36 protein-coding genes, 2 tRNA genes, 3 rRNA genes and 2 pseudogenes (2 of these 43 only partly in view) are annotated in these 57671 nt (G+C 61.3%); 20 read left to right on the forward strand and 23 right to left on the reverse strand.

Annotated features, from left to right (window positions below; translation table 11 throughout):
• Both acnD and prpF read left to right on the forward strand, forming a co-directional pair.
• Positions 1-1807, forward strand: the 3' portion of a protein-coding gene (gene acnD, locus PFLQ2_RS19590) for a Fe/S-dependent 2-methylisocitrate dehydratase AcnD (RefSeq protein WP_003179577.1). It extends 785 nt beyond the left edge of the window; only the last 1807 of its 2592 coding nucleotides appear in the window; its start codon lies off the left edge, out of view; its stop codon occupies positions 1805-1807.
• A gap of 63 nt (positions 1808-1870) precedes the next feature.
• A pseudogene (gene prpF, locus PFLQ2_RS19585) lies at positions 1871-3060 on the forward strand (2-methylaconitate cis-trans isomerase PrpF).
• Positions 3061-3198: 138 nt separating this feature from the next.
• Here the strand turns inward: prpF and PFLQ2_RS19580 are convergent.
• From PFLQ2_RS19580 to soxR, 10 genes are all read right to left on the reverse strand, one after another.
• Positions 3199-4098, reverse strand: a complete 900-nt coding sequence (locus PFLQ2_RS19580; RefSeq protein WP_003179592.1) for a metal ABC transporter solute-binding protein, Zn/Mn family — start codon at positions 4096-4098, stop codon at positions 3199-3201.
• Positions 4099-4998 carry a metal ABC transporter permease gene (locus tag PFLQ2_RS19575; RefSeq protein WP_003179593.1) on the reverse strand — a complete coding sequence of 300 codons (900 nt, stop codon included), beginning with the start codon at positions 4996-4998 and terminating at the stop codon, positions 4099-4101. It lies immediately after the preceding gene.
• Positions 4998-5750, reverse strand: a complete 753-nt coding sequence (locus PFLQ2_RS19570; protein WP_003179594.1) for a metal ABC transporter ATP-binding protein — start codon at positions 5748-5750, stop codon at positions 4998-5000. Before PFLQ2_RS19570 ends, PFLQ2_RS19575 begins: the two co-directional genes overlap by 1 nt.
• A complete protein-coding gene (locus PFLQ2_RS19565; protein WP_003179595.1) occupies positions 5747-6676 on the reverse strand; it encodes a metal ABC transporter solute-binding protein, Zn/Mn family in 930 nt (309 codons plus the stop codon). The genes PFLQ2_RS19570 and PFLQ2_RS19565 overlap by 4 nt, the downstream gene beginning before the upstream one ends.
• 34 nt (positions 6677-6710) lie before the next feature.
• Positions 6711-7286 (reverse strand): DUF6162 family protein, encoded by a 576-nt coding sequence (locus tag PFLQ2_RS19560; protein WP_003179596.1) that lies wholly within the window; start codon positions 7284-7286, stop codon positions 6711-6713.
• Positions 7283-7609, reverse strand: a complete 327-nt coding sequence (locus PFLQ2_RS19555; RefSeq protein WP_003179597.1) for a hypothetical protein — start codon at positions 7607-7609, stop codon at positions 7283-7285. Before PFLQ2_RS19555 ends, PFLQ2_RS19560 begins: the two co-directional genes overlap by 4 nt.
• Positions 7606-8148 carry a hypothetical protein gene (locus tag PFLQ2_RS19550; RefSeq protein ID WP_003179598.1) on the reverse strand — a complete coding sequence of 181 codons (543 nt, stop codon included), beginning with the start codon at positions 8146-8148 and terminating at the stop codon, positions 7606-7608. Before PFLQ2_RS19550 ends, PFLQ2_RS19555 begins: the two co-directional genes overlap by 4 nt.
• Entirely contained in the window at positions 8145-9350 is a 1206-nt protein-coding gene (locus PFLQ2_RS19545) for a PepSY-associated TM helix domain-containing protein (protein WP_003179600.1), read from the reverse strand. Before PFLQ2_RS19545 ends, PFLQ2_RS19550 begins: the two co-directional genes overlap by 4 nt.
• A 230-nt stretch (positions 9351-9580) precedes the next feature.
• A complete protein-coding gene (locus PFLQ2_RS19540; protein ID WP_003179602.1) occupies positions 9581-10042 on the reverse strand; it encodes a VOC family protein in 462 nt (153 codons plus the stop codon).
• Between the two features lie 105 nt (positions 10043-10147).
• Complete coding sequence (soxR, locus tag PFLQ2_RS19535) at positions 10148-10600, reverse strand: redox-sensitive transcriptional activator SoxR (RefSeq protein ID WP_003179604.1); 453 nt, start codon at positions 10598-10600, stop codon at positions 10148-10150.
• Positions 10601-10696: 96 nt separating this feature from the next.
• On the opposite strand from soxR, the gene PFLQ2_RS19530 reads away from it, so the two are divergent.
• From PFLQ2_RS19530 to PFLQ2_RS19510, 5 genes are all read left to right on the forward strand, one after another.
• The gene (locus PFLQ2_RS19530) at positions 10697-11062 is read left to right on the forward strand and encodes an antibiotic biosynthesis monooxygenase (RefSeq protein ID WP_003179606.1); all 366 of its coding nucleotides are present in this window, start codon (positions 10697-10699) and stop codon (positions 11060-11062) included.
• A gap of 116 nt (positions 11063-11178) precedes the next feature.
• Positions 11179-11445 carry a hypothetical protein gene (locus tag PFLQ2_RS19525; RefSeq protein WP_003179608.1) on the forward strand — a complete coding sequence of 89 codons (267 nt, stop codon included), beginning with the start codon at positions 11179-11181 and terminating at the stop codon, positions 11443-11445.
• A 102-nt stretch (positions 11446-11547) separates the two neighbouring features.
• Positions 11548-12162, forward strand: coding sequence for a LysE family translocator (locus PFLQ2_RS19520; RefSeq protein WP_003179610.1), 615 nt, complete (start codon positions 11548-11550; stop codon positions 12160-12162).
• A 159-nt stretch (positions 12163-12321) separates the two neighbouring features.
• Positions 12322-13488: a cysteine desulfurase family protein gene (locus PFLQ2_RS19515; RefSeq protein WP_003179612.1), complete on the forward strand. Its 1167-nt coding sequence runs from the start codon at positions 12322-12324 to the stop codon at positions 13486-13488.
• Positions 13489-13537: 49 nt separating this feature from the next.
• The gene (locus tag PFLQ2_RS19510) at positions 13538-15346 is read left to right on the forward strand and encodes an aminopeptidase P family protein (protein ID WP_003179613.1); all 1809 of its coding nucleotides are present in this window, start codon (positions 13538-13540) and stop codon (positions 15344-15346) included.
• Positions 15347-15354: 8 nt separating this feature from the next.
• Here PFLQ2_RS19510 and PFLQ2_RS19505 read toward each other — a convergent pair whose 3' ends face one another.
• The gene (locus tag PFLQ2_RS19505) at positions 15355-15945 is read right to left on the reverse strand and encodes a 2-hydroxychromene-2-carboxylate isomerase (protein ID WP_003179614.1); all 591 of its coding nucleotides are present in this window, start codon (positions 15943-15945) and stop codon (positions 15355-15357) included.
• A 31-nt stretch (positions 15946-15976) separates the two neighbouring features.
• Complete coding sequence (locus tag PFLQ2_RS19500) at positions 15977-16705, reverse strand: SDR family oxidoreductase (protein ID WP_003179616.1); 729 nt, start codon at positions 16703-16705, stop codon at positions 15977-15979.
• 89 nt (positions 16706-16794) lie between these two features.
• Here PFLQ2_RS19500 and PFLQ2_RS19495 point away from each other — a divergent pair, with 89 nt between their 5' ends.
• Positions 16795-17361, forward strand: coding sequence for a TetR/AcrR family transcriptional regulator (locus PFLQ2_RS19495; RefSeq protein WP_003179617.1), 567 nt, complete (start codon positions 16795-16797; stop codon positions 17359-17361).
• 6 nt (positions 17362-17367) lie between these two features.
• Here PFLQ2_RS19495 and PFLQ2_RS19490 read toward each other — a convergent pair whose 3' ends face one another.
• Positions 17368-17649: a hypothetical protein gene (locus tag PFLQ2_RS19490; RefSeq protein ID WP_003179618.1), complete on the reverse strand. Its 282-nt coding sequence runs from the start codon at positions 17647-17649 to the stop codon at positions 17368-17370.
• A gap of 167 nt (positions 17650-17816) precedes the next feature.
• Positions 17817-18704, reverse strand: coding sequence for a threonine/homoserine exporter RhtA (gene rhtA, locus PFLQ2_RS19485; protein WP_003179619.1), 888 nt, complete (start codon positions 18702-18704; stop codon positions 17817-17819).
• 682 nt (positions 18705-19386) lie between these two features.
• Between rhtA and PFLQ2_RS19480 the strand changes: the two genes are divergently transcribed.
• The 5 genes from PFLQ2_RS19480 (at position 19387) to rrf (ending at position 24608) form a co-directional block, all read left to right on the forward strand.
• Positions 19387-20923: ribosomal RNA gene (locus tag PFLQ2_RS19480) — 16S ribosomal RNA — on the forward strand.
• Between the two features lie 81 nt (positions 20924-21004).
• Positions 21005-21081 (forward strand) — tRNA-Ile (locus PFLQ2_RS19475).
• Positions 21082-21111: 30 nt separating this feature from the next.
• A tRNA-Ala gene (locus tag PFLQ2_RS19470) sits at positions 21112-21187 on the forward strand.
• Between the two features lie 243 nt (positions 21188-21430).
• Positions 21431-24321, forward strand: a 23S ribosomal RNA gene (locus tag PFLQ2_RS19465).
• 171 nt (positions 24322-24492) lie between these two features.
• Positions 24493-24608: ribosomal RNA gene (gene rrf, locus PFLQ2_RS19460) — 5S ribosomal RNA — on the forward strand.
• Together the 16S, 23S and 5S rRNA genes with 2 tRNA genes alongside form the textbook arrangement of a ribosomal RNA operon.
• A 118-nt stretch (positions 24609-24726) precedes the next feature.
• Here rrf and PFLQ2_RS19455 read toward each other — a convergent pair.
• Positions 24727-25128, reverse strand: a complete 402-nt coding sequence (locus tag PFLQ2_RS19455; RefSeq protein ID WP_003179621.1) for a lysozyme inhibitor LprI family protein — start codon at positions 25126-25128, stop codon at positions 24727-24729.
• A gap of 154 nt (positions 25129-25282) precedes the next feature.
• Here PFLQ2_RS19455 and PFLQ2_RS19450 point away from each other — a divergent pair, with 154 nt between their 5' ends.
• Positions 25283-25741 (forward strand): SRPBCC family protein, encoded by a 459-nt coding sequence (locus PFLQ2_RS19450; protein WP_003179623.1) that lies wholly within the window; start codon positions 25283-25285, stop codon positions 25739-25741.
• 525 nt (positions 25742-26266) lie between these two features.
• Here PFLQ2_RS19450 and PFLQ2_RS27640 read toward each other — a convergent pair.
• Positions 26267-27213: pseudogene (locus PFLQ2_RS27640) on the reverse strand (AraC family transcriptional regulator N-terminal domain-containing protein).
• Between the two features lie 202 nt (positions 27214-27415).
• Between PFLQ2_RS27640 and PFLQ2_RS19445 the strand changes: the two are divergent.
• Positions 27416-28153, forward strand: coding sequence for an SDR family oxidoreductase (locus PFLQ2_RS19445; RefSeq protein WP_003179628.1), 738 nt, complete (start codon positions 27416-27418; stop codon positions 28151-28153).
• An 83-nt stretch (positions 28154-28236) separates the two neighbouring features.
• Here PFLQ2_RS19445 and inhA read toward each other — a convergent pair whose 3' ends face one another.
• Positions 28237-28923, reverse strand: coding sequence for an isonitrile hydratase (gene inhA, locus PFLQ2_RS19440; protein ID WP_003179629.1), 687 nt, complete (start codon positions 28921-28923; stop codon positions 28237-28239).
• Positions 28924-29019: 96 nt separating this feature from the next.
• Between inhA and PFLQ2_RS19435 the strand changes: the two genes are divergently transcribed.
• Positions 29020-30012, forward strand: a complete 993-nt coding sequence (locus PFLQ2_RS19435) for a GlxA family transcriptional regulator (protein ID WP_003179630.1) — start codon at positions 29020-29022, stop codon at positions 30010-30012.
• Here the strand turns inward: PFLQ2_RS19435 and PFLQ2_RS19430 are convergent.
• Together PFLQ2_RS19430 and PFLQ2_RS19425 are read right to left on the reverse strand one after the other, a co-directional pair.
• Positions 29981-30883 (reverse strand): alpha/beta fold hydrolase, encoded by a 903-nt coding sequence (locus PFLQ2_RS19430; protein WP_003179631.1) that lies wholly within the window; start codon positions 30881-30883, stop codon positions 29981-29983. The genes PFLQ2_RS19435 and PFLQ2_RS19430 overlap by 32 nt on opposite strands.
• Positions 30884-30895: 12 nt before the next feature.
• Positions 30896-31273, reverse strand: coding sequence for a hypothetical protein (locus tag PFLQ2_RS19425; RefSeq protein WP_003179632.1), 378 nt, complete (start codon positions 31271-31273; stop codon positions 30896-30898).
• A 546-nt stretch (positions 31274-31819) separates the two neighbouring features.
• Between PFLQ2_RS19425 and PFLQ2_RS19420 the strand changes: the two genes are divergently transcribed.
• Complete coding sequence (locus PFLQ2_RS19420) at positions 31820-32176, forward strand: DUF6124 family protein (RefSeq protein WP_003179633.1); 357 nt, start codon at positions 31820-31822, stop codon at positions 32174-32176.
• Positions 32177-32309: 133 nt separating this feature from the next.
• On the opposite strand, the gene PFLQ2_RS19415 is transcribed toward PFLQ2_RS19420, so the two are convergent.
• From PFLQ2_RS19415 to tam, 4 genes are all read right to left on the reverse strand, one after another.
• Positions 32310-34133 (reverse strand): glycoside hydrolase family 15 protein, encoded by a 1824-nt coding sequence (locus PFLQ2_RS19415; protein WP_003179634.1) that lies wholly within the window; start codon positions 34131-34133, stop codon positions 32310-32312.
• Entirely contained in the window at positions 34126-34926 is an 801-nt protein-coding gene (locus tag PFLQ2_RS19410; protein ID WP_003179635.1) for a glucose 1-dehydrogenase, read from the reverse strand. Before PFLQ2_RS19410 ends, PFLQ2_RS19415 begins: the two co-directional genes overlap by 8 nt.
• Before the next feature lie 123 nt (positions 34927-35049).
• Positions 35050-36183 carry a cupin-like domain-containing protein gene (locus PFLQ2_RS19405; protein ID WP_003179636.1) on the reverse strand — a complete coding sequence of 378 codons (1134 nt, stop codon included), beginning with the start codon at positions 36181-36183 and terminating at the stop codon, positions 35050-35052.
• 82 nt (positions 36184-36265) lie between these two features.
• Positions 36266-37036, reverse strand: coding sequence for a trans-aconitate 2-methyltransferase (tam, locus tag PFLQ2_RS19400; RefSeq protein WP_003179637.1), 771 nt, complete (start codon positions 37034-37036; stop codon positions 36266-36268).
• Between the two features lie 145 nt (positions 37037-37181).
• Here tam and PFLQ2_RS19395 point away from each other — a divergent pair, with 145 nt between their 5' ends.
• The 3 genes from PFLQ2_RS19395 to PFLQ2_RS19385 all read left to right on the forward strand — a co-directional run.
• Positions 37182-37916, forward strand: a complete 735-nt coding sequence (locus tag PFLQ2_RS19395) for a thioesterase II family protein (RefSeq protein ID WP_003179638.1) — start codon at positions 37182-37184, stop codon at positions 37914-37916.
• 266 nt (positions 37917-38182) lie between these two features.
• The gene (locus PFLQ2_RS19390; RefSeq protein ID WP_003179639.1) at positions 38183-50623 is read left to right on the forward strand and encodes a non-ribosomal peptide synthase/polyketide synthase; all 12441 of its coding nucleotides are present in this window, start codon (positions 38183-38185) and stop codon (positions 50621-50623) included.
• Positions 50623-57671, forward strand: partial view of a non-ribosomal peptide synthase/polyketide synthase gene (locus PFLQ2_RS19385; protein WP_003179640.1) — the 5' portion only. Its footprint extends 6484 nt past the window's final position; 7049 of the gene's 13533 nt are visible here — the first part of the coding sequence; it begins with the start codon at positions 50623-50625; the stop codon falls past the right edge of the window. The genes PFLQ2_RS19390 and PFLQ2_RS19385 overlap by 1 nt, the downstream gene beginning before the upstream one ends.

Below are 57671 nucleotides of genomic sequence, written 5' to 3' on the forward strand. Positions count from 1 at the left end.
CCTGCGTAAACAAAAAGTCGTCGGTGCCTGGCTGGAGTTTTTTGGCGAGGGCGCCAGTGCGCTGACCCTGGGCGACCGTGCGACCATTTCCAACATGGCCCCGGAATACGGCGCCACGGCGGCCATGTTTCATATCGATCAACAGACCATCGATTACCTCAAGCTCACCGGCCGCGAAGACGAACAAGTGCAGTTGGTGGAAACCTATGCCAAGCATGTTGGCCTGTGGGCCGATAGCCTCAAGAGCGCGCAATATGAGCGCGGCCTGACCTTCGACCTGTCGTCGGTGGTGCGCAACATGGCCGGCCCGAGCAATCCGCACGCCCGTGTCGCGGTGTCGGATCTGGCCGCCAAAGGCATCTCCGGCCAGTGGGACGATGTGCCAGGCCAGATGCCTGACGGCGCGGTGATCATCGCTGCCATCACCAGTTGCACCAACACCAGTAACCCGCGCAACGTGATCGCCGCCGGCCTGCTGGCGCGTAACGCCAATCGTCTGGGTCTGGCCCGCAAGCCATGGGTCAAATCGTCCCTGGCGCCGGGTTCGAAAACCGTGGCGTTGTACCTGGATGAAGCAGGCCTGACGTCCGAGCTTGAGAAGCTGGGCTTCGGCGTGGTGGCATTTGCCTGCACCACCTGCAATGGCATGTCCGGTGCGCTGGATCCGGTGATCCAACAGGAAATCATCGACCGCGACCTGTACGCCACCGCCGTGCTGTCGGGCAACCGCAACTTCGACGGACGCATCCACCCGTACGCCAAGCAGGCGTTCCTCGCATCGCCGCCGCTGGTGGTGGCCTACGCCATCGCCGGGACCATCCGCTTCGACATCGAGAAGGATGTGCTCGGCGTGGTGGACGGCCGGGAGATTCGCCTCAAGGACATCTGGCCGAGCGACGAAGAAATCAATGCGGTGGTCAAGGCTTCGGTGAAGCCGGAACAGTTCCGCCAGGTGTACATCCCGATGTTCGCTATCCAGGAAGACACCGGGCCGAAAGTTACGCCGCTCTACGACTGGCGTCCGCAAAGCACCTATATCCGTCGTCCGCCGTATTGGGAAGGCGCCCTGGCCGGTGCGCGGCCGCTCAAGGGCATGCGCCCGCTGGCGGTGCTGCCGGACAACATCACTACCGATCATTTGTCGCCGTCCAATGCCATCATGCTGGACAGTGCCGCCGGCGAATACCTGGCGAAAATGGGCCTGCCGGAGGAGGACTTCAATTCCTATGCGACCCACCGTGGTGACCACCTGACGGCGCAGCGCGCAACGTTCGCCAACCCGAAACTGTTCAACGAAATGGTCCAGGAAGACGGCAAGGTCAAGCAGGGATCCCTGGCCCGGGTCGAGCCGGAAGGCAAGGTCATGCGCATGTGGGAAGCCATCGAGACCTACATGGAGCGCAAGCAACCGCTGATCATCATTGCCGGTGCCGACTATGGCCAGGGTTCGTCCCGTGACTGGGCGGCCAAAGGCGTGCGCCTGGCCGGTGTCGAGGCCATCGCTGCCGAAGGTTTCGAGCGCATTCACCGCACCAACCTGGTGGGCATGGGCGTGTTGCCGCTGGAGTTCAAGCCCGGTACCGATCGCAAGACCCTGGGCATCGATGGCAGTGAAGTCTATGACGTGATTGGCGAGCGCACCCCGCGTGCCACGCTGACCCTGGTCATCACCCGCAAGAACGGCGAGCGCGTCGAGGTGCCGGTGACCTGCCGCCTCGATACCGCTGAAGAAGTGTCGATCTACGAGGCTGGTGGCGTGCTGCAACGCTTCGCCCAGGACTTCCTCGAATCGGCGGTTGCCGTATAAATCTGCTGGCCGGGCAAAGGATGACGAGTCCTTTGCCCGTCCGTTTCAAGGAGTAAGAGCAACATGGCTCACGCCCCCCAAATCAGAATCCCAGCGACCTACATGCGTGGCGGCACCAGCAAAGGCGTGTTTTTCAGCCTTCAGGACCTGCCGCAAGCGGCTCGCGTTCCAGGCGTCGCCCGGGATGCCTTGCTGCTGCGGGTGATCGGCAGTCCGGACCCCTACGAGAAACAGATCGACGGCATGGGCGGTGCGACGTCCAGCACCAGCAAGACCGTGATCCTGGCCAAGAGCACCCGGGCCGACCACGATGTCGACTACCTGTTCGGCCAGGTGTCCATCGACAAACCGTTCGTGGATTGGAGCGGCAACTGCGGCAACCTGTCGGCGGCGGTCGGTTCATTCGCCATCAGCAGCGGCTTGGTGGAGGCCAGTCGTATTCCGAACAACGGTGTGGCCGTCGTGCGGATCTGGCAGGCCAACATCGGCAAGACCATCATCGCCCACGTACCGATTACCGACGGCGCGGTGCAGGAAACCGGTGACTTCGAACTCGACGGCGTGACGTTTCCGGCAGCCGAAGTGCAATTGGAATTCATGGACCCGGCAGCGGAAGAAGAGGGCGCTGGCGGCTCGATGTTTCCTACCGGCAACTTGGTGGACGACCTTGAAGTGCCAGGTGTTGGCACCTTCAAGGCAACCCTGATCAACGCAGGGATCCCGACGATTTTCATCAATGCCCGGGACGTTGGTTACACCGGCACCGAGCTGCAGGGTGCGATCAACGGCGATCCCAAGGCGCTGTCCATGTTCGAAACCATTCGCGCCTATGGTGCCTTGCGCATGGGCTTGATCAAACACCTGGACGAAGCCGCCCAACGCCAGCACACGCCAAAAGTGGCGTTTGTCGCACCGCCGGCGGATTACGTTTCATCCAGCGGCAAAGCCGTTGCAGCGGGGGACGTCGACTTGCTGGTACGTGCATTGTCGATGGGCAAGCTGCATCACGCCATGATGGGCACGGCAGCGGTTGCCATCGGCACGGCCGCGGCGATTTCCGGCACCCTGGTGAACCTGGCGGCAGGCGGCACCGAACGCAGCGCCGTGCGCTTCGGCCACCCGTCCGGCACCCTGCGCGTGGGTGCCGAAGCCACTCAGGTCAACGGCGAATGGACCGTGAAAAAGCCATCATGAGCCGCAGCGCGCGGGTGTTGATGGAAGGGTTTGTGCGGGTACCGGGAGATATGTTTTAACGCAATATTCCAGGAGCAACACAAAACCTGTGGGAGCGAGCTTGCTCGCGAAAGCGGTGCGTCAGTCAACATCAATGTTGAATGTGCTGGCCTCTTCGCGAGCAAGCTCGCTCCCACAGGGTTATTGCCTGTCTGCAATCAGTTCTTCGTCAACGCCGCGACCACCAGCCCCACGTTGCTTTCCAGTTCCGCTACCGGATCGGCGGCGTCGGTGCTCAGCACCAGCAATCGGCTGCCGCCCTCGGTAATGGCTGTCTTCAGCTCATCCGAGGGTTGACGATGATGCAGCACCAGCGCCACGTCATTGTTCTTCAGCGTTGCAGTCAGTTGCTTAAGGCTTTCGGCGGTCCATTCGGCATCGGGCCGGGTATCGGTGCTGATTCCGTCAAGGTTGAGCCCGCTGATCAGATAACCGAAATGTTCGCTCAGGCTGACCACGCTCAGGTTATTGGCACCGGCGAGACTTTTTTCGCTACCGGCGCTGAGTTTGAGCAGGCGTTGCTTGAGGGTTGCCAGGTTGGCGTCGATCTTCGGTTTGGCCGTCGGCGCCAGGCGCACCAGGTCGGCGGCGATCACGTCGGCCATCCGACCGAGGTTATGGCTGGCCATCCAAGGCTGGCTTGCCAAGCCGTCGGTCATGCCCGGTTGTACGGCAATACCGGGCAGGGCGCCGTCCACCGGGCGGGCGGCGTCGATTTCGACGATACGGATGTTGCTGCGCCGGGCCATGGGATACAGCGGATCGTCCGGCCACAGCGAGCGCAGGCCGATGACCCCGTCGGCCTCGCTGGCGAGTTCGCTCAGGGCCGCGGCGCCACGGCCGCTGAAATAGGCGCTCTGGCGAGTGCCAGGCAGATTGGCAGGCGCAGCCCTTTCCAGCTTGATGTCGGTGTCTTTGAGCAAGGCCTCGCCCAACCCATAGGTGACCGGCAGCGACGCCAGCAGATGCACCGGTTTGCTTTCGGCGGCGAATGAAGCGGTAGCGACCGCGCCGCAAAGGGTCACGGCCAAGGCCAGGTGTCGCAATGAAAAAACCATTTATCCAAGATTCCCTTTAAGGCTGGGGACAACGCCACGGGCGATGGCGCTCAAGGCGAACGCGATGCCGGCTACCAAAATGATGGCGGCACCGGACGGGATTGGCAGGTCGAACACAATCGGCGCGAGAATCCCGCACAAAGTGCTGACGGTGGCGATCAACACGGAACACCAGAAAAAACCTTTCAACGACTGGCTCAGCAAACGCGCCGCCGCCGCTGGGATCACCAATAGGGCGCCAACCAGAATGGCACCGATGACTTTCACCGCTGCCACGGTGATCAACGTCACCAGAACCACGAACAGATAATCCAGGGTCTTCACCGCCACCCCGCGCACCGCCGCCAGCTGCGGATTGAAGCTGGCGAGCATGATGCGGTTGTACAGCGGTAGCGCCAGGGCCATCACCAGCGAACCGACCACGGCCAACACCAGAAGATCATTGCCGTTGACCGTCAACACCGAGCCAAACAGCACGTTCTCCAGGATGTGTACATTGATCTTGCCCGCCAGGATCAACAGCAGGCTGGCGCCCAGGGCCAGGGACACCGACAGGAAGACGCCGATCAGTGTGTCTGGCGCCAGGCCGGTGCGGTTGTGCAGGTAATTGAGCAGGATGCCGAACAGCAGGCAATAACCGAACAGACTGCCGTAAGGCCCGGTATAGGGTTCGCCGAGCAGGATGCCGACTGCCACGCCGGTCAGCGCCGCATGGCCGACCGCCTCGGAGAAAAACGCGAAGCGCTTGACCACCACCAGCGTGCCGAGGCCACCCAGCACCGGGCCGATCAACAGTCCGGCCAGCAACGCGTTGACGACGAACCCGTATGCCAACGCCTCGGGCAAATAGCCGGATGATGCCCAGCCTTGGACCATCAAGCGAAAGGCTTCATAACTCATCAGACAGTGCTCCCATTCGTTCGCGGATGGGTGGAAAACAGCGTCAACAGACGTTCTGGCGTCAGGGTCTGGCGTGGCGGGCCGTCGAACAGCACCCGGCGATTCAGGCCGGTGACGCGGTCCGCCAGGCGCCCGACGGCCTCCAGGTCATGTTCGATCCACAACACGGTGATTCCGGCTTGGCGCCAGTCCTGCAGCAGCCGTTCGAATACTTGGATACCGGCCTCATCCAGGGCCGACATCGGCTCATCCAGTACCAACAGTTGCGGCGCAGGAATCAGCCCCTGGGCCAGCAGCACTCGCTGGCGCTCACCGCCGGACAGCGCGCCCATGCGTCGCTTGCGCTTGTCCTGCATGCCGACCCGCTCCAGGGCCTGGCCAATGGCGCCAGCGTAATGCTTGCTCAGGCCGAGAAAGGCCGGTCGCCGCTGACACATCGCCGCCATGAAATCATCCACCGTCATGGGCAGCCCCCGATCGAACTCCAGTGCCTGGGGTACGTAGCCGATGACGCCGGGTTCGCCCGGCCATTGCAGGCTCAAACGCCCCTGGTGCGGCATTTGCCCCAGCAAGGTCTTGATCAGCGAACTCTTGCCGCCGCCGTTGGGGCCGACCAGGGCATGGATACTGCCGGGCGCCACCTGAAAGGCCACGTGATCGAGAATAGTGGTGCGGCCCAGGTTCAGGCTGACCTCGGCGAACTCGATCAAGGGGCCGACGCGTTGCAGGGTGATGGGTTCCTGAACAGTCATGCGCCGGACTCCTGGATCGCCCTGACCACGGTATCGAGGTTGCCGGTCATTTCCTTTTCGTATTTCTCGGCACTGTAGTCGCCGTAGGAAATATGGGAGAGCGGGTAGAGCTTCACGCCCGATTCACGCTGGATGGTGTCGACGTAGGTGGAGGGAAAATCCATCTCCGAGAAGATCACTTTCACATCCAGTTCGCGCAGTTGGTCGATGGTTTTTTTCAACTGGCTGGGGCTCGGTTCGATGCCATGGGCCGGCTCGACCACGGCGGTCACTTCCAGGCCGAATTCGCGCAACAGGTAATCGTAGGCGGCGTGTACGGTGGCGACCCGCAACTCGGCGTTGGGTGCCTGGGTCAGCTTCGCCAGGGCGTCGGCACGCATCTGCCGCAGACGCTTGCCGTAGGCGCGTGCATTCTGGGTATAGACCTTGGCGTTGTCCGGGTCGAGCTTGCCCAATTCCCGGGCGATGCTATTGACCTGGGCGATCGAGGCGCTGATGGACAGGAAGGTGTGTGGGTTGACGACCTTGCCCGCGCCTCGGGCCGCCGTACCGGTGGCGGCCAGCAATGGCACGTTTTCGTTGGCCTCGATCACCTTCACGTTTGGTGTTTCGCTGGCGGCGATCATGCGGTCGGCAAAATCGTCGTGACCGACGCCATTGAGCACGATCACATCGAGGCCGCTGATGCGCTTGATGTCCTCGGCGCGAGGTTCATAGGCATGTGGATTGAACCCGGCCGGGATCAGCGGCACCACTTCGGCCTTGTCGCCGACAATGTTCGCCACGTAGCTGTAATACGGGTGCAAGGTGATGCCGATGCGCAGGCGCTTGGTTGTTTCGGCTCCGGCCTGGGCAGTGAACAGGCAGGCCAGCAGGCCGATCAGCAGCAGGCGCAGCGAGGGTCGGCGTAGAGGTGCAATAGGCATGGGCGAACATTCTTCTCTGGAATCAGGCGTGGGGTCAGTGCCGGTGCTGGCGGGTCACGCCCGCATCGAATTGCGCGACGATTTGCTGCCAGCCGGCGGCGGATAAAGCGGCATCATCCAGCGCAGTGGGTGCCGTTGGAGCATTGCCTCGGTTGAGCCAGATGTCCGGGGCGGCGTCGGACGTTTCGCTGATGCGCATCAGAAACGAGCCAGCGACGGCTGGGCGAGGACTTGCGCCGAAGTAGGCGCGATCCTCCAGCTGTTGCCAGGCATGGCCGCCGCGGCTGACGGAGCTGGCGTCCTGGGCGAACGGGGCAAAGCCTTCATCGGCCAGCGTCTGCGGGGCGGGCAGGGACTGCTGGTCCTCGCGCAGCAGGTGAATTTCATCCAGGGTCACCCGCAGATCGGCATAGATGCCTTGTTCCGCGGCGTCGAGGTCGCGGCGAGCGTCTATCTGGTTCGAGGCGAGTTGAGCGGTGTCTTCGATTTTGCCGTGCCACGCCACCACGGACCCGGCCGCCAGGACGATGATCAGGCAGAGCAGCAACACATAAAGGGTTTCATGGCCGGCGCCGGCGGGGCGAATCACTTGGGTGGTGGGGCTGTTCATGGGGCCTCGATGTCGGCTTGGTCGATTTCCACCACGTGGCCGGGGCCAGCGTCGAAGAGCACGTAGAATTCGGCGTTCGGTTTCTTGAAGGTCACCGTCGAGTCGGCGCCGAGCTTGCCCGGCACCAGGATGGTTTCGTCGTAGCCGATCACGTCCAGGGTCACCCCAGGTGCACCGCTGCCGTCGGAAAAACCACCGGTGCACTGGATCTGTTCGGCGTCGATGGCCTTGCATTGGCACATCGGGTTATGGGCCAGGGCGCTGGTGCTTGCACTTGCGCAGAGCAACAGCGCCACACCATTGAGACAGGCGCGCAAGGTCATGGTCGGGCTCCTTGAGTGTTCAGCCAGGCGACGGTGGCCGGGGAGGCCTGGCTCAGGGGAATGGCGGCCTGGTGCATCGAACCGTCCCAGCCCTCCAGGGTTATCCACAGCTCTGCGTCGGGTTGGGTCTTCGCCGGCACCGGCAACAAGGCACCCATGCGATAGGGCGAACCGAAGAAAATCACCCCGGCTGCCCGCAGGCTGCGGGGTTTACCGATGCGCAGGTAGGTGGCCTTGACCTGGCTGATGCAGGCTTGGCACAACGCGGCGTTGAAATGCTTCATTGGCCCGGCCGGGCCGTTCGGGCGTGGGGCTTCATTGCGAAATTCGGCTAGGCGCAGACTCCATGGGCCAACCTGAACCTCGCCGATCTCCCGTTCGCCGAGCCCGGTATCGCCGCGAAACAACGCCGCTTCCGAGAAATACTTTGGCATGAATCCCAGGGGAATCAGCAGCAGCAACACGTTGAGGTGAAAACGCCATTTGCGCCAGAACAGGCTCAGGCGTGACGGTGGCGAGGCTGTGTTGGGCGCGGTCACAGGTTGCCCTCCGGCGAATCACGGTGCATGGACGGCTGCAACGATTGCGCAACTCGAACGGGTTTCTGGCTGCGCTTGAACGCATTGGCGGTGGCCAAGGTGGTGCGTTTGGTCCAGATCAGCAGGCCACTGAGGACCATCATGCTGAGGATCAGACCGAAGAAGAACCAGATGAGCTTGATCCAGATTCCACCAAAATCCCCGGTGTGCAGCGGACGCATGGACTCGGTGACGAATTCCAGCGCCGTACGGTCGGTCAACAGCCTGGAGGCCGCCACATCGCCGTTGTAAGGGTTGAGCGTGGCGGTCTGGTACATCAGGGGGTACCAACCACGGCCGCCGATTTCCAGATGACTGTAGGCATTGCCGGGCAGGCTGATAAAACTCGCTTCCAAGCCAGGGATGCGCTGTTGGGCGATTTCAATGGCCCGGTCGAGGCTCAGTTGCGTCGGCGCAACGCCGTCGGCTGACAGAGGCACGTCTTCGCGGGCGACGACGGGAATGACAGGTGCGCTGGAAATGGAGATCTGGTTGTCAGACAGTGAGGCTTCGATCAGGAACCAAGTGCCGGTGATGGAGATAACCGCGATGAACCAGATCGACCAGATACCGCTCAGCCGGTGGAAGTCGCCCCAGAAAATGCGTGCGCCATGACGCAACCGCAGGGTTGGACGGAAAAAGCCTTTCCAGAAGCGCTTGTAGACCACCAGCCCGGTTATCAGCGACGCCAGTAACGGTAGGCCCAGAAGCGACACCAGGTACCAGCCCCAACTGTAGCCGTTGGTGAATGGCACCAACCACCAACCGTGCAGCGCGCGGGTGAAGCCCCTGAAGTTGAACGCCGGCGCCGAGCCCTGGACAACGCCGCTGTACGGGTTGACGTAGACCGTGTCGGGGCGCCCGTCGGGGTAGGTCACCTTGACCTCCAGCGCAAAATGCGACTCGTCCGGACGTGCGATGCCCTGCACCTGGGTTTGCGGCTGGGCTTGCTTGATTGCGGCAATGACTTGGTCGTAGCTGAGCAGCGGGGCGTCGTCCGATGGCTTGCTTGCGCGCATGTCGGGGTTTACCAGCCAGACGATTTCCTGGCTGACCACCGCGAGGGTGCCGGTCACGCAAACGATGAGCACGAAAAACCAGATGGGCAGGGCCAGCCAGCTATGAACCAGGAACCAGAGTTTGGAGCGGGACTTCTTCGACATGATTGAACGTCTTGATTCGATGAAAGGCTCGGTATTACGGGCTTCGCAACACCCTGAACCCTGAAAGGCCGGCCGTGGCTTTTGCCGACGCGGCCTGCTGCATCTAATTAAGACGAACGAGCAAAGGAAATCCTGAAGGGGAAGATGAAAGAAAATGTTTCTCGTTTATGTCTGTGGTTTCGTGGCGAGGGAGCAAGCTTCCTCGCCACCGTTGTTGGCCTGGGAACAGGTCAGCCTTGCTGTTGGAACATTTCTCTGGCCCGCTGCTCGATTTGCTCCTGAGTCAGGTCCTCCTTGTGCGTCGCCAGGAACCACACATGCCCATAGGGATCTTTCAACGTGCCGGTGCGATCGCCATAGAACTGGTCCTTGACCTCGGAGATCACCTTGCCGCCGGCGGCAATGGCCTGGGCAAATGCGCGGTCTACGTCCTCGACATATAAATGCAGGCCCACCGAGGGCGATAGGTCGGGGTTGCTCAGCGGGCCTTGGTCGCAAGGCGTGCCGAGCATGATCGGATAGCCATTGATCCGCAGCTCGGCATGTCCGATGCCACCGTCGGGCATGGCCAGGCGCATGACCTCGGTCGCATTGAAGGCCTGTTTGTAGAAATCGATGGCTTCGGCCGCTTTCTGAATACCCAGGTAGGGAGTGATATTACGGAAATCTTCGGGAACGGCTTGAACGCCCATGACGTTTCTCCTTTTTGTTATGGGAGGCGAAGAGAGTCTTCGTCGATTTTTGCTCATCCACTATAGGTCAGCCGTCATGGACGGGGTCATGGCCCGACGAACGCCTCACGGTTGTTCCAGCAAATGCGCCCCCGGCCCCTGTTTGCCTAGCGCATCGCCTTGGTTACGCAGCGGACACGCTTGCATCGACAGGCAGCCGCAGCCTATGCAGCCGTTGAGTCGATCGCGCAGCGCTATCAGTTGGTTGATGCGCTCGTCCAGGTCGCGGCTCCACTGCGCCGACAAGACTTTCCAGTCCGCTGCGGTAGGGGCGCGGTGGTCCGGCAGGGTTTGCAGCGCTTCGCCGATCTCCGCCAAGGGAATGCCCAAGCGTTGGGCGACTTTGATCAGCGCCACACGGCGTAACACTTCCCGTGGATAGCGGCGTTGGTTGCCCTGATTGCGCGTGCTTTTGATCAGCCCCTTGGATTCATAAAAATGCAGGGCCGTGACCGCCACGCCGCTGCGGGCGGCTAGCTGGCCGACAGTGAGTTCCTTATGGACATTTATCGGCGTCATTACCTGAATTTCCTGCTTGACCTAAAGTTAACTAGAGGTTTTACCCTGCACGCCTTCGGATCGCAAGATCCGCCTTACCTGCAATCGGGGGCCTCCATGCAATCGCCAAGGAACAATCACAGCTTTACCCAACTGATGGAATTCGACATCGAACCGCAGTGGCGACAGGCGCTGGTCGCGGTGCTGTCGGAATACACCGAGCGCCTGGCGCGGGATCACCAAGGTTTGCTGAATGCCAGTATCCAGGCCAGTGAGGACGGTCGGCGCGTGCTCAATTATCTGCGTTGGCGAACCCGCGAGGAGGGCGAAGCGGCGCTGCGAAGCCTGGAAAGCGGCGAGCGGGATTTCTGGCAACTGATTCAGGCGCACCGAGCCAAAGCCGTGACGTTCGGCTCGTTTCAGGTGGTGCGCAACATCGAACGCAGCCTGGACGATGCGCTGCATTGCCGGTTGGTTGATTAAGCGCAGCGGCCGATCCGCAAAGACAATAGCCACTATCGAAAGGGTTGATTTCTGCCGCGCGGGGCCGGCGGGTAGCCTTTGTTCATCGCCCAACTACAGAACATCGGACACCCGCCATGAACCGTCTCCTTGCTGTCTCGTTGCTGCTGACTGCCACCGTATTGAGCGGTTGCGCCACTTCCTCTCCGGAGCTGCGTCCCTACACTGCCGACGAGGCTCGTGAATTAGCCTTGGAAGCCTTGAATCGGCGAGGCCTGTCGTTCGAGGAGTACCACGCGAAAAAGACCGAGTTGCTCGGCACCGCGCAGAAAAACGTGGGCTTCGACGACCGGGGCGAGATGAGCGCCGAGCGGGTCGAGCAACGGCCGGGCCGGTCAAGCTGACAGACTGTACCGCTCGAAGTTTTGCCCAACTGTCCATGGGTTTGCACCGGGACGTGGGGTAGGGTCGTGACTCGACTGGCTGCTCCGACGGATTGACCTGACATGACCCTTTCGCTTGACCTGTTGCTGGGCTTCGCCCTGTTTGCCCTGGTGACGTCGATCACGCCAGGCCCGAACAACACCATGTTGTTGGCCTCGGGTGTCAACTTCGGTTTCAACCGCACCATTCCTCACATGCTGGGTATCACCTGCGGCTTCTTTTCCCTGGTGCTGGCGGTGGGCCTTGGCCTGGGCGCGGTGTTCCAGACGTACCCTCTGCTCTATACGGCGCTGCGCTACATCGGTGCGGCATACCTGCTGTACCTGGCCTGGAAAATAGCTCATTCCGGTCCAGTCTCGGAAAGCCAGCCCGGGGAAAACACACCGATCAGCTATTGGGGCGCCGCAGCATTCCAGTGGGTCAATCCCAAGGCCTGGATCATGGCAATCGGCGCCATCAGCACTTACACGCCCCTGCAGGGTTATTTTTTCAATGTGGTGGTGATCGCGGCAGTCTTTGCTTTGATCAACCTGCCAAGCGTGAGCCTGTGGGTGGTGTGCGGTAGCCTGTTGCGCAACCTGCTGCGTGATCGCCGCTGGCTGCGCGTGTTCAACTGGGGCATGGCCCTGTTGCTGATCGCCTCGCTGTACCCGTTGTTGCTTGAAAGCATCAGTTGAGGGCTGAGCTTCGGCGCGATGCCTGCTAAGCTCGCTGTTCGGGAGCGTTCCTACGCACTTTTAAACGAAGTCCGACTTCTTTAGGGTCTTTGATCAGGTATTGCTAGTCTCGAACCCAACGAGGGCGCCTGATCCCGGAGCAGGCTCTGCGAGTTTCCTATGAATAAACGTCCTTTATATTTCGACTACGCCGCCACCACGCCGGTGGACGAGCGGGTCATCCAGGTCATGGTCAAGTGTCTGGGCTTTGACGGCAATTTCGGCAACCCGGCCTCCAGTTCCCATGCCTTCGGCCAGGAGGCCCGGCGCTCGGTGGAGCGCGCGCGCCAGCAGGTGGCGCAGTTGGTGGGGGCTCAGGTCGAACAAATCGTCTGGACGTCCGGCGCCACCGAATCGAACAATCTGGCTCTCAAAGGCGTCGCCCACGCGCGTGGCGGGGGCGGCGGGCATATCATCACCAGCCTGATCGAACACAAGGCGATTCTCGATACGGCACGGCAGCTCGAAGAAAGTGGCGTTGCGGTGACTTGGCTGGCCCCGGACGCCGAGGGCCTGATCAGCCCGCAAGCCGTTCGCCAGGCAATGCGCGAAGATACGTTCCTGGTGTCGCTGATGCTGGTGAACAACGAGCTGGGCACCGTCAATGACGTCGCTGCCATCGGCGAGATCGTTCGCCAGCAGGGTACGCTGTTGCATGTGGACGCGGCCCAGGGCGCCGGAAAAGTGAAAATTGACCTGGCTCGTTGGCCGGTGGACCTGATGTCTTTTTCCGCCCACAAGATCTACGGGCCCAAGGGCATCGGTGCGCTTTATGTCGGCGACCGTGCGCGGCCGCGGCTGTCGGCGCAGATTCATGGCGGTGGACATGAAGGCGGGTTGCGCTCCGGCACCCTGGCTACCCATCAGATCGCTGCCATGGGCGCCGCATTTGAACTCGCGGCCGAGGCATTCGATGATGAACTGGCAAAAATCGCCCGGTTGCGCAATCGTTTGCTTGAGCCGTTGCTGGCCCTGCCAGGTGTCCGTATAAACGGCAGCGCGACCCGACGAATCCCCCACACGTTGAGCCTGACCTTCAACGAGGGTGAATTCAACCCGGCGACGTTGGGCGCCTCCATAGCGTTTTCCGCGACCTCGGCCTGCAATTCCGCACATAACACCCCATCGCACGTGTTGCTGGCCCTGGGGCACGATGCGCGCGCGGCGGGGCGAACCATTCGCCTGAGCCTGGGGCGCTTTACCACCGAGCAGGATATCGACGAGGCGGTGCGGCTGATCAAGGCAGTCTGCGCGGCGGCTCCGGCGTTTTGGGCAACCACACCATAAGCCGAACCTATTCGGCACCGAACAACAATATTGAACAGCAGGAGAAACGATGAGCACCGAACCTTTGACCCATGGACTGGTTCCCCAGCGCCTGGCCCGGATTCGCCAACTGATGAGTCGCGAAGGCATTCATGCGCTGTTGGTGCCATCGGCCGACCCGCATCTGTCGGAATATCTGCCGGGTTATTGGCAGGGCCGGCAATGGCTGTCGGGGTTCCATGGCTCGGTGGGCACCTTGATCGTGACCGCCAGTTTCGCCGGCGTCTGGGCCGATAGTCGTTATTGGGAGCAGGCCACCAAGGAGCTTGACGGCAGCGGTATCGAGCTGGTCAAGCTCATTCCAGGCCAGCCTGGGCCGCTCGATTGGCTCGCAGAACAAACGCCTCAAGGTGGGGTGGTTGCCGTCGACGGCGCCGTCATGGCCGTGGCATCGGCCCGGACCTTGAGCGGCAAGCTTGAGGAACGCGGCGCGCGGTTGCGCGCCGACATCGATCTGCTCAACGAAGCCTGGTCCGATCGGCCAGACCTGCCTGATCAACCGGTCTACGCGCACCTTCCTCCCCAAGCCACGATCAGCCGGGTCGAAAAGCTCGCCAAGTTGCGTGAAACCCTCAAGGAGCGTGGTGCCGACTGGCATTTCATCGCCACGCTCGATGACATCGCCTGGCTGTTCAACCTGCGCGGCGCGGATGTGTCGTTCAATCCTGTGTTCGTCTCCTTTGCCTTGGTCAGCCAGCAACAGGCGACGCTGTTCGTCGCGTTGGACAAGGTTGACGCGTCGCTGCGTGCCGTTCTAAAGCAAGACGGGGTGACCCTGCGCGACTACAGCGAAGTGGCTGGCGCGTTGCGGGAGGTGCCCGTCGGCGCGAGTCTGCTGGTCGATCCGGCAAGAGTGACCGTCGGCCTGCTGGACAACGTGGACGGCGGTGTGAAGCTGGTCGAAGGACTCAATCCGACGACACTGGCCAAATCCCGGAAAAGCCTGGCCGACGCCGAGCACATCCGGCGGGCCATGGAGCAGGATGGTGCGGCGCTCTGTGAGTTCTTCGCCTGGCTGGAGGGTGCCTGGGGCCGTGAGCGTATTACCGAGTTGACCATCGATGAGCATCTGACCGCTGCGCGCACACGCCGCCCGGATTTTGTTTCCCTGAGCTTCAACACCATTGCTGCGTTCAACGCCAACGGTGCGATGCCTCACTATCACGCCACGGAAGAAGCCCATGCGGTCATCGAAGGCGATGGCCTGTTGCTGATCGATTCCGGTGGTCAGTACCTCGGCGGCACCACCGACATCACCCGCATGGTGCCGGTCGGAACGCCCACCGCCGAACAGAAGCGTGATTGCACCCGCGTGCTCAAGGGTGTGATTGCCCTGTCCCGAGCCAAGTTTCCTCGAGGCATTCTGTCGCCATTACTGGATGCCATCGCACGCGCGCCGATCTGGGCAGAACAGGTGGATTACGGGCACGGCACCGGTCATGGCGTCGGTTATTTCCTCAACGTCCATGAAGGACCGCAGGTGATTGCCTACCAGGCGGCTGCCGCGCCACAAACGGCGATGCAGGCGGGCATGATCACTTCCATCGAACCGGGCACCTACCGTCCCGGTCGTTGGGGTGTCCGCATCGAGAACCTGGTATTGAATCGCGAGGCAGGAAGCAGCGAGTTTGGCGATTTTCTCGAGTTCGAAACCCTGACCTTGTGCCCGATCGACACTCGCTGCTTGGAGCCAGCGCTGCTGACCCAAGATGAAAAGGACTGGTTCAATGCCTATCACGCCGAGGTTCAGCGTCGATTGAGTCCGTTGCTGGAAGGCGACGCGCTGCAATGGTTGAACACTCGGACATTGGCAATTTGATCTAACGGTCAGACGAGGGCTTCACGGACGAAGTCCAGCCGGTCCTGGCCGAAGAACAGTTCATCGCCGACGAACATGCTCGGGGCGCCGAACACTCCTCGCGCAATCGCTGCTTCGGTGGCTGTCTTGAGTGCTTCCTTGATTTGCACGTCAGCCGTCAGGGCCAGCACGTAACCGGGATCGAAGCCCTCCTTGTCCAGGACCGCAGCCACGGTCGCCGAGTCGTTGAGGTTGCGTGCGTCGACCCACAAAGCTCGAAACAGGCAATCGATGAAAGCTTCGAAGCGATCAGGCTGGCGCAGTTGCATGCCGGTTACGGCACGCATCAGCAACAGCGTATTGATCGGGAAATAGGGATTGAGATTGAAGGCAACGCCATAGCGTTTGGCGAAACGATTCAGATCCTTGAAAAGATAAGGACCCTTGGCCGGGATCGTTACCGGTGACGCGTTGCCCGTCGCCTTGAAGACCCCGCCCAGCAACATCGGACGATAGACCAGCGTACTGCCGGTCTGCACACAAAGCGTTGGTAACTGGGTGTAGGCCAGGTAGGCGGTCGGGCTGCCGAGGTCAAAGTAAAACTCCACCGATTTGCTCATCGTTCTGTGCTCTTGTTGTTATGGGGAGGGTTTACCAACGTTCGTTCCAAGGGCGCAGGTCCAGTTCAAAACTCCAGGCGTCGCGCGGCTGGCTGTGCAAGTACCAATAACTGTCGGCGATGTGGGCGGGATTGAGGATGCCGTCGTCATCTTTGGTCGCATATTTTTCCGGGAAGTTATCGCGGATGAAGTCCGTGTCGATGGCCCCGTCCACCACTACGTGGGCGACGTGAATATTCATCGGCCCCAGTTCACGCGCCATGCTCTGGGCCAGGGCGCGGATGCCATGCTTGGCGCCTGCGAAAGCGGCGAACCCCGAAGCACCGCGCAAACCGGCAGTGGCCCCGGTAAACAGAATTGTCCCATGCTGACGCTTGACCATGCGCTTGGCCACTTCTCGGGCGTTGAGGAACCCTGAGAAGCAGGCCATCTCCCAGATCTTGAAATACTTGCGCGCGGTTTCTTCGAGGATGCTGCAAGGAACGTTTGCGCCGATGTTGAACACAAAGGCTTCAATCGGGCCGATCTGGCTTTCGATGCGTTCGATCAGCGCGATGACATCTTCTTCATTGCGTGCATCACAGGCAAAGCCGTGGGCTTCGCCGCCCTGGGCGCGGATTTCATCTACCAATGATTCGAGTTTGTCGGCGCTACGGCGGGTAACGCAAGCGACGAATCCCTCCTGTGCGAAACGCTTGGCAATCGCTCCGCCGGTAGCGTCGCCCGCGCCAACTACCAGTACGACCTTCTTGTTATTCATGATTCGCCTCATTGGTAAACGATCGTTAGCTAAACGGACGTTATGCTAAGATTCGACGAGCGTCAAGGTGAGCAATCAGAGGCCAGAGCATGCGTTATTCAGCCAATCACAAGATGGAAACCCGCGAAAAGCTGCTTGCCAGCAGCGCCGTTTCAGCCAAGAAATCGGGCTTCTCCACGGTTGGAGTCGATGGCTTGATGAAAGCGATTGGGTTGAGCGGCGGAGCGTTCTACAGCCACTTTTCATCTAAGGATGAGCTTTTCAAGGTCATCGTCGAACGGGAATTGGCTCATAGCCTGGATCGCTTGAGTGACGGTGCCATGGACTCTGCGAAACTGGAGCGTTGTCTCAGGCAATACCTGAGCATGAGCCATGTTGAACAGCCCGAGATCGGTTGTGCGCTGCCGGTGTTGGGGGCAGAGATCGCTCGTGCGGATGCCCAAGTGAGAGAAACGGCGCAAGACTGGATCTGTCGGCTGCACAAAAGCTGGGCAAATATACTGGGGAGCGACAGTTTGGCTTGGGCCATCCTGTCGCAATGCGTAGGCGCGCTGGTTGTTGCGCGGATGCTGGCAACGCCGGAGATCCAGCGTGATGTCCTTAAGTCCAATCACGCCGAGATCAGTCGTCGGATCGCTGAACAGCGACCCGACTGACGTCGTTTATTTACAGATGACGATCATGCTGCGACTGGTGTAGCCGGCGGGGTTGAGTCCGAAGGGATAATCCCCAGGCTCTTCGACCGCATCACCGGACTTGGCGATCACCTTGTAACCCTTGGGAGCGCATGAGTCGGCGGCGCGGGCCGCGCACTGATCCCAGGAAGAGGACAGGCCGGAACAGTTAATGTGAAGACCTTTTTTGCCGCGCTTGACTTCAGTTTTCGATGTCGCCGCGCAGCCCGCAACTGCAAGTACGGCGATCAGTATCAAAATTCGTTTCATTCCCGTCCTTATGATCGCCGTGGATCTTACGTCCGCGTGCGAGCGTATTCGCTCTTGCTTGAAGCGTTCATGACGTCCTGTAGGAAAAATCCATGTCTGACATTAGGTTACCGGCCTAAACATGGCCTAAATGTGCGGCAAATGCCAGACCTTCGTTGAATCCTGCTTCAATCCGCCGCGATGACGGGTTTCGCGGTGTTAGCCATTGTCAGCGTTGCACCCACCGACGCGAGAATGATGCAGCCAATGGCCAGCCATTGGGCCAGTGATAAGTATTCATGGAGGAACACAAGCCCGGACAAAGCGCCGATTGCGGGTTCGACGCTCATCAGCGTGCCAAAGGTGCGAGCTGGCATTCGGGTCAGAGAGATCATTTCCAAGGTGTAGGGCAGGGCGGTCGATAAGAGCGCGACGCCTATTGCAACTGGGATCAGGCTCGGGGTGAGCAGCGCGGCACCGGCGTGGATGATGCCGATGGGGGCAACGAACAGGGCGGCGATCATGACTCCCAGTGCGGCGGTCTGGACACCGTTGTCCGCGCCGGCCTTTTGCCCAAAGAGGATGTAAAGCGCCCAGCAGGCTCCCGCGCCCAGCGCATAACCAGCGCCGGCCAGATCAATGCCAGTGCCGGCGGTGCCGGTCGGGATCAAAAGAAGCAGGCCGATCACGGCCAGGGCAATCCACAGGAAGTCGATTGCCCTGCGCGATGCATAAATGGCGACCGCCAAAGGGCCAGTGAACTCCAGCGCCACGGCTATTCCCAGGGGAACGGTGCGCAGCGACATATAGAAGAGAAAGTTCATGCCACCTAACGCCATCCCGTACACGATCACAGTACGCAGGGATTGAGCGGTCAGCTTGGCGCGCCAGGGGCGCAGTAATACAAGCATGATGATGCTGGCAAAGATCAATCGTAGTGTGGTGGTTCCTTGAGCGCCCACCTCGGCAAACATGCTTTTGGCAAGGGAGGCGCCAGACTGGATGGAGGCCATGGCTATCAGTAGTAGGGCAACCGGGTAAAGGGTTGATACCAGGCTGCGATGTGAGGATGTCATTGCGAAGTGTTGTCCAGATAAAGGGCAGAGAAGGTTGCAGTGAGCAGTATATTGCGCAGTCAGAGCGGTTTCGTCCATATATGGGGGTGGATTTAGACCGGCTCGCAGTTAATAGATAGAAAGAACGAATTAAAGGTTGACGGCAAAATCCAGACGTCTATAATTCGCCCCACTTCCGGCGCAGTCGAAACGGAAAACTCCTTGAGATTCAACGAGTTAAGTAGGTTTCGAAGGTGCAGGGCTTCAGTTCATCGAGGTCCGGAAGGAGTTGATGGGGCGGTGTTGTAAGGCTCTGTTGACGGTTCGATCTTCTCGGTCGAAAGCGGTGAAAAAGAGGTGTTGACAGCAGCGAGTAACGCTGTAGAATTCGCCTCCCGCTAACGAGAGATCGGAAGTGCAAGTGGTTGAAGTTGTTGATGTTTCCCAAGCGAAACTTTGAAAACTTCTGAAAATAACCGCTTGACAGCAACACCAGGCGCTGTAGAATGCGCGCCTCGGTTGAGACGAAAGAATCAACCCACCGCTCTTTAACAACTGAATCAAGCAATTCGTGTGGGTGCTTGTGGAGTCAGACTGCTAGTCAACAGATTATCAGCATCACAAGTTACTCCGCGAGAAATCAAAGATGTAACCAACGATTGCTGAGCCAAGTTTAGGGTTTTCTCAAAACCCAAAGATGTTTGAACTGAAGAGTTTGATCATGGCTCAGATTGAACGCTGGCGGCAGGCCTAACACATGCAAGTCGAGCGGTAGAGAGGTGCTTGCACCTCTTGAGAGCGGCGGACGGGTGAGTAATGCCTAGGAATCTGCCTGGTAGTGGGGGATAACGCTCGGAAACGGACGCTAATACCGCATACGTCCTACGGGAGAAAGCAGGGGACCTTCGGGCCTTGCGCTATCAGATGAGCCTAGGTCGGATTAGCTAGTTGGTGGGGTAATGGCTCACCAAGGCGACGATCCGTAACTGGTCTGAGAGGATGATCAGTCACACTGGAACTGAGACACGGTCCAGACTCCTACGGGAGGCAGCAGTGGGGAATATTGGACAATGGGCGAAAGCCTGATCCAGCCATGCCGCGTGTGTGAAGAAGGTCTTCGGATTGTAAAGCACTTTAAGTTGGGAGGAAGGGCATTAACCTAATACGTTAGTGTTTTGACGTTACCGACAGAATAAGCACCGGCTAACTCTGTGCCAGCAGCCGCGGTAATACAGAGGGTGCAAGCGTTAATCGGAATTACTGGGCGTAAAGCGCGCGTAGGTGGTTCGTTAAGTTGGATGTGAAATCCCCGGGCTCAACCTGGGAACTGCATTCAAAACTGTCGAGCTAGAGTATGGTAGAGGGTGGTGGAATTTCCTGTGTAGCGGTGAAATGCGTAGATATAGGAAGGAACACCAGTGGCGAAGGCGACCACCTGGACTGATACTGACACTGAGGTGCGAAAGCGTGGGGAGCAAACAGGATTAGATACCCTGGTAGTCCACGCCGTAAACGATGTCAACTAGCCGTTGGGAGCCTTGAGCTCTTAGTGGCGCAGCTAACGCATTAAGTTGACCGCCTGGGGAGTACGGCCGCAAGGTTAAAACTCAAATGAATTGACGGGGGCCCGCACAAGCGGTGGAGCATGTGGTTTAATTCGAAGCAACGCGAAGAACCTTACCAGGCCTTGACATCCAATGAACTTTCCAGAGATGGATGGGTGCCTTCGGGAACATTGAGACAGGTGCTGCATGGCTGTCGTCAGCTCGTGTCGTGAGATGTTGGGTTAAGTCCCGTAACGAGCGCAACCCTTGTCCTTAGTTACCAGCACGTTATGGTGGGCACTCTAAGGAGACTGCCGGTGACAAACCGGAGGAAGGTGGGGATGACGTCAAGTCATCATGGCCCTTACGGCCTGGGCTACACACGTGCTACAATGGTCGGTACAGAGGGTTGCCAAGCCGCGAGGTGGAGCTAATCCCACAAAACCGATCGTAGTCCGGATCGCAGTCTGCAACTCGACTGCGTGAAGTCGGAATCGCTAGTAATCGCGAATCAGAATGTCGCGGTGAATACGTTCCCGGGCCTTGTACACACCGCCCGTCACACCATGGGAGTGGGTTGCACCAGAAGTAGCTAGTCTAACCTTCGGGAGGACGGTTACCACGGTGTGATTCATGACTGGGGTGAAGTCGTAACAAGGTAGCCGTAGGGGAACCTGCGGCTGGATCACCTCCTTAATCGACGACCGCAGCTGCTTCATGAGCTCCCACACGAATTGCTTGATTCATTGAAGAAGACGAAAGAAGCAGCCCGAAATTGGGTCTGTAGCTCAGTTGGTTAGAGCGCACCCCTGATAAGGGTGAGGTCGGCAGTTCGAATCTGCCCAGACCCACCAATTTTGTGTGGGAAACGCCTGTAGAAATACGGGGCCATAGCTCAGCTGGGAGAGCGCCTGCCTTGCACGCAGGAGGTCAACGGTTCGATCCCGTTTGGCTCCACCACTACTGCTTCTGTGTAAAGCTTAGAAATGAGCATTCCATCACGGTGATGATGAATGTTGATTTCTAGTCTTTGACTAGTTCGTTCTTTAAAAATTTGGGTATGTGATAGAAAGATAGACTGGACGTTACTTTCACTGGTAACGGATCAGGCTAAGGTAAAATTTGTGAGTTCTCTTAGTTGAGAAATTCGAATTTTCGGCGAATGTCGTCTTCACAGTATAACCAGATTGCTTGGGGTTATATGGTCAAGTGAAGAAGCGCATACGGTGGATGCCTTGGCAGTCAGAGGCGATGAAAGACGTGGTAGCCTGCGAAAAGCTTCGGGGAGTCGGCAAACAGACTTTGATCCGGAGATGTCTGAATGGGGGAACCCAGCCATCATAAGATGGTTATCTTGTACTGAATACATAGGTGCAAGAGGCGAACCAGGGGAACTGAAACATCTAAGTACCCTGAGGAAAAGAAATCAACCGAGATTCCCTTAGTAGTGGCGAGCGAACGGGGACTAGCCCTTAAGCTTCTTTGATTTTAGCGGAACGCTCTGGAAAGTGCGGCCATAGTGGGTGATAGCCCTGTACGCGAAAGGATCTTAGAAGTGAAATCGAGTAGGACGGAGCACGAGAAACTTTGTCTGAATATGGGGGGACCATCCTCCAAGGCTAAATACTACTGACTGACCGATAGTGAACTAGTACCGTGAGGGAAAGGCGAAAAGAACCCCGGAGAGGGGAGTGAAATAGATCCTGAAACCGTATGCGTACAAGCAGTGGGAGCCCACTTTGTTGGGTGACTGCGTACCTTTTGTATAATGGGTCAGCGACTTATTTTCAGTGGCGAGCTTAACCGAATAGGGGAGGCGTAGCGAAAGCGAGTCTTAATAGGGCGTCTAGTCGCTGGGAATAGACCCGAAACCGGGCGATCTATCCATGGGCAGGTTGAAGGTTGGGTAACACTAACTGGAGGACCGAACCGACTACCGTTGAAAAGTTAGCGGATGACCTGTGGATCGGAGTGAAAGGCTAATCAAGCTCGGAGATAGCTGGTTCTCCTCGAAAGCTATTTAGGTAGCGCCTCATGTATCACTGTAGGGGGTAGAGCACTGTTTCGGCTAGGGGGTCATCCCGACTTACCAAACCGATGCAAACTCCGAATACCTACAAGTGCCGAGCATGGGAGACACACGGCGGGTGCTAACGTCCGTCGTGAAAAGGGAAACAACCCAGACCGTCAGCTAAGGTCCCAAAGTTATGGTTAAGTGGGAAACGATGTGGGAAGGCTTAGACAGCTAGGAGGTTGGCTTAGAAGCAGCCACCCTTTAAAGAAAGCGTAATAGCTCACTAGTCGAGTCGGCCTGCGCGGAAGATGTAACGGGGCTCAAACCATACACCGAAGCTACGGGTATCACTTAGGTGATGCGGTAGAGGAGCGTTCTGTAAGCCTGTGAAGGTGAGTTGAGAAGCTTGCTGGAGGTATCAGAAGTGCGAATGCTGACATGAGTAACGACAATGGGTGTGAAAAACACCCACGCCGAAAGACCAAGGTTTCCTGCGCAACGTTAATCGACGCAGGGTTAGTCGGTCCCTAAGGCGAGGCTGAAAAGCGTAGTCGATGGAAAACAGGTTAATATTCCTGTACTTCTGGTTATTGCGATGGAGGGACGGAGAAGGCTAGGCCAGCTTGGCGTTGGTTGTCCAAGTTTAAGGTGGTAGGCTGGAATCTTAGGTAAATCCGGGATTCTAAGGCCGAGAGCTGATGACGAGTTACCCTTTGGGTGACGAAGTGGTTGATGCCATGCTTCCAAGAAAAGCTTCTAAGCTTCAGGTAACCAGGAACCGTACCCCAAACCGACACAGGTGGTTGGGTAGAGAATACCAAGGCGCTTGAGAGAACTCGGGTGAAGGAACTAGGCAAAATGGCACCGTAACTTCGGGAGAAGGTGCGCCGGTGAGGGTGAAGCACTTGCTGCGTAAGCCCACGCCGGTCGAAGATACCAGGCCGCTGCGACTGTTTATTAAAAACACAGCACTCTGCAAACACGAAAGTGGACGTATAGGGTGTGACGCCTGCCCGGTGCCGGAAGGTTAATTGATGGGGTTAGCTAACGCGAAGCTCTTGATCGAAGCCCCGGTAAACGGCGGCCGTAACTATAACGGTCCTAAGGTAGCGAAATTCCTTGTCGGGTAAGTTCCGACCTGCACGAATGGCGTAACGATGGCGGCGCTGTCTCCACCCGAGACTCAGTGAAATTGAAATCGCTGTGAAGATGCAGTGTATCCGCGGCTAGACGGAAAGACCCCGTGAACCTTTACTATAGCTTTGCACTGGACTTTGAATTTGCTTGTGTAGGATAGGTGGGAGGCTTTGAAGCGTGGACGCCAGTTCGCGTGGAGCCATCCTTGAAATACCACCCTGGCAACTTTGAGGTTCTAACTCAGGTCCGTTATCCGGATCGAGGACAGTGTATGGTGGGTAGTTTGACTGGGGCGGTCTCCTCCTAAAGAGTAACGGAGGAGTACGAAGGTGCGCTCAGACCGGTCGGAAATCGGTCGTAGAGTATAAAGGCAAAAGCGCGCTTGACTGCGAGACAGACACGTCGAGCAGGTACGAAAGTAGGTCTTAGTGATCCGGTGGTTCTGTATGGAAGGGCCATCGCTCAACGGATAAAAGGTACTCCGGGGATAACAGGCTGATACCGCCCAAGAGTTCATATCGACGGCGGTGTTTGGCACCTCGATGTCGGCTCATCACATCCTGGGGCTGAAGCCGGTCCCAAGGGTATGGCTGTTCGCCATTTAAAGTGGTACGCGAGCTGGGTTTAGAACGTCGTGAGACAGTTCGGTCCCTATCTGCCGTGGACGTTTGAGATTTGAGAGGGGCTGCTCCTAGTACGAGAGGACCGGAGTGGACGAACCTCTGGTGTTCCGGTTGTCACGCCAGTGGCATTGCCGGGTAGCTATGTTCGGGAAAGATAACCGCTGAAAGCATCTAAGCGGGAAACTTGCCTCAAGATGAGATCTCACTGGGACCTTGAGTCCCCTGAAGGGCCGTCGAAGACTACGACGTTGATAGGCAGGGTGTGTAAGCGCTGTGAGGCGTTGAGCTAACTGTACTAATTGCCCGTGAGGCTTGACCATATAACACCCCAAGCAAATTTGCTTGCTTCGAGCTGAAAAGCGAACGAGTACCAGATTGCGGTGTGTGAAGACGAAACGAACCGAAAGTTCGAACGTCACAAAACACCGAAAAGCTATCACATACCCATTCGCTGGAACGTGACCGCAAGGCACGCGCTGGCTACCGAATTTCTTGACGACCATAGAGCATTGGAACCACCTGATCCCATCCCGAACTCAGCAGTGAAACGATGCATCGCCGATGGTAGTGTGGGGTTTCCCCATGTGAGAGTAGGTCATCGTCAAGATTAAATTCCGAAACCCCTATCTGCTGACGCAGGTAGGGGTTTTGTTTTGCCCGCAGGAAAGCGAGCGCCAGTAAAAAGGATGACATGCGCAGGCCATCCTTTTTCCTCATCCCGGCTGTTAGGCTTCAGGTACTGGGCAGCTCAAGTCTCCTTCCTTGCACTTGAGGTAGGTCTTGAACGCCTCGATCCGGGCCTTGGTCTGCGCCGTGATGCAGTTGCTATAGATCAGCGGATAGACGCTGCCGCCTTCGACTCCGGAGGCGGAGAAGTTGCATTCGGCATCACGGAAGACTATCCAGGCTCGTTGTGCCTTGACCAACAACTGCTTGGCCTCGGGATCGTCCTTCAGGCGTGCCGTGATCTGCTTGTACAGGTCGTTCAGCTCCTTGTCGGCGGCCTTGTTATCTTTGGCCGCACACTGGTTCAGTTCACTCTGGGTCGTGGCATTGGCACAGTCATCGGCTTGGACAAGGGGAACGAAAAACAGCGGCGTCAGGGCCAAGAGCAAGCGTCGGGACATGTTTGGTCTCTCCTTGAGGGCTGGAAAACGCCGAGAAGTTTACACGCGCAAAGCGATTTTAGATCCGGCGAGACTATAGACGACGTTCTGATACAACTTTCCGGTTGGCGTTGTGGTCTTAGAAGCCTACTGTTTGAACACAGGAGGTGACCTCATGCATGCATCTGATCGCATTGAAAGAAAGATCCTGCTCAAGGCTCCGCGCGCTCAAGTCTGGCGGGCCTTGGCCAATGCCGAAGCTTTCGGCCAGTGGTTTGGCGTCGCCCTTGAGGGTAAACGGTTTGTGGCAGGTGAGCGGACCCAGGGGCAGATCACATATCCGGGTTACGAGCACCTCATCTGGGACGTAGCGGTGGAGCGAGTCGAGCCCGAGCGGGTGTTTTCATTTCGCTGGCACCCTTACGCGATCGAGCCGCAGGTGGATTATTCCCAGGAATCTGAAACCCGGGTGCAGTTCGAGCTTGAGGACATGGATGGCGGCACCTTGTTGAAAGTCGTGGAATCGGGCTTCAACAATATTCCCGAGGCGCGCCGGCTCAAGGCCTTTCGCATGGACAGTCGTGGCTGGGACGAACAAATGGCCAATATTGAAGCGTTTCTAAGCAAGGCTTGATTCTCCATCGTGGGTGCAAATGTTGGCACGTCTGGCGCGGGTAAGGGTTTTCGGAAGGGCGGGTATGGCGAATGTCTTACACGAGATGATAACGATGTCGTCTATTGCACTTTGGATCCGAAGCGTAATCTGGACTCATCCACTGAAGCACAGGAAGTGCTCAGGATCAGGGACGATCGACCTTGCAAGGATGGCTATCGACAGGGAGTCGTAATGGTCTTGGAAAAACCCGCTTCGGCGGGTTTTTTTTCGCCAGTCAAAAAGGTCCGCAAGTGCTGTATAGCGAAACGCTTACACCGCGGCGCTGCTTTCTCGTCTTTTTCCATCTCATCGGAACGCTTAATCTAAGTCCATCCACTGAGTACAGGGAGTGCTCGGGGTCATGGATGATCGGACCAGGCATGGAATGCCGGACAGGGAGTCAAATTGGTCCTCAAAAAACCCGCCTAGGCGGGTTTTTTTTCGTCTGCAGAAAAGTGGCCTTTCACCGCCTCAGGTACCGGCCCAGCCTATTGGCCCCCGGGATCAGGCGCCAGTGGCTTGTAACGCCTGGGCACGTAGACGGGCGACGTCCTTGCTCGGAGATGCACCAAATAGGCGACTGTATTCGCGACTGAACTGCGAAGGGCTCTCATAACCCATCTTGTAACCGATGGACGAAACATCGCTGTTCTCTGCCAATAGCAGTCGCCGGGCTTCTTGAAGGCGCAGTTGTTTCTGGTATTGCAGAGGGCTCATGGCGGTCACGGCTTTGAAACGGTGATGCAGCGCCGACGGGCTGAGGTTGATCATTTGCGCCAGGCTGTCAATGCTCAGCGGCTCGGCATAATGGTTATTGAGCCACTCGATGGCGCGACTGATGCGATGGGTTTGTGTGTCGGGAATGGCTATTTCGTGCAAACGCTGGCCCTGGGCGCCTCGCAGCAGTCGGTAGAAAATCTCCTGTTGGGCCAGGGGCGCCAAGGTTGCGATGTCCTCCGGACTGTCCAGCAGCCGCAGCAGGCGCAACATCGCATCGAGCAGTGGCGCGTCGATGCGATCCAGGAACAGTCCGCGTCCGGTTCGCTGGGTCGGAACACCGATAGGGCTGGTGTCGGCGATCAGGCGGCAGACTTGTGCCGGGTCGATGTCCAGGCGAATGCACAGGTAGGGACGTTCGGGACTGGCTTCGACCACTTGCCCGGCCAGCGGCAGGGTCACCGAGACAACCAGGTAATTGAGCGGGTCATACACGTAGCACTCATCCGCCAGCCGCACCTCTTTCGCCCTTCGACGATCACGCATAGGCCGGGTTTGTGCACCGTATGCAGGGCTTCGGTCGGCTGGTCGCTGCGGATCAGGTGCAGGGCCTCGATGGCCGTAGGGTGGACGCCATATTCCGGCGCAAAACGCTTCATCAGCTCCGCCAGCTCGGCGCGACGCTGGCTGACGCCGTCGTCGGGCGCAATGTGTATGGACGTGGATACCGACATGCCGCTCAATCTCCCAGGCCAACTGTGTGGATCGCGTTAGTAAAGCCGATTGTATCGCTGGCGACTAGAGGTGGTTATCACGCTACAGAATTGTGCAAGTGCGCAGGAGGATCCGGCTAACCCCAACTTCCATGGGCTCCCTAATCTGGACTTGTCAAAACGCTCCCATCGGGGGCCAACACATCCAGTCGAGGAAACCATCATGTCCGATATCCAAAATAAAGTTGTGGTAATCACCGGCGCCAGCAGTGGGATTGGCGAGGCCGCCGCACGCTTGTTGGCCGCGCGGGGTGCCCGCGTAGTGCTTGGCGCTCGGCGCGTGGAACGTTTGCAGGCGCTGGTGCATGAACTTGAAGCCGCTGGCCAACAGGCGGTTTGCAAAGCCGTGGACGTGACCCGTCGCGACGACGTTCAGAGCCTGGTGGATTTTGCTGTCGGACGTTTCGGCAGGGTTGATGTGATCATCAACAATGCCGGCGTCATGCCCCTTTCCAAACTCGAGGCGCTGAAAGTCGATGAATGGGACCGCATGATCGACGTCAACATCCGTGGTGTGCTCCACGGCATCGCCGCCGGCTTGCCCCTGATGCAGCGCCAGCGCAGCGGCCAATTCATCAACATCGCGTCAATCGGCGCCTACACCGTCAGCCCCACCGCTGCTGTGTATTGCGCCACCAAGTTCGCCGTGCGGGCGATTTCCGAAGGGCTGCGCCAAGAGGTCGGCGGCGATGTGCGGGTAACGGTCATTTCCCCCGGCGTGACCGAGTCGGAACTGGCCGAAAGTATTTCCGATGAGGGTGGACGTGCCGAGATGCGCGAGTTCCGCAAGATCGCGATTCCCGCCGAGGCCATCGCCCGGGCAATTGCCTACGCCATCGAGCAACCAGCGGATGTCGACGTCAGCGAACTGGTTGTGCGGCCAACCGCCAGTCCCTTTTAAAGTGAGCAATCCGACAAGGGATATCCCGGTGGCGAGCGGACAAACCCCCTCGCCACAGTTTTATGCAAGATGAAGAGCGAGCGTTACGCCAGGTCCAGTCGCGCCGCGGCACGCTGGGTGATCTGCGAACGCACCCGGAACGATTCCGCCGCGCGCCGGTGCGCTTCTTCCAATACACCTGCTGGCGCCGTGTCCGGGCAGCCCGCGTTGAAGGGTGGGGCAGGGGCGTATTCGAGTTGCAGTTGGACCAGCTCGGCGGTGCCTTGGTCGAACAATTCCTCCGCCAGGGTCAGCGCAAAATCGATCCCCGCCGTGATGCCGCCGCCGGTGATCAGGTTGCCGTCGCGTACCACGCGGTCCTTGACTGGGGTTGCCCCCAGGATGGACAACAAGCTGTGGTAGGCCCAATGGGTGGTGGCCTGTTTCCCTTTCAACAGTCCCGCCGCACCGAGTACCAGCGAACCGGTGCACACCGACGTGATGTACTGCGCGTGGGCCGCTTGCTGTCGGATGAAGGCCAAGGTCTGCTCGTCCTCCATCAAGGGGCCTACGCCGCTGCCACCAGGGACGCAGATTACGTCGAGTTTCGGGCAATCTTCGAAGGTGGTTGTCGGCAACAGCACCAAGCCAGTGCTGGAGGTGACTGGCGCCAAGTCTTTCCAGATCAGGTGCACCTTCACGTCCGGCAACGAGGCCAGCACATCGTAAGGGCCGGTCAGGTCCAGTTGCTGGACTTGCGGGAATAACAGCAAACCGATCTGCAATGTCATGGTGATTCTCCTTAAGTGATGCCCGAGGGTGGACGGCTCTACTTTAGGGTCGTAGGATCTGGCGCATACGCCAATAAGCCCACGAATTACGCCAATATGCCGACTGTGCCAAAAACCGTTCATGTCCTGGCCTTTGCCAATGTCCAAGTGTTGGATGTCACCGGACCCTTGCAGGTGTTTGCTTCGGCCAATGACCTGGCTCGCCAGCAAGGCTTGCCCTTGCCGTACGCGCCGACGGTGATTGCCCTGGGCGGCGGGGCAGTGATGTCCTCGGCGGGGTTGGCGTTGATGGCCGAGCCGCTGCCGAGCGAAGACAGTGACACCCTGTTGATCGCCGGCGGCTGGGGCGTTTACGAGGCGGCCAAGGATCCGGCGCTGGTGGCCTGGGTCAAGGCGCATGGCCTGCGCTCACGGCGGGTGGCGTCGGTGTGTACCGGGGCGTTCCTGCTGGCCGCCAGCGGCTGGCTGGACGGGCGGCGGGTAGTGACGCACTGGACCCGCTGCGAACAACTGGCCGAGCAGCATCCGCAGTTGCGGGTCGAGGCCAATCCGATCTTTATCAATGACGGTCCGGTCTGGACTTCTGCCGGGGTCACTGCCGGCATCGACCTGGCCCTGGCACTGGTGGAAGAAGACCTGGGCCGGGCCGTGGCCCTGGAGGTCGCCCGGCAATTGGTGGTGTTCCTCAAGCGGCCTGGCGGGCAATCGCAGTTCAGCGTGACGTTGTCGCTGCAAAAACAGGGCAGCCGATTCGACGAACTGCATGCCTGGATCGCCGAAAACCTCACCCGTGACCTCGGCCTGTCGAGCCTGGCCGCTGAGGTAGGCATGAGCGAACGCAGTTTTGTACGCCACTACCGCGCCGACACCGGACAGACACCGGCGCGGGCGGTAGAACTGATTCGCGTGGAAACGGCCCGTCGTCTATTGGCCGACACCGCGGTATCGATCAAACGCGTGGCGGTGCAATGCGGCTTTGGCAGCGAAGAAACCCTGCGTCGCAGTTTCTTACGGGCCATGGGTGTGACGCCCCAGGCCTATCGCGAGCGGTTCGCGCTCAGCCCTCAAGCAGATCCAGCAATGCCTTGAGCGTCGCCTCGGGCGCTTCCTGAGGAATGTTGTGGCCTACGCCGGCCAGCACTCGGCGCTCGTAGAAACCGCTGAAATGCGCGGCATCGTCATCGTGTTCGGACGCTGGTCCTACGCCGTCATCGGCCCCGCACAGGGAAATGCTTGGCACGCTGATGACCGGTTGTTTGGCGAGGCGCTCTTCCATCCACTCCAGCGTCGGATCTCCGGGTGCGTACATGAAACGGTGGCGGTAGGAATGAATCACCACGTCGACAAAATCCGGATTCTCGAATGACGGGGCGCTGAGCGGATAAAGTTCGGCGCCGCGCTTCCAGGTCGGTGACCACAGGCGCCAGAGCAATGCACATAGCTCGCGTCGGTTTTGGGTCAGGCCCTCGACACCCCGGGCGGTGTGGAAATAGTACTGGTACCACAGTCGATGCTCGGTTTCAGGGGCCAGTGGCTGCGTTGAGCGAGGAATATCCTGCAGGTTGTAGCCGTCGCCGGTCACCAGGCAACGCACGCGCTCAGGCCACAGCGCCGCCACGATGCATGCCGCCCGACCGCCCCAGTCGTAGCCGCACAACGCCGCTTGGGGAATGGCGAGCGCGTGCATCAGGTCGAGCAGATCCTGGGCCAGCGCCGCCTGCTGGCCAGAGCGCAGGATGGACGGATTGTTGAACCGCGTCGGGCCGTAGCCGCGCAGGTAGGGCACGATGACTCGATAGCCGCGCTGAGCCAGGGCCGGCGCGACCTCATCGAAAGCCCGGGGGTCGTAGGGGAAGCCGTGCAGCAGGATGACGGGCTCGCCGGCGGCGGGGCCGTGTTCTTCATAGGCGATGCGCAGCAACGGCGTCACGGCGAAATTGAGCTTGGGATTCTGGTTCACATCAGCCTCCGGTTACGCGGGTTCCTGATTCACGTATTTGCTCCGATCCGGCGTGAAGGTCACGATCATATGGGTGCCGGAGCAGGTGAGGGTGTGCTCTTGGGTCAGATCGATGTCCAGGTCTTCACCGCGCAGGCCCTGCCATTGGGCGAGGTATTTCAGACATCCGAATTTTGCGGTTTTTTTCAGGCTACGGCTGACGCCACCTTTCCAGCCCAGCACCGGCAATTCACCGGCCAGGCAGCGTTGTGCCAGTTCGGGAAATCGCTGCGCGCGGTCGCGGCCGATTTCCCAACATTTGATCAAGCCTCGGTCGTGGCCTTCCCAGAGTTCTTCCCGGGTCAGGCCTGATCGCGGCGGAGTGGTGATGGCGCGTTTGATATGGGTCATGTCGGATCCTTGAGTCGGGTTTTTATTGGGCAGCTCCGCTGCACCCGTAAGTGCATCGATCTTAGGAGGGGTTTGGGGGGCTGGCAACCGGTAACGGATTGTGGTGATCAAAGGCGGGCGCATGCTCTTGTGGCGAGGGAGCTTGCTCCCGCTGGGTTGCGAAGCGACCCTCAGGATTTTGCGCCTGCTGCGCAGTCCAGCGGGAGCAAGCTCCCTCGCCACGGTGGTGCAGTGTTCCTACAAAAAATTAGGTGAACCGGAAATTTCTGACGAGTCGCGGCGGTTGCCGGTTCGGAAGCGGCGGGGATAGGCTTTGCCGGTCGCTGCAAAATCAGCGACCGGGTTTGGTCACCCGTCCAATGTCAGGCGCACACGCGCCAACCTCGGCATATAGGCGCTTTGCCGGTATGCTTTGCGGTGGGCTGTGCGCGGGGCACTTTCGAGTGCGCCGGGTGCCTGACTTCCCGGTTGACCAACCTGCGTACCGCCCACCACCCTCGTTTGGTCACGAGGTGGTGAGCTCAACTTCAAGTCAGGAGTTTCACCATGGTCAAAATCACCCCCAACCCCCCTCGCGCCGAAGACCTCTCTTCCTACACCACCCTCGATTCAAAAAAAAACCGCGAAGCCGCCGACCGGGCGCTGAACATCCACTTGTCTCCCGCCGCCCCAAAACCCGACACACAAGACGGCCAGGTCTTTTCCGTAGTCCCAGGCCTCAACACCGAATCGGTGCTAACCAGCCTCAGCGAAACCCTGGCCTCGGCCAATGCCATGGCCAGTGATTTGGCTTTCGAACTAGAAGGTTCCCGGCGGCATGTTGCGTTGGGGATTCAGCAATTGATCGAACTGGGCACGTTGCTGGCCAATCGGGCGCTGGATGACCTGGAATCGACCGTCTAACTGACACACCCCGGATGTGGCGAGGGAGCTTGCTCCCGCTGGGTTGCGAAGCGACCCTCAGGATTTTGCGCCTGCTGCGCAGTCGAGCGGGAGCAAGCTCCCTCGCCACAGGGAACCGCGTTTAATCCAAGGCTCACGGCTGCCAGTTATTTTTCTCCCCGCTCAACTTGCGATCCAAAAAACTCGCCGCGCTGATCAGTGCCAGATGGGTCAGGGCCTGGGGTGTGTTGCCCAGGTGAAAGCCGTGGTTGTCGAACTCTTCGGCGTACAGGCCCAGCGGGTTGGCGTAGCGCAGCAGTTGTTCGAATTCCAGCTGGGCTTTTTCCACGCGGCCGGCGCGGGCCAGGCATTCGACGTACCAGAACGAGCAGGCCGCGAACGAGCCTTCGGTGCCGCTGAGGCCGTCGATAGGGCTGTCATCGTTGCGGTAGCGATACACCATGCCGTCGCGCACCAGGCTCTGTTCAATCGCGTCCAGAGTCGACAACCAGCGCGGGTCGCGGGCACTGACGAACCGCACCAAGGGCATCAATAACATCGAGCCATCGAGGGCGGTGCTCCCCAGGCGTTGGACGAAATGCTGGTGTTCCTCGTTCCAGAAATTGCTCCAGATGTCCTCATAGATAGCCTGGCGAGTCTCATCCCAGCGGGCGAACGGGGCGGGCAGCGAGCGTTTTTCGGCCAGGCGGATGGCGCGGTCGACGGCAACCCAGCACATCAGCCGCGAATGCAGAAAATGCTGCTTGTCACCGCGCATTTCCCAGATGCCCACGTCCTTGTCCTGCCAGGTTTGACATACCTGATCGACGACATCGGCGGTGTGTTTCCAGCCTTGATGGGAGATCGCTTCGCCGTACTTGTTGACCAGGTACACCGCGTCCATCAACTCGCCAAAGATATCCAACTGCACCTGCCGGTAGGCCAGGTTGCCGATGCGCACCGGCTGCGCACCGCCGAAGCCGCTCAGGTGCGGCAGCTCGGTTTCCGGCAGCTCCAGCCGGCCGTCCAGGCCGTACAAGATGTTGAGTTTGGTCGGTTGGTCGCAGCAGTCGCTGACCCGCCCTCGCAACCAGCGCATGTAGGCATTGGCTTCTTCGATGAAGCCCAGGCGCATGAACGCATACACGGTAAAAGAGGCGTCGCGGATCCAGGTGTAGCGGTAATCCCAGTTGCGCTCGCCGCCACGGGTTTCCGGCAGGCCGAAAGTGGCGGCGGCGAGGATAGCGCCGTGTTTTCGCGAGGTCAGCAGCTTCAGCGCCAGGGCGGAACGATTGACCATTTCCCGCCAGCGCCCGCGATAATTCGACTGGCCGATCCAGCCACGCCAAAACGCCAGGGTGCGTTCCAGGCACAAGGCGCTGACGTCGTCCTGCAACCGCGGGTCATCGATGCCGCCCAGCAAGAATTCGGCGCTCTGGCCCTGCTCCAAGGTGAATTCGGCCACCGCGGCGTTGCCGTCCAGCGTCATGGCCTGGTCGGAACACAGGCGCAGGCTCGGTTGGCCCGACGCCTCGAAGCAAATGTGGCTACCGTCCTGGTGCGCCGTGGTGGCGGCTCGGGCGTAGTCATGCCGCACGGCGCAACGCAGGCGAAAGGTCGCGCTGCCCACCGCCATGCGCACCTTGCGCATCAGTACGGGCAGATCATTCTCGCTGTCACCGATGGGCAGCAGGTCGGTGATTTCCACCACCACCCCATCGCTCAGCCAGCGGGTTTGCAGCACGTTGGTATCGGGCAGGTAGATCTGCTGGCGACGGGCATCCGGCAGGTCTGGTGCGAGTTGGAAGATGCCCGCCTCGGGCGTGTCGAGCAGCGAACAGAAGATCGACGGGCTGTCGAATTCCGGCCAGCAGAAAAAATCCACGCTGCCTCGATCGTTCACCAGCGCAGCGGTGCGCATGTCGCCGATGATGCCGTGGTTTTCGATGGGGCTTTGCGGCTCGTCATGATCAGCCATTGCCGCGGAATCCTGGATACAGACTCATCCCGCCGTCGATGAACAGCGTGGTGCCTACCACGTAGTCGGACAAGTCCGACGCCAGCCAGACCACCGCGTTGGCAACGTCCTCGACATCGCCTACACGACCGTAAGGAATCAGCTGCAGCAGTTTTTGCTCCTGCTCACCTTCGGTGGCCTCGCGGTTGATGGCCGTGCGGATGGCGCCGGGGGCGATGCTGTTGATGCGGATGCGCTGATGGCTGGTTTCCTGGGCCAGGCTCTGCATCAGCAGATCGACACCGCCCTTGGAAGCAGCGTAATTGACGTGGCCGGCCCAGGGAATGCGCTGGTGCACCGAGCTCATGTGGATGATCTTGCCAGCGGCCCGGGACACGCCCTGGCGAATGCCCTGGCGATTGAAAATCCGCAGGGCGGCACGGGCACAGAGGAACTGACCGGTGAGGTTGGTGCCGATCACCGTGTTCCAGTCTTCCAGGCTCATGTCGACAGCGGCAGCGTCTTTTTGCAGGCCGGAATTGGCGACCAGGATGTCCAGCGTGCCAAAGGCTTCGAGGGTCTTGGCAAATAGCTGTTCGACGTCCTGCTCCTTCGAAACATCGGCGCCGACGGCGATCGCGCGGCCGCCATTGTCATTGATCTGGCGAGCCAGGTCTTCGGCCGGACCGGCATTGGAATGGTAGTTGAGCACCACGGCGGCACCGGCCTGCGCCAACGCCTTGGCCGAGCCTGCGCCAATGCCGGAGCTGGCGCCAGTGACGAGGGCGACTTGGTGGTCGAGGGTTATCTGCATGGTTTAGCACCTGGAGTGAAGGGCCTTACCTGCTGACTGGCGTGAGGTGTGCAGAGTTCAGTCAGGCGCAGCGATCTTCATCCTCCAGCCACATTTGGATATCACCCAAGCAATGCCTGGCCGCTACCAACCCCGCCCCGAGTTGACCCAGAAATTCACCGACAGCGACGTCGACACCGACTCCACCTGGTGAAACCAACCCTCCGGCAAAAACAGCAGGTCTCCAGCCTCCAGCGTCACCCGCAGGAAAGTCACGTCCCGGGCCCGCGGGAAGCGTTGATAGTCCGGCGCGTCGGGATTGAAATCACAGCCGTCCAGACCGCCTTGGGGCGCTGTGGACCAAGTGCCCAGCGCCTCACGGTGATGCGGCGCGGCGAGGGTGAATATCTTCTGTCCCCAAACCTGGGCGAACAGGTTATCGGTGTCATCGCGATGCAGCGGCGTCAGGGTGCCCTTGGGGCCGATCCAGATGCGCGGCGGGATGAACAGCGACGGGTCGAAGTAGGGCGGATATTGGATCTGCTCCAGCAATTGCGCCGGCAAAATGTTGTTGCCCATATAAGCCGGTGGTTCACCCTCGGTACTCTTGACCGCCGGGCTGTCCAGGGAGGCGATGAATTCGGCCATGGAGGTGGAACGGAAATCGCGCTCGGTAGAGAAAGTGTTCTTCACATAATCGCCATGGCGCGTGATGCCTTGCAGTTGGGCAAAGTGCACCAGCGATTCCTCGCGGCTGAGCTTGAACAGCGGCCAGTCCTGCAGGGCATTGTTGATGACCAGCGGAATACCGTGGGGCAGATAGCGTGCCTGGAACTCCTGCACTGACAATTCGCTGCGCGGTCGTCGTTCCACCGTGCGTTGGGTGGGCAGGCTGGCGGTGAGTTTTTCGCTGAAGCGCTGCGGGGTAGGGTAGCGCTTGTTCATGTCGACCTTTTCCACCACGCCGCCGCTGTGACGGGCATGGTCGATGATCTGCGGCAGCAAGGTCGCCAGGCCCATGTTGCCGCCGATTTTCAGGCGACCGCTGGCAAACAGTTCCTCGACATTGGCCATGCCGGCCATGATCCCGAGAAAATCCTTTTCCGCCACTTCGATGGTCACGTCGGGGCTGGCGTGCCGACCGGCCTGGGTGTGGCTGCTGGCCCTGACCTCGGACCAGTACGCCTGCTGCGGGCCGAACACGAATTGAAAGACGCCTTCGATACCAACGGCGCCGGCATTGGCGAACAGTTTGCCCAGGATGGTTTGCAGGTCCACGGCGGTCACTCTTGTGGGTTTTGGTCTTGGCAGGTAACGAGGACCGGGATCGGAAATTTAGCCCCCACTGCTGACCACCGCCCTAGCGCGTCGCCACCATGAACACCCGAGGAAATGGCAGCAGCACTGTCCCATCGTCCAGGGCCGGATAAGCCTGTTCGATTGCCTTGAGGTATAACGCCAGGTATTGCTCGCGCTGCGTCTCATCCAGCGGATCGAGAAACGGTCGCAAGCCGCTGCCCTTGAACCACTCCACCACGCCCGCCGCGCCGCCAGCGAGTGGGTGGTGATAGACCGTGCGCCACACGTCGACGCGGGTGCAGTGGGGCTTGAGAATCGAGTAATAGGTGCTGGCATCCGCCACTTCAGTGCGCGTATCAGCCGCCCCCGCCAGTTGGCTGGCCCATGGACCATTGGCGGCGATTTCGCGCATCAAGCGGTGGGACGGCTGGTGCAGGGTGTCCGGCATCTGGATCGCCAGGCTGCCGCCGCGTGTGAGTTTGTTCACCAGCGAGGGCAACAGGCTGGCGTGATCGGGCAACCATTGCACCACGGCGTTGGCGAAGATCACGTCGAATGGCCCGGGTTCGTTCCATCGGCCGATGTCGGCGATGTCGAAGGCGACGGCGGGCAAACGCTGGCGAGCGGCTTCGATCATGTCGCCGGAACTGTCCAGGCCGCGCACTGCGGCACCGGCGAAATGTTCCAGCAGAAGCTCCGTCGAATTGCCGGGGCCGCAGCCCAGGTCGATTACCGAGTGCGCTTGCGTGGCGGGAATGGCCGCCAGCAGGTCCCGGGCCGGGCGGGTGCGTTCCTGTTCAAATGCGACGTACTGTTTAGCGGACCAGCTCATGGCGTTCTCCTGTGGGTTGGAGCGAATCGAGGTGCCGCCAGTATAGGGTTGAGTGGAGAATATGCAGCGAGCGTAACGGTTTTGACTAAATCGGCGGGTTACGATTTCGTTATCTTCCCTACACCACCGATCGGAGAGAACCGCAGTGACTCAACTGACCCTGCTGTGCCTGCCTTATTCCGGCGCCAGCGCGATGGTGTACAGCCGTTGGCGGCGCACATTGCCGTCATGGCTGCAGGTGCAGCCAGTAGAGCTGCCGGGACGCGGGGCGCGGTTCGGCGAGCCGCTGCACACCGACATGGGCCCATTGGCGACGCAGCTGGCGCGGGAGCTGTACCCGACGCTCCAGGCCCCTTACGCGGTGTTCGGTCACAGCCTCGGCGCGCTACTGGCCTGCGACATTGCCCATGCCCTGCGCGAACTGGGTTGCCCGGAGCCGGTGGCGCTATTTGCCTCGGGCACTGCGGCGCCGACGATGCGGGCCGACTACGACCGCGGTTTCGCCGAACCGAAAACCGACGCGCAACTGATCGACCAGCTGCGCACCCTCAACGGCACCAGCGAAGAGGTGTTGGGCAATGAAGAACTGATGGCCCTGACCTTGCCGATCCTGCGGGCGGATTTCCTGCTGTGCGGGCGCTTCCAGCCCCGGGTGCGCCCGCCGCTCAACTGCCCGGTGCATGTCTTCGGCGGCACCACCGACAAGGCCACCACCGAGCAACTGATTGGCTGGCGCCAGGAGACCACCGGAAGCTTTTCGGTGGACATGCTGGCGGGCGGGCACTTCTTCATTCATGAGCACGAGGCCAAGCTGCTGCGGCTGATCAAGGATCAGTTGAGCGTGCACCATCGCCGGCATGGGCTGGCGATCAGCGCGTGATTTGATTCCCAGGCTTATTGAAACATAGCCCCTTGTGGGAGCGAGCCTGCTCGCGATGGCGTCGTGTCAGTCAACGAACTGCAAACTGACACTCCGCATCGCGAGCAGGCTCGCTCCCACAGATGGATGTGCATGACGCTCCAATCCCCCGTTTTATCCCGCTTCCTGATACCTATTCTCAAACGCTAATTTTTCCGGTCTGCATTCGTTTTATAGGGACGACTTGCCTTTGTGCCTTGTGCCCACTGATTCCGGATACCCCAGAAATGAATGCTGAAGACGCCTTGAAACTTGCTCGCCGGTTTATCGGGTTGCCCCTGCAAAAGCGCCAGATGTTCCTGGCGGCACTGGACAAGGAAGGGGTGGCGTTCAGCGGCTTTCCCATCCCCCAGGGCGTCGAGGCCGAGGATCGCCAGGCCCTGTCCTATGCCCAGCAGCGCATGTGGTTTCTCTGGCAGCTTGAGCCGGACAGCGGCGCCTACAACCTGCCGGGTGCGGTGCGGCTCAAAGGCAGGTTGGACCTGCAGGCCCTGGAGCAGGCTTTCGCCAGCCTGGTGGCGCGACATGAAACCCTGCGCACGGTGTTCCAGCGCCAGGCCGACGACAGCCTCGTGCAAGTGCCAATGACCGCGCCGCTGCTGATCGAGCAAGAAGATTACAGTGCCCTGGCAGCCGTCGAGCGCGAGCTGGCGGTGGCCGAGGCGGCGCAGCAACAGTCGCTGCGGCCGTTCGATCTGGCGGTCGGGCCGCTGCTGCGGGTCAAGCTGCTCAAGCTCGGCGAGCGCGAGCATGTGCTGTTGCTGACCTTGCATCACATCGTCTCCGACGGTTGGTCGATGAACGTGCTGATCGACGAATTCGTCCGCTGCTACGACGCTCATCAAGCGGGGCAGTCGCCGCAACTTGCACCGCTGCCGATCCAGTACAGCGACTATGCCTTGTGGCAGCGCCGCTGGCTCGAAGCGGGGGAGCAGGCGCGGCAGCTTGAGTATTGGCAGGCGCAACTCGGCGATGAGCATCCGGTGCTGGAACTGCCGACCGATCACGCGCGCCCGGTCATGCCGAGCTATCGCGGCAGCCGTCATGAATTCGCCATCGATAGCGCCTTGGCGGAACAGCTGCGCAGCACGGCCCAGCAGCATGGCGTCACGCTGTTCATGCTTCTTCTGAGCGCGTTCAACGTGTTGTTGCATCGCTACAGCGGCCAGCCGGATATCCGCGTCGGCGTGCCGATCGCCAACCGCAATCGCGATGAAATCGAAGGCCTGATCGGCTTCTTCGTCAACACCCAGGTGCTGCGTACCGAACTCGACGGACAAATGCGCGTCGTCGATTTGCTCCGCGCCGTCAAAGAGGTCGCCCTCGGTGCCCAGGCCCATCAGGACCTGCCGTTCGAGCGCCTGGTCGACGCCTTGAAGCTGGAGCGCAGCCTCAGCCATACGCCGCTGTTCCAGGTGATGTACAACCATCAGCCGCATGTGGCCGACATCACCACGATCAGCACCGCGTCGGGGCTGGAACTGGGCATGCTCGACTGGCAAGGCCGCACCACCCAGTTCGACCTGACCCTGGACACCTTTGAGAAGGCCGGCAAGTTGCACGCCGCGCTGACGTACGCCAACGATCTGTTCGAAGCGCCGACCATCGCGCGCATGGCGCGGCATTGGCTGCGTTTGTTGGCGGCGATGGTCGCCGATCCGTCGCAGCGCATCGGCGAATTGCCGCTGCTCGATGCCCACGAGCAGCAGACCCTGGTGCATGGCTGGAACGCCACCGCCCAGCGCTACCCGACCGAACGGTGCATGCATCAACTGATTGGGGCCCAGGCCGTGCGCACCCCAGACGCATTGGCGTTGACGTTTGGCCAGCACAGCCTGACCTACGCCCAGCTTGATGCCCGCGCCAACCAGTTGGCCCATCTTCTGCGCGAGCACGGTGTGCAGCCGGACAGCCTGGTGGGGGTCTGTGTCGAGCGTTCGATGGAAATGGTGATCGGCCTGCTGGCGATCCACAAGGCCGGCGGCGCTTATGTGCCACTGGATCCGGAGTACCCGCAGGAACGCCTGGCCCACATGATCGAAGACAGCGGCATCACCTTGCTGCTGACCCAGGGTTCGCTGTCGGCGGGGCTGCCTACCGATGGCGTCACCGTGATCCTGCTCGACCAGCCGGCCGGCTGGCTCGATGGCTACAGCGAGCGTCGCCTCGAAGTGACCGTTGATCCGCTGAGCCTGGCCTACGTGATCTATACCTCCGGCTCCACTGGCAACCCCAAGGGTGCCGGCAACAGCCATGCGGCCCTGGTCAACCGTTTGTGCTGGATGCAGCAGGCCTACGGTCTGGACGACAGCGACGCGGTGTTGCAGAAAACCCCATTCAGCTTCGACGTGTCGGTGTGGGAATTCTTCTGGCCGTTGATGACCGGTGCGCGCCTGGTCATGGCCGCGCCGGGCGCGCACCGCGACCCGCTGCAATTGATCGATACCATCAACCGTTACGGCATCAGCACGCTGCACTTCGTGCCGTCGATGCTGCAAGCGTTTATCCATGAGCCGGGTGTGGAACGCTGCGAAGGGCTCAAGCGCATCGTCTGCAGTGGCGAGGCCCTGCCGCTTGACGGGCAGCATCAGGTCTTCGCCAAGTTGCCGAACGCCTCGCTCTACAACCTCTACGGTCCGACCGAAGCGGCCATCGACGTGACCCATTGGACCTGCGTCGACGAAGGCGCCGATTGCGTGCCGATCGGGCAGCCAATCGCCAACCTGCGCACCCATGTGCTCGACGCGCAACTGAAGCCGGTGCCGTGGGGCGTGCCCGGTGAGCTGTACCTGGGCGGGGCGGGGCTGGCCCGCGGTTATCACCGACGCCCGGCGTTGAGTGCCGAGCGCTTTGTGCCGTGCCCGTTCCACGCCGGCGAGCGCCTGTATCGCAGCGGTGACCGGGTGCGTCAGCGCGCCGACGGCGTGATCGAATACCTGGGCCGCCTCGACCATCAGGTAAAGCTGCGCGGCCTGCGCATCGAGCTGGGCGAAATCGAAGCCCGGCTGGCGCAACATCCGCTGGTGCGCGAGGCGGTGGTGTTGGTGCAGGACGGCACGCACCTGGTGGGTTACCTGGTGCTGGAAACCTCCCAGCCACCCGAGCAATGGCAACAGGACGTCAAGGCCTGGTTACTCGGTGGCCTGCCGGAATACATGGTGCCGACTTACCTGATGCCCTTGGCCAGGTTACCGGTCACCGCCAACGGCAAACTCGACCGCAAGGCCCTGCCGCAACCGGACGCCGCGCCGCAGCAAGCGTTCGTCGCGCCACAAGATGCGCTGCAGATCGCGCTGGCTGAAATCTGGCAGGACGTACTGGGGCTGGAGCGGGTCGGCCTCGAAGACAATTTCTTCGAGCTGGGCGGTGACTCGATCATCTCGATCCAAGTGGTGAGCCGTGCCCGGCAGCTCGGCATTCGCGTCAACCCACGCGACCTGTTCCAACACCAGACCGTGCGCAGCCTGGCGCTGGTCGCCCGGGTCGAACATCACAACGCAGTGGACCAGGGGGCGGTCACCGGTGAGGCCCTGCTCGGGCCGATCCAGCGGCAGTTTTTCTCGCGGCCGATGCAGGCCCGCGAGCACTGGAACCAGTCGTTGCTGCTGAGCCCTCGCGAGCCGTTGAACAGCCTATGGCTCGACGCGGCGCTGACCTGCGTCATCAATCATCACGACGCCTTGCGCCTGCGCTTCATCGAAGGCGCGGATGGCTGGCAGCAGAGCCACGGGCCGTTGCAGCAAAGCGCTGGCCTGTGGCTGCGCGATGCCCAATCCATCGAGCGACTGAATGCGCTGTGTGACGAAGCGCAGCGCAGCCTCGACTTGCAGGACGGGCCGTTGTTGCGGGCCATGCTGGTCAATCTGGCCGATGGCAGCCAGCGGCTGGCGCTGATCATCCATCACTTGGTGGTGGATGGCGTGTCGTGGCGCGTGTTGCTGGAAGATTTGCAGCAGGCCTACGAACAACTGGCGGCGGGCGGCGGCGTTACGTTGCCGGCCAAGACCAGTGCGTTCCAGCGCTGGACTGCGGGCCTGAGTGCCGAAGCGCCGCGCTTCAACGATCAGTTGGCCTATTGGAAGAGCCAGCACCAGGGCGCGTTGGACCTGCCCTGCGAACGTCCGCAAGGCAGCCTGGAAAACGCCCACGGCGCGAAGATCGAATGGCGTCTGGACGCCGGGCTGACCCGGCAGTTGTTGCAACAGGCACCAGCGGCGTATCGCACGCAGGTCAATGATCTGCTGCTCACCGCGTTGGCCCGCACTATCAGTCGCTGGAGCGGGCACTCGGGCACGCTGGTCGAGCTCGAAGGCCATGGTCGTGAAGACCTGTTCGAGGACATCGACCTGACCCGCACGGTCGGTTGGTTCACGAGCCTGTTCGCGGTGAATCTGAGCGCTGCCGACGACCTCGGCGATTCGATCAAGGCGATCAAGGAGCAACTGCGCGGCGTTCCGCACAAAGGCCTGGGCTATGGCGTGCTGCGTCATCTGGCGGCGCCTTCGGTGCAAGCCGAACTGGCGGACCTGCCGCCAGCGCGCATCACGTTCAATTACCTGGGCCAGTTCGACCGTCAGTTCGACGAATCGGCGCTGTTCGTGCCATCCGGCGAAAGCAGCGGCGTGGCCCAGGATCCGACGGCGCCCTTGGCCAACTGGCTGACCGTGGAGGGGCAGGTGTATGGCGGCGAACTGACGATGAGTTGGGGCTTCAGCTGTGAGATGTTCGACGGCGCGACCGTGCAGCGACTGGTCGATCGATATGCCGTCGAGCTCACGGCGCTGATCGAGCATTGCGTCAACCTGGCCGCGCCGCAAGCCACGCCGTCGGATTTCCCGCTGGCCCGCCTTACCCAGGCGCAACTCGATGGGTTGCCAGTATCGACCGGCCAACTCGACGACATCTATCCGCTGTCGCCGATGCAGCAGGGTTTGTTATTCCACACCCTCTACGAGCACGCCGCGGGCGAATACGTCAACCAGCTGCGGGTGGACGTCCAAGGCTTGGACGTCGAGCGTTTCCGCGCGGCGTGGCAGGCGTGCATGGATGGGCAGGACATCCTGCGCAGCGGTTTCGTCTGGCAAGGTGACTTGCAGCAGCCGTTGCAGATCGTCCACAAAGAACTGCCAGTGCCATTCACCGTGCTGGACTGGCGTGAACGTGCCGACCAGCCGCAGGCCCTTGCCGCGCTGGCCGAGGATGAGCGCGCGAAAGGCTTCGATCTGAGTCGGGCGCCCTTGTTGCGTTTGGTGCTGGTGCAGACCGGTGTCGGTCAATGGCATTTGATCTACACCCACCACCACATCCTGATGGATGGCTGGAGCAACGCACAGCTGCTCGGCGAAGTAATGCAACGCTACAGCGGCCGTGTGCCGGCCAGCATCACCGGCCGTTACCGTGACTACATCGCTTGGCTGCAACGCCAGGACGCTCAAATCAGCGAGGCTTTCTGGAGCGCTCAACTGGCCACCCTGCAAGAGCCGACCCGGTTGGCGCGGGTCATGTCCGCCAGCGAGACCCACAGCGGTCATGACGACCATTACCAGACCCTGGATGCGCCTCGCACCCAGGCCCTGGAACAGTTCGCCCGCCAGCAAAAAGTCACCCTCAACACCCTGGTGCAAGCGGCGTGGCTGTTGCTGCTGCAACGCTATACCGGCCATGACAGCGTGGCCTTCGGTGCCACCGTCGCCGGGCGGCCGGCGGACCTGCCGGGCATCGAGCAGCAAGTCGGCCTGTTCATCAACACCTTGCCGGTGATCGCCGCGCCGCGTCCGGACCAGTCGGTCGGTGCCTGGCTGCAAGCGGTGCAAGCGCAGAACCTGAGCCTGCGAGAGTTCGAACACACGCCATTGGCGGACGTCCAGCGCTGGTCCGGGCAGGGCGGCGAGGCGCTGTTCGACAACATCCTGGTGTTCGAGAACTACCCGATTGCCCAGGCGCTGCAACAGGGTGGAGAACAGGACGTGGTGTTCGGCGAGGTCACCCATCTGGAGCAAACCCACTATCCGTTGAGCGTTGCCGTGACCCTCGGCCAGACACTGGCGTTGCACTACAGCTTCGACCGGGCGCATTTCAGCCCGGCGGCCATCGCCGGCATCAGCGCTCACTTGATGCATCTGCTGGAAACCTTCGCTGAATCGGCGACCCGTAACCTCGGGCAAATCGCCCTGGTCAGCAGCGCGGAACAATCCCGGCAACAGGCGGCCAATCACCCGCAGCCGTACCCGACCGATGTCGCGGTGCATCAGCGCATCGCCCAACTGGCGGCGCAGCAACCGCAGAGCACGGCGGTGATCTTCGACGGGCAACGTTTCAGCTATGGCGACATCGACCGCCGGGCGAACCAACTGGCGCACGCCTTGATTGCCCGTGGTGTCGGCCCGGAAACTCGGGTCGGCGTGGCCCTGCCGCGCAGCGAAGGGGTGATTGTCGCGCTGCTGGCGGTGCTCAAGGCCGGCGCCGCTTACGTGCCGCTGGACACCCGCTACCCGCGCGAGCGCCTGGCGTACCTGATCGAGGATTCGGGATTGGCGCTGTTGCTCACCGATTCCCGGGTGTCGGCGCAGTTGCTCCTGGAAGGCGCCGCCCAGGTGTTGGAGTTCGACCGCCTCGACCTGAGCCAGCAACCATTGGAGGCGCCATCCGTCCAGGTCGATCCTCAGAACCTGGCGTACGTCATCTACACCTCCGGCTCCACCGGCAACCCCAAAGGCGTGAGCGTGGCCCATGGGCCTCTGGCGATGCATTGCCAGGCCATCGGCGAGCGCTACGAGATGCAGGGCAGCGACTGCGAATTCCATTTCATGTCCTTTGCCTTCGATGGTGCCCATGAGCGCTGGCTCACCAGCCTGACTCACGGCGCCTCGCTGTTGATTCGCGACGACAGCCTGTGGACGCCGGAGCAAACCTACAACGCGATGCGCGAGCACGGCGTGACGGTGGTGGCGTTCCCGCCGGTGTACCTGCAACAACTGGCCGAGCACGCCGAGCGCGAAGGCAATCCGCCCAAGGTGCGCATTTATTGCTTCGGCGGCGATGCCGTGCCCAACGCCAGTTTCGAACGGGTCAAGCGCGCCCTCGATCCGCAATTCATCATCAACGGCTACGGCCCGACCGAAACCGTGGTCACGCCGCTGATCTGGAAAGCCGGCCGCGAGGTGGCGTGTGGCGCCGCCTATGCGCCCATCGGCAGCCGCATCGGCGACCGCAGCGCCTACGTGCTGGATGCTGACCTGAACCTGCTGCCCCAAGGCATGGCCGGTGAGCTGTACCTGGGCGGCAGCGGGTTGGCCCGGGGCTACCTGAACCGTCCGGGCCTGACGGCCGAGCGATTTGTCGCCGACCCGTTCAGTACGGTCGGCGGCTTGCTGTATCGCACCGGCGACCTGGTGCGCCATCGCGCCGACGGCACCTTCGATTACTTGGATCGCATGGACAACCAAGTGAAGATTCGCGGTTTTCGCATCGAGCTGGGCGAAGTCGAAGCCAGCCTGCAAGCCTTGGACGGCGTGCGCGAAGCGGTCGTCGTGGCCCAGGAAGGCGCTGCCGGCAGCGGCAAGCAGCTGGTGGCCTATGTCGTGGCGGAGCAGGCGGAGGCCTTGCTTGAGGCATTCACCGAGCAGCTACGCGAGCAACTCAGGGCGACCCTGCCGGCGCACATGGTCCCGGCGTACCTGTTGCTGCTCGAACGCCTGCCACTGACGCCGAACGGCAAGCTCGACCGCAAGAACCTGCCCAAGCCCGACGTCAGCCAACTGCAGCAAGCCTACGTGGCACCCCGCAGCGCGCTGGAACAACAACTGGTATCGATCTGGCAGGACGTGCTCAAGCTTGGGCAAGTCGGCCTGCGGGACAACTTCTTCGAGTTGGGTGGCGATTCCATCGTCTCGATCCAGGTGGTCGGCCGCGCCCGTCAGGCCGGCATTCATTTCACGCCGAAAGACTTGTTCCAGCACCAGACCATCGAGAGGCTGGCAACGGTGGCCCGCGTGGGCGCAACCAGCCAAGCCATCGATCAAGGCCCGGTGAGCGGTGAACTGATCCTGTTGCCGGTGCAGCAGGTGTTCTTCGACGAGGCCATCCCACAGCGTCAGCACTGGAACCAGTCGGTGATGCTCAAACCGACGCAACCGCTGGACGCCGGGGTGCTGGCGCAAGCCTTGGCCGCGCTGGTCGTGCATCACGATGGCCTGCGCTTGGGCTTCAGCCAGGAAGGCGAAGGCTGGCAGGCCCGCTACCGTTCGCCGGCCAGTCGTTGCGACGACCTGCTCTGGGTGGCGGACATCGCGGACGCCGAGGCCCTGCACAGCATCGGCAACGAGGCGCAACGCAGCCTGGACCTGCAAACGGGGCCGCTGCTGCGAGGGGTGCTGGCGAACCTGGACGATGGCAGCCAACGGTTGCTGCTGGCGATCCATCACTTGGTGGTAGACGGCGTGTCGTGGCGGATTCTGTTCGAAGACCTGCAAGGCGCCTACCGTCAGTTGCTCGCCGGGCAAGCGTTGCAATTGCCGGCGAAAACCACGTCGGCGCAGATCTGGGCCGAACGATTGCAAGGCTATGCCCGCAGCGCCCCGTTGCAGGCAGAACTGGCGTATTGGCAGGCGCACCTTGAGGGCGTCGATGGGCAATTGCCGATGGACAACCCTTCAGGCGGTCGGCAAAACCGCCTCGCGCAAACCGTGCGCACCCGACTCGATGCGTCACTGACAGGCCAATTGCTGCAAGACGCGCCCAAGGCCTATCGCACCCAGGTCAACGACTTGCTGCTTACCGCCCTGGCCCGGGTCATCGTGCGCTGGACCGGCAGCGACAGTGCCTTGATCCAGCTCGAAGGGCACGGCCGTGAAGCCTTGTTCGATAATGTCGACCTGACTCGCACGGTCGGTTGGTTCACCAGCCTTTACCCGGCCAGGCTCACGCCGGTAACCGACCTGGGGAGCTCGCTGAAACAGATCAAGGAACAGCTGCGGTCGATTCCGAACAAGGGCCTGGGCTTTGGTGCCCTGGCGCACCTGGCCGATGACGCGTCGCGGGCGACCCTGGCCCGGCTACCCGTACCGCGCCTGACGTTCAACTACCTGGGCCAGTTCGACGCCAGTTTCAACGAGGCCGATGGCGCCTTGTTCGTACCGGCCGGCGAAGGTGCAGGGGACGAGCTGGACCCCGAAGCACCGCTGTCCAACGTCCTGGCGGTTAACGGTCAGGTGTTCGGCGGTGAGCTGAACCTGGGCTGGACCTTCAGCCGCGAGCAGTTCAACGAAACCACTGTCCAGGCCCTGGCCGACGATTACGCCCGTGAACTGCAAGCGTTGATCGAACATTGCTGCGACGGCGAGCAGGGCGGCGTAACGCCGTCGGACTTCCCCCTGGCACGCCTGAACCAGCAGCAGGTGGATGGCTTGCCTGTGGCGGCGGCGCAAATCGCTGATGTGTATCCGCTGTCTCCGATGCAACAGGGCATGCTGTTCCATGGCGTCTACGGCGATGCCAGTGGCGACTACATCAACCAACTGTGCCTGGACGTGGAAGGGCTGGACCCGGAACGTTTCCGCCAGGCCTGGCAGGCGGCGGTGGACGCCCATGACATCCTGCGGAGCCGGGTCGTCTGGCAGGGAGATCTTCCCGAGCCCGTGCAGTTGGTCAGCAAGCATCTGCAACTGCCTTACAGTCTCCATGTCTTGCGGGCCGACGAAACCTTGCAGGCGTTGGCCGATGCCGAGCGCCGGCAACTGGACCTGAGCGCGCCGGCCCTGTTGCGGTTGATGATCGTGCGCCTCGACGAGCAGCGCTATCACCTGATCTACACCCACCACCACATCCTGATGGATGGCTGGAGCAATTCGCAGTTGCTCGGCGAAGTGCTGCAACGCTACAGCGGCCAGGCTGTCGCCGGACCGGGCAGCCGTTATCGCGATTACATTGCCTGGCTGCAACGCCAGGACGTCGCCGCCAGCGAAGCATTCTGGACGCCAGCGCTGCAACGCCTGGAGACGCCGACGCGGCTGGCCGATGTCATTGCCAACTCGAGGCCGGTGGGCAGCGGTCATGGCGATCACGTGCAGGTATTGGACGAGGCACTGACGCGCCGCCTGGAAGCCTTTGCCCGTGCTTCGAAAGTCACCGTCAACACGCTGGTGCAGGCGGCGTGGCTGCTGTTGTTGCAGCGTTACACCGGCAAGGACACCGTGGCGTTCGGCGCGACGGTGGCCGGTCGCCCGGCGGATTTGCCCGGCATCGAGCAGCAGATCGGTTTGTTCATCAACACCTTGCCGGTGATCGCCAGCCCTCGGGCCGAGCAGTCCCTGGACAGCTGGCTGCAAGCGGTGCAAGGGCAGAACCTGGCGCTGCGGGAGTTCGAGCACACCGCGTTGCTGGACATCCAGCGCTGGGCCGGGCAGGGCGGTGAGGCGCTGTTCGACAGCCTGCTGGTGTTCGAGAACTACCCGATTGCCCAGGCCTTGGAGCAAGGCGCACCGGACGGCCTGTGCTTCGGTCCGGCGACAACAGAAGAACAGACCCACTATCCGTTGACGCTGCTGGTGGGCCTGGATCGGCAGTTGACGGTACACATGAGTTATCAAAGGGCGAGTTTCCAACCCGCCAGCGTCGCGAGGCTGGCGGCGCACCTGGCGCACTTGTTGGGCCAGATGACCGGGCAGGGCGAGCGCTGCCTGGGTGAGCTGTCGATGCTCGAGTTCGATGAGTATCAGCGCCTGACCCATGATTGGAACCCGGTGGACGCGCCGTTCGAGCAAACCCTGTGCATCCACCAGATCATCGCCCGCCAGGCCGAAGCCACGCCGGACGCCTTGGCCGTGACCTTCGCCCACACCCAGCTGAGCTACAGCGAACTCGACGGCCGCGCCAATCGCCTGGCCCACAAGCTCATCGAACTGGGCGTGGGCCCGGAGGTGCGCGTGGGCGTGGCGATGCCGCGCTCCGAGCATCTGCTGATCGCCTTGCTGGCGGTGCTCAAGGCCGGCGGTGCCTACGTGCCGCTGGATCCGGATTATCCGGCCGAACGTGTGGCGTACATGCTCGACGACAGCCGTGCCCGTGTGTTGCTGACCGAGCAAGCGGTGGCGGCGACGCTCACCGTTCCGGCTGAAACCACTGTGCTGATGCTGGATCGGATTCAGCTGGGCGAATACCCATTGAGCGCGCCGCCTACCTCGGTCGCCGCCGACAACCTCGCCTACGTGATCTACACCTCCGGCTCCACCGGCCAACCCAAGGGCGTGGCGATTGCCCATCGCAACGTGCTGGCGCTGATCGATTGGTCGAAATCGGTCTACAGCCGCGACGACATCCAAGGCGTGCTCGCGTCCACCTCGGTGTGCTTCGACTTGTCGGTATGGGAGCTGTTCGTGACCCTGGCCAACGGCGGCTCGCTGATCATCGCCCGTAACGCGTTGGAATTGCCGCAACTGCCGGCTCGGGATCAGGTGCGGCTGATCAACAGCGTGCCGTCGGCCATCGCCGCCTTGCAGCGCAACGGTGAAATCCCCGCCAGCGTGCGCATCATCAACCTGGCCGGTGAGCCGCTCAAACAAAGCCTTGTGGAAGCGCTGTACCAATGTGAATACCCAGGTGGGAGCGGGCTTGCTCGCGAAAGCGGTGGGTCAATCAACGATGGGCCAACTGACAGGACGCCTTCGCGAGCAAGCCCGCTCCCACAAGTTGGCGGGGTTGAGCATGTGTACGACCTTTACGGCCCCTCGGAAGACACCACCTATTCCACCTGGACCCGCCGCACCGCCGGCGGTACGGCGAACATCGGCCGGCCCCTCAAGCACACCGCTGCCTACCTGCTCGACGCTGACCTGCAACCGGTGCCTCAAGGTGTCTCGGCCGAGCTGTACCTGAGCGGCGCGGGCATCACCCGTGGCTACCTCGGTCGGGCCGCGATGACCGCCGAGAAGTACGTGCCCAACCCGTTCTCCAGCAGCGGCGAGCGCTTGTACCGCAGCGGCGACCTGAGCCGTTATCGCGCCGATGGTGTGCTCGAATATCAAGGCCGGATCGACCATCAGGTGAAGATTCGTGGTTTGCGTATCGAACTGGGGGAAATCGAAGCGCGGCTGTTGCAACAACCCCAGGTGCGCGAAGCGGCGGTACTGGCCCAGGACGCCCCGGGTGGTCAGCAATTGGTGGCCTACGTGGTTGCCCCGGCGCTGGACCTGGGCGTCGGCGAAGACCTGCGGGCCTTGCGCGATCAACTCAAGGCGGGCCTCCGGGCGCATTTGCCCGATTACATGGTCCCGGCCCACGTGCTGTTCCTCGACCAATTGCCCCTGACCCCCAACGGCAAGCTCGACCGCAAGGCCTTGCCCGCCCCGGAAATCGCCTTGCTACAGGCCAGTTATGTCGCACCGGCCACTGAACTCGAACAGCAGGTCGCGGCGATCTGGGCGCAAGTACTCACGGTGGAACGCGTAGGCCTGAACGATCACTTCTTCGAGCTGGGCGGCCACTCGCTGCTGGCAGTCAATGCCGTCTCGCGCATGGCCCTCGAACTGGGGTTGACCCTGACCCCCCAGCTGATTTTCCAGCAACCGGTCCTGAAGGATTTTGTCGCGCAACTCGACGCCGGAGACGGGCCGATCAACGAACAGAAACTGAACAAGCTGGAAGCCCTGCTTGATGAAATGGAGGAAGTCTGATGGACAAGAGTGTTGCTTTGAGGATTGCCAAGCGCTTTATCACTCTGCCGCTGGACAAACGCAGGCTGTACCTGGAAAAGATGCTCGAGGAGGGTGTTTCGCCGGCCAACCTGCCGATCCCCGAGGTGCGCTCCGGGTTTGAACACATTCCGCTGTCCTACGCCCAGGAGCGCCAATGGTTCCTGTGGCTGATGGATCCCCATAGCTCGGCCTATCACATCCCCACAGCCCTGCGCCTCAAAGGGCACCTGGACGTGGCGGCCCTGGAACGCAGCTTCAACGCCCTGGTCGAGCGCCATGAGAATTTGCGAACCACCTTCATCGAGCATGGCGAGCAGGCCGTGCAGGTCATCCACTCGCACCTGCCGCTGCGCATCGCGGTGCAGACGTTGCCAGCCGGTTCGTCGACCCGCCAGGACGACAGCATCAAGGCGTTTGTCGACGCTGAAACCGCGCGCCCGTTCGACCTGCGCCAAGGGCCGTTGCTGCGGGTATCGCTGTTAAAAGTCGGCGACGACGACCATGTGCTGGCGCTGATCCAGCACCACATCATCTCCGATGGCTGGTCGATGCAAGTGCTGGTGGATGAACTGGTGCGCCACTATGCCTTCAACACCGCCGGACAGCCGCTGGTATTGCCGGAGCTGAGCGTGCAGTACGCCGATTATGCGATCTGGCAGCGTCACTGGCTGGAGGCCGGTGAGCGCGAGCGGCAACTGGCCTATTGGGTCCAGACCCTGGGCGACGAACAACCGGTCCTGGAGCTGCCCCTCGATCATCCACGCCCGCCCGTGCAGAGTTTTCGTGGTGCGCGTTTGGACCTGAACTTGCCAGCGGAGCTGGGCGCGGCGCTCAAGCAACTGGCCCAGCGCGAAGGCGCGAGTCTGTTCATGGTGCTGCTGGCTTCGTTCCAGGCCTTGCTGCACCGCTACAGCGGTCAGCCGCAGATCCGCGTCGGCGTGCCGGTGGCCAACCGCAACCGGGTCGAGACTGAAGGCCTGATCGGCTTCTTCGTCAACACCCAGGTGCTCAACGCCCATGTCGACGGCCAGTTGCCGTTCGATCGCTTGCTCAATCAGGTCAAGCAAGCGGCGATGGCCGCCCAGGCGCATCAGGATCTGCCCTTCGAGCAACTGATCGAAGCCTTGCAGCCGGAACGCAGCCTCAGCCACAGCCCGATCTTCCAGGTCATGTTCAACCACCAGACGGCCAGCGAAAAAGACCGCCAGCTGCAACTGCCGCAACTGAGTATCGAGGACCTGGGGTGGGAGGGGCGCACCGCCCAGTTCGACCTGACCCTGGGCACCTATGAAAGCGAGCAGGGCGTTGCCGCCGAACTGACCTATGCCACCGACCTGTTCGAACCGCAGACCATCCAACGCCTGGCCCGCCATTGGCAGAACCTGCTTCAGGGCATTGTCGCTGCGCCACAGCAACGCGTTGGTGAGCTGCCATTGCTCGACGCCGCCCAGCAGCGCCTGACGCAGCAGGACTGGTACCGCGTGGTCGACCGCGGCGCTGAAGCCGCATGCGTGCACCTGCGCATCGCCGAACAGGCGCGGCAGACCCCTGATGCAGTGGCGCTGACCATCGAAGGACAGACCTTGACCCATGGGCAACTGGACGCGCGCGCCAACCAGCTCGCCCACCGCCTGATTGCCCTGGGCGTGACGCCTGACCAGCCGGTGGGCATCGCCGTGGAGCGCTCGGTGGAGATGATCGTCGGCCTGCTGGCGATCCTCAAGGCCGGTGGCGCCTACGTGCCCCTCGACCCGGCGTACCCGGAGGATCGCCTGGCCTACATGATCGACGACAGTGGCATCGAGCTGCTGTTGACCCAGTCCCGTTTGCAGGAAGTGCTACCGATTCCGGCGACCCTTCGAACCGTGCTGCTGGACCAGCCCGACGCCGCGCTGCGGGATGCTCCGCGCACCTGCCCGGCGGTGCCGCTGACGGCTGGGCACCTGGCCTACGTCATCTACACCTCCGGTTCCACCGGCAAACCCAAGGGCGTGATGGTGCGCCATGGCGCGCTGAGCAATTTTGTCGCCAGCATGATCGACCAGCCGGGCCTTTCGGCCGGTGACCGCATGCTGTCGCTGACAACCTTTTCCTTCGATATTTTCGGCCTGGAAATCTACGGGCCGTTGTCGGTCGGTGCCAGCGTCGTGCTGACCGGCCAGAACGTCCACCAGGATCCCCACGCGGTGCTGGCGCTGATCGAGCGTCATGATGTGACGGTGCTGCAAGCCACGCCTTCGAGCTGGCGCATGCTGCTGGATCATGAGCACGCTGGGTGGTTGGCCGGGCGCACTTTCCTCTGTGGCGGCGAGGCGTTGCCCCAGGAGCTGGCGCAACGCTTGCTGGCCCTTTCGCCAAACGTCTGGAACCTCTACGGCCCGACCGAAACCACGATCTGGTCGGCGGTGCACCCCTTGAGCCAGGAAAACAGCCGTCCATTGCTCGGCAAACCCCTGGACAACACCGCGCTCTATATCGTCGGCAGCGACCTGACCCTCAATCCGCCCGGTGCGCCGGGTGAGCTGCTGATCGGCGGCGACGGGCTGGCGCGCGGCTATTTCCAGCGCCCGGCGCTGACCGCCGAACGCTTCGTGCCCGATCCGTTTTCCAGCACCGGCGAGCGGCTGTATCGCACTGGCGACTTGACCCGCTATCGGGCCGAAGGCGTGGTCGAGTACCTCGGCCGTATCGACCACCAAGTGAAGATCCGTGGCTTGCGGATCGAACTGGGGGAAATCGAAGCGGCGTTGCTGGCCCAGGCCAGCGTGCGCGAAACCGTGGTGGTGGCCCACGAAGGCCCGACCGGTGCGCAACTGGTGGGCTACGTGGTGCCTGCCTCGGCCGAAGCGCTGGACCCCGAGGCCGAGGCCGCCTTGCGTGCGGCGCTCAAAGCCGCGCTCAAGGCGCAGTTGCCCGAGTACATGGTGCCGGCGCACCTGATGTTCCTGGCGCAGCTGCCGTTGACGCCCAATGGCAAGGTCGATCGCAAGGCGTTGCCGGCCCCGGACGCCAGCGCTGTGCAGCGGGCCTACGTTGCGCCGCGCAGTCACGCCGAGCAGCAAGTGGCAGCGATCTGGCAGCAAGTGCTCAAGCTTGAGCGAGTCGGGTTGCAAGACAACTTTTTCGAGCTGGGCGGGCACTCATTGTTGGTGACCCAGGTGGTGTCGCGGGTCCGTCGGGCGCTGGGGATCGAAGTGCCGCTGCGCAGCTTGTTCGAGCACACCACCCTGGGCGATTTTGTCCAGGCCTTCGACGGCGAACCAGGCGAACAATTGCCAACAATCGCAGTGGTGCCACGTGACCAGACGCTGCCGCTGTCGTTTGCCCAGGAGCGTCAGTGGTTCCTGTGGAAAATGGACCCTGACAGCGCGGCCTACAACATTCCCAGCGCATTGCGCTTGCGCGGCACGCTGGACAAAGTTGCCCTGGCCTTGAGCTTCGAGGCCCTGGTTGAGCGCCACGAAAGCTTGCGCACCGTGTTCGTCGAAGACGATGGCCGCACCTGCCAACTGATTCGAGCGCAAGGGCAGGTCGATGTCCTCGAACGGCGCCTGGCTGCTGAGGATGAGGCAAGTGTTCAAGCGTTCATCGAACAGCAGACGCAAGCTCCGTTCGACCTCTTGAATGACCCGCCGCTGCGCGTGGCGCTGTTGGAACTGGGCGAGCAGGATCACATCGTGGTGCTGACGCTGCATCACATCGTGTCCGATGCCTGGTCGTTGCAGGTGATGGTCGACGACCTGATGAGCCTGTATTCGGCGTTCAGCCAAGGGCAGCCGTCGCCGCTGCCCGCGCTGTCGATTCAATACGCCGACTATGCCGTCTGGCAGCGCCAATGGATGGCGGCCGGTGAGCGGGATCGACAACTGGCCTACTGGACTGCACAACTGGGCGGCGAACAACCGTTGCTTGCGCTGCCCACCGACCATCCGCGCCCGGCCCGGCAAAGCCTGCGCGGTGCGCGTCTGCCGGTGCGGTTGGACCGCTCGCTCAGTGACGCCCTCAAAGCCGTGGCCCGCCGGGAGAACGTCACGCTGTTTGTGCTGTTGCTCGGCGCTTTCCAGGCCTTGCTGTCTCGCTACAGCGGCCAGGCGGATATTCGGGTCGGGGTGCCGATTGCCAACCGTCAGCGACTGGAAACCGAGCGTCTGATCGGCTTCTTCGTCAATACCCAGGTCTTGCTGGCTCAGTTTGACCGCGACCTGACCGGCGCCGGTTTGCTGCAACAACTCAAGCAGACGGCCATGGCGGCGCAAATGCACCAGGACCTGCCGTTCGAGCAACTGGTCGATGCCTTGCAGCCGCAGCGCAACCTGAGCCACAGCCCGTTGTTCCAGGCCATGTTCAACCATCGCAACGAAACCGCCCCGGTCTTTGACAATGCCTTGCCGGGCCTGTCCGTCGAACCTATCGGTTGGGCGCAACGCACCGCGCAGTTCGACCTTAGCCTGGACACCGTCGACAGCCCCGAAGGCCTGTACGCGGCCCTGACCTACGCCTCGGACCTGTTCGAGCCAGCCACCATCGAGCGCATGGCCCGGCATTGGCTGAACCTGCTGCGAAACCTCGTGGCGGACGTGCAGCGTCCTGTGGCCCAGTGGACGTTATTGGCTGATGACGAGCGTCAGCACATGCTGATCGATTGGAACGCGACGGCGACTCGATTTCCGCTTGATCGCAGCGTGCAACAGTTGATCGAAGCGCAAGTGCGCCGGACCCCAGACGCCACTGCGCTGGTCTTCGGCGAGCAGCGCTTGAGCTTCGGCGAGTTGAATGCCCGGGCCAATCGTCTGGCGCACCGGCTGATCGACCGCGGCGTCGGCCCGGATGTGCTGGTGGGCATCGCCGCTGAACGCTCGGTTGAAATGGTGCTGGGGCTGCTGGCGATTCTCAAGGCCGGTGGTGCCTACGTCCCCCTGGATCCCGACTACCCACGGGATCGCCTGGCCTATATGTTCGAGGACAGCGGCATCGGTTTGCTGCTGACCCAGGGGCATCTGCTCGATCAATTGCCGATTCCGACGGGCATCGAAAGCCTGGTGCTGGATCTGCCTGACGACGGGCTGTACGCAGGCCGCGAGACCAATCCGGACGTCGAGGTCCACGGCGAAAACCTCGCTTACGTGATCTATACCTCCGGTTCAACCGGCAAGCCCAAGGGCGCGGGCAATCGTCATTCGGCCCTGGTCAACCGATTGTGCTGGATGCAACAGGCCTATGGGCTCGACGCCACGGACAGCGTGCTGCAGAAAACCCCATTCAGTTTCGACGTGTCGGTGTGGGAGTTCTTCTGGCCGCTGCTGACCGGCGCGACGCTGGTGGTGGCCGCGCCGGGTGCCCATCGCGATCCGGCGCAACTGATCGGGTTGATCCGCGCGCAGCGCATCACCACGCTGCACTTCGTGCCGTCGATGTTGCAGGCATTTGTGCAAGACCCGAACGCGGCCGAATGCACCTGCCTCAAACGCATCGTTTGCAGCGGCGAAGCGCTGCCGGTGGATGCCCAGCAGCAGGTGTTCGCCAAGCTGCCGAACGCCCATCTGTACAACCTCTACGGCCCGACCGAGGCCGCCATCGACGTGACTCATTGGACCTGCGTCGAGGAAGGCCGCGACAGCGTGCCCATCGGCCAGCCGATTGCCAACCTCAGCACTTACATCCTCGACGATGAACTGGCGCCGGTGCCGGTGGGCGTGATCGGCGAGCTGTACCTGGGAGGCGAGGGGCTGGCCCGCGGTTACCATCGGCGCGCCGCCCTGACGGCCGAGCGTTTCGTAACGGGCCCCTTTGGTCAGGGTCAGCGGCTGTATCGCACCGGGGATTTGGCGCGCTACCGCATCGATGGCGTGATCGAGTACGCCGGACGCACCGATCACCAAGTGAAAATACGTGGCCTGCGCATCGAGCTGGGTGAAATCGAAGCGCGCCTGGCCGAGCATGACGAGGTGCGCGAGACCGTGGTCATCGCCCAGGGCGCTTCGTTGCTGGTGGCCTACGTGGTGCCGGCCCGCGCTGAAATCCTGGTCGCTGAAGACGCCGTTCGCCAGGCGTTGCAGAGCCGCCTCAAGGCGCATTTGAGCCAGTCCTTGCCCGACTACATGGTGCCTGCGCACTGGGTGTGGCTGGAAAACATGCCGATTAGCCCCAACGGCAAACTGGAGCGCAAGGCGTTGCCCAGGGCGGATATCAGCGCCAGTCCCAAGGCTTACCTCGCACCGCAGACGGCCATGGAACAGGCACTGGCCGATATCTGGACCGGCGTGCTCGGCCGAGCGCAAGTGGGCGTGGCTGACAACTTCTTCGAGCTCGGTGGCGACTCGATCATTTCCATTCAAGTGGTCAGCCGCGCCCGCCAGGCCGGCATCCATTTCAGCCCCAAGGATCTGTTCGTCCACCAGACCATCCAAGGCCTCGCCAGTGTGGCCGTCCTGGATGACAACCGTCCTCGCATCGACCAAGGCCCGGTGACCGGAAATACGCCGTTGCTGCCGTTCCAGCAGTTGTTCTTCGAACGCGATATGACCGAGCCGCATCACTGGAACCAGTCAGTGTTGCTCAAGGGTTTGCGGCCGGTGCGTGCCGGGCATCTGGAGCAGGCGCTGGAGGCTTTGGTGGCTCATCACGATGCCTTGCGCCTGGCCTTCAAGCGCGAAGACGGGACCTGGGTGGCCCGACATCAAACCCTCGCCGAGCAGCAGGCGGCCTGGCAGCGTTCGCCGCTGTTGTGGACCGCCGAAGTGGCCGATGCCCAGGCGCTCGAACGCTTGGCCGAACAGGCCCAGCGCAGCCTGGCACCGGAAAGCGGCACGCTGTTGCGCGGGGTGTTGGCGAATCTCGCCGATGGCAGCCAACGGCTGTTGCTGGTGATCCATCACCTGGTGGTGGACGGTGTGTCCTGGCGCATTCTGCTGGAAGACCTGCAACAGGCTTACGAGCAGTTGCACGCTGGCCAGGCCGTGAACCTGCCGGCCAAGACCCATTCCACCCAAGCGTGGGCACAACGCTTGCAAAACCACGCTGGCAGTGC

This window comes from Pseudomonas fluorescens Q2-87 (genome assembly GCF_000281895.1).
GTDB classification, from domain to species: Bacteria; Pseudomonadota; Gammaproteobacteria; order Pseudomonadales; family Pseudomonadaceae; genus Aquipseudomonas; species Aquipseudomonas fluorescens_S.

Bases quoted from the DNA above. Each gene is read 5' to 3' on its own strand.
- inhA (WP_003179629.1), bottom strand. From the start codon at position 28,923: ATGACATTGCAGATCGGTTTGCTGTTATTCCCGCAAGTCCAGCAACTG.
- soxR (WP_003179604.1), bottom strand. From the start codon at position 10,600: ATGACGCCGATAAATGTCCATAAGGAACTCACTGTCGGCCAGCTAGCC.
- PFLQ2_RS19545 (WP_003179600.1), bottom strand. From the start codon at position 9,350: ATGTCGAAGAAGTCCCGCTCCAAACTCTGGTTCCTGGTTCATAGCTGG.
- PFLQ2_RS19455 (WP_003179621.1), bottom strand. From the start codon at position 25,128: ATGTCCCGACGCTTGCTCTTGGCCCTGACGCCGCTGTTTTTCGTTCCC.
- PFLQ2_RS19555 (WP_003179597.1), bottom strand. From the start codon at position 7,609: ATGACCTTGCGCGCCTGTCTCAATGGTGTGGCGCTGTTGCTCTGCGCA.
- PFLQ2_RS19525 (WP_003179608.1), top strand. From the start codon at position 11,179: ATGAACCGTCTCCTTGCTGTCTCGTTGCTGCTGACTGCCACCGTATTG.
- PFLQ2_RS19505 (WP_003179614.1), bottom strand. From the start codon at position 15,945: ATGAGCAAATCGGTGGAGTTTTACTTTGACCTCGGCAGCCCGACCGCC.
- PFLQ2_RS19565 (WP_003179595.1), bottom strand. From the start codon at position 6,676: ATGCCTATTGCACCTCTACGCCGACCCTCGCTGCGCCTGCTGCTGATC.
- PFLQ2_RS19540 (WP_003179602.1), bottom strand. From the start codon at position 10,042: ATGGGCGTTCAAGCCGTTCCCGAAGATTTCCGTAATATCACTCCCTAC.
- PFLQ2_RS19500 (WP_003179616.1), bottom strand. From the start codon at position 16,705: ATGAATAACAAGAAGGTCGTACTGGTAGTTGGCGCGGGCGACGCTACC.
- PFLQ2_RS19520 (WP_003179610.1), top strand. From the start codon at position 11,548: ATGACCCTTTCGCTTGACCTGTTGCTGGGCTTCGCCCTGTTTGCCCTG.
- PFLQ2_RS19390 (WP_003179639.1), top strand. From the start codon at position 38,183: ATGAATGCTGAAGACGCCTTGAAACTTGCTCGCCGGTTTATCGGGTTG.
- PFLQ2_RS19490 (WP_003179618.1), bottom strand. From the start codon at position 17,649: ATGAAACGAATTTTGATACTGATCGCCGTACTTGCAGTTGCGGGCTGC.
- PFLQ2_RS19415 (WP_003179634.1), bottom strand. From the start codon at position 34,133: ATGGCTGATCATGACGAGCCGCAAAGCCCCATCGAAAACCACGGCATC.
- PFLQ2_RS19580 (WP_003179592.1), bottom strand. From the start codon at position 4,098: ATGGTTTTTTCATTGCGACACCTGGCCTTGGCCGTGACCCTTTGCGGC.
- tam (WP_003179637.1), bottom strand. From the start codon at position 37,036: ATGAGCTGGTCCGCTAAACAGTACGTCGCATTTGAACAGGAACGCACC.
- rhtA (WP_003179619.1), bottom strand. From the start codon at position 18,704: ATGACATCCTCACATCGCAGCCTGGTATCAACCCTTTACCCGGTTGCC.
- PFLQ2_RS19435 (WP_003179630.1), top strand. From the start codon at position 29,020: ATGCCGACTGTGCCAAAAACCGTTCATGTCCTGGCCTTTGCCAATGTC.
- PFLQ2_RS19530 (WP_003179606.1), top strand. From the start codon at position 10,697: ATGCAATCGCCAAGGAACAATCACAGCTTTACCCAACTGATGGAATTC.
- PFLQ2_RS19515 (WP_003179612.1), top strand. From the start codon at position 12,322: ATGAATAAACGTCCTTTATATTTCGACTACGCCGCCACCACGCCGGTG.
- PFLQ2_RS19425 (WP_003179632.1), bottom strand. From the start codon at position 31,273: ATGACCCATATCAAACGCGCCATCACCACTCCGCCGCGATCAGGCCTG.
- PFLQ2_RS19410 (WP_003179635.1), bottom strand. From the start codon at position 34,926: ATGCAGATAACCCTCGACCACCAAGTCGCCCTCGTCACTGGCGCCAGC.
- PFLQ2_RS19445 (WP_003179628.1), top strand. From the start codon at position 27,416: ATGTCCGATATCCAAAATAAAGTTGTGGTAATCACCGGCGCCAGCAGT.
- PFLQ2_RS19495 (WP_003179617.1), top strand. From the start codon at position 16,795: ATGCGTTATTCAGCCAATCACAAGATGGAAACCCGCGAAAAGCTGCTT.
- PFLQ2_RS19420 (WP_003179633.1), top strand. From the start codon at position 31,820: ATGGTCAAAATCACCCCCAACCCCCCTCGCGCCGAAGACCTCTCTTCC.
- PFLQ2_RS19560 (WP_003179596.1), bottom strand. From the start codon at position 7,286: ATGAACAGCCCCACCACCCAAGTGATTCGCCCCGCCGGCGCCGGCCAT.
- PFLQ2_RS19575 (WP_003179593.1), bottom strand. From the start codon at position 4,998: ATGAGTTATGAAGCCTTTCGCTTGATGGTCCAAGGCTGGGCATCATCC.
- PFLQ2_RS19570 (WP_003179594.1), bottom strand. From the start codon at position 5,750: ATGACTGTTCAGGAACCCATCACCCTGCAACGCGTCGGCCCCTTGATC.
- PFLQ2_RS19510 (WP_003179613.1), top strand. From the start codon at position 13,538: ATGAGCACCGAACCTTTGACCCATGGACTGGTTCCCCAGCGCCTGGCC.
- PFLQ2_RS19450 (WP_003179623.1), top strand. From the start codon at position 25,283: ATGCATGCATCTGATCGCATTGAAAGAAAGATCCTGCTCAAGGCTCCG.